This window comes from Streptomyces sp. NPDC043952, from assembly GCF_056435325.1.
Window position 1 is genome coordinate 1 of the sequence record NZ_JBWKES010000039.1, and the last position, 57671, is coordinate 57671.

General features: G+C 70.7%; 45 protein-coding genes and 4 pseudogenes (1 of these 49 running past the window's edge). 31 read left to right on the forward strand and 18 right to left on the reverse strand.

Annotated features, from left to right (window positions below):
* Positions 1 to 94 precede the first annotated feature (94 nt).
* A complete protein-coding gene (locus AC069R_RS29270; protein ID WP_478769780.1) occupies positions 95 to 3115 on the reverse strand; it encodes a LamG-like jellyroll fold domain-containing protein in 3021 nt (1006 codons plus the stop codon).
* 56 nt (positions 3116 to 3171) lie between these two features.
* Here AC069R_RS29270 and AC069R_RS29275 point away from each other — a divergent pair, with 56 nt between their 5' ends.
* On the forward strand, positions 3172 to 3384 hold the full coding sequence (locus AC069R_RS29275; RefSeq protein ID WP_478769781.1) for an HNH endonuclease: 213 nt from the start codon (positions 3172 to 3174) through the stop codon (positions 3382 to 3384).
* A gap of 157 nt (positions 3385 to 3541) precedes the next feature.
* The gene (locus AC069R_RS29280) at positions 3542 to 4024 is read left to right on the forward strand and encodes a DUF4265 domain-containing protein (RefSeq protein WP_478769782.1); all 483 of its coding nucleotides are present in this window, start codon (positions 3542 to 3544) and stop codon (positions 4022 to 4024) included.
* Here the strand turns inward: AC069R_RS29280 and AC069R_RS29285 are convergent.
* A pseudogene (locus AC069R_RS29285) lies at positions 3939 to 5306 on the reverse strand (tyrosine-type recombinase/integrase). The gene AC069R_RS29280 and the pseudogene AC069R_RS29285 overlap by 86 nt on opposite strands.
* Positions 5306 to 5497: pseudogene (locus AC069R_RS29290) on the reverse strand (helix-turn-helix domain-containing protein). Before AC069R_RS29290 ends, AC069R_RS29285 begins: the two co-directional pseudogenes overlap by 1 nt.
* Positions 5498 to 5851: 354 nt before the next feature.
* On the opposite strand from AC069R_RS29290, the gene AC069R_RS29295 reads away from it, so the two are divergent.
* Together AC069R_RS29295 and AC069R_RS29300 are read left to right on the forward strand one after the other, a co-directional pair.
* Entirely contained in the window at positions 5852 to 6217 is a 366-nt protein-coding gene (locus AC069R_RS29295) for an HNH endonuclease (protein WP_478769783.1), read from the forward strand.
* Positions 6218 to 6228: 11 nt separating this feature from the next.
* Complete coding sequence (locus tag AC069R_RS29300) at positions 6229 to 6744, forward strand: DUF4265 domain-containing protein (RefSeq protein ID WP_478769784.1); 516 nt, start codon at positions 6229 to 6231, stop codon at positions 6742 to 6744.
* Positions 6745 to 6900: 156 nt separating this feature from the next.
* Here the strand turns inward: AC069R_RS29300 and AC069R_RS29305 are convergent.
* A pseudogene (locus AC069R_RS29305) lies at positions 6901 to 7492 on the reverse strand (site-specific integrase); the annotation flags it as partial.
* Between the two features lie 279 nt (positions 7493 to 7771).
* Positions 7772 to 7987, reverse strand: a pseudogene (locus AC069R_RS29310) (UTRA domain-containing protein); the annotation flags it as partial.
* A 244-nt stretch (positions 7988 to 8231) separates the two neighbouring features.
* Here AC069R_RS29310 and AC069R_RS29315 point away from each other — a divergent pair.
* From AC069R_RS29315 to AC069R_RS29330, 4 genes are all read left to right on the forward strand, one after another.
* A complete protein-coding gene (locus tag AC069R_RS29315; RefSeq protein ID WP_478769785.1) occupies positions 8232 to 9080 on the forward strand; it encodes a GNAT family N-acetyltransferase in 849 nt (282 codons plus the stop codon).
* A 19-nt stretch (positions 9081 to 9099) separates the two neighbouring features.
* The gene (locus AC069R_RS29320) at positions 9100 to 9630 is read left to right on the forward strand and encodes a GNAT family N-acetyltransferase (RefSeq protein WP_397983741.1); all 531 of its coding nucleotides are present in this window, start codon (positions 9100 to 9102) and stop codon (positions 9628 to 9630) included.
* A gap of 82 nt (positions 9631 to 9712) precedes the next feature.
* On the forward strand, positions 9713 to 11416 hold the full coding sequence (locus tag AC069R_RS29325) for a proline--tRNA ligase (protein ID WP_478769786.1): 1704 nt from the start codon (positions 9713 to 9715) through the stop codon (positions 11414 to 11416).
* An 89-nt stretch (positions 11417 to 11505) separates the two neighbouring features.
* Complete coding sequence (locus AC069R_RS29330) at positions 11506 to 12246, forward strand: class I SAM-dependent methyltransferase (RefSeq protein ID WP_478769787.1); 741 nt, start codon at positions 11506 to 11508, stop codon at positions 12244 to 12246.
* A 13-nt stretch (positions 12247 to 12259) separates the two neighbouring features.
* Here the strand turns inward: AC069R_RS29330 and AC069R_RS29335 are convergent, their stop codons facing one another.
* The 3 genes from AC069R_RS29335 to AC069R_RS29345 all read right to left on the reverse strand — a co-directional run bounded on the left by AC069R_RS29335 (position 12260) and on the right by AC069R_RS29345 (position 14289).
* Positions 12260 to 13168 carry an aminoglycoside phosphotransferase family protein gene (locus AC069R_RS29335; RefSeq protein ID WP_478769788.1) on the reverse strand — a complete coding sequence of 303 codons (909 nt, stop codon included), beginning with the start codon at positions 13166 to 13168 and terminating at the stop codon, positions 12260 to 12262.
* Between the two features lie 84 nt (positions 13169 to 13252).
* Positions 13253 to 13774: a ferritin-like domain-containing protein gene (locus AC069R_RS29340; protein ID WP_478769789.1), complete on the reverse strand. Its 522-nt coding sequence runs from the start codon at positions 13772 to 13774 to the stop codon at positions 13253 to 13255.
* Positions 13771 to 14289 (reverse strand): hypothetical protein, encoded by a 519-nt coding sequence (locus AC069R_RS29345; protein ID WP_478769790.1) that lies wholly within the window; start codon positions 14287 to 14289, stop codon positions 13771 to 13773. The genes AC069R_RS29340 and AC069R_RS29345 overlap by 4 nt, the downstream gene beginning before the upstream one ends.
* Before the next feature lie 226 nt (positions 14290 to 14515).
* Between AC069R_RS29345 and rimP the strand changes: the two genes are divergently transcribed.
* From rimP to AC069R_RS29390, 9 genes are all read left to right on the forward strand, one after another.
* Entirely contained in the window at positions 14516 to 15022 is a 507-nt protein-coding gene (rimP, locus tag AC069R_RS29350; RefSeq protein ID WP_478769791.1) for a ribosome maturation factor RimP, read from the forward strand.
* 2 nt (positions 15023 to 15024) lie between these two features.
* The gene (gene nusA / locus AC069R_RS29355; RefSeq protein WP_397983734.1) at positions 15025 to 16011 is read left to right on the forward strand and encodes a transcription termination factor NusA; all 987 of its coding nucleotides are present in this window, start codon (positions 15025 to 15027) and stop codon (positions 16009 to 16011) included.
* 111 nt (positions 16012 to 16122) lie between these two features.
* On the forward strand, positions 16123 to 16419 hold the full coding sequence (locus AC069R_RS29360) for a YlxR family protein (protein ID WP_397983733.1): 297 nt from the start codon (positions 16123 to 16125) through the stop codon (positions 16417 to 16419).
* A 144-nt stretch (positions 16420 to 16563) separates the two neighbouring features.
* Positions 16564 to 19602: a translation initiation factor IF-2 gene (infB, locus tag AC069R_RS29365; RefSeq protein ID WP_478769792.1), complete on the forward strand. Its 3039-nt coding sequence runs from the start codon at positions 16564 to 16566 to the stop codon at positions 19600 to 19602.
* 870 nt (positions 19603 to 20472) lie between these two features.
* The gene (locus AC069R_RS29370) at positions 20473 to 20766 is read left to right on the forward strand and encodes a DUF503 domain-containing protein (protein WP_355152423.1); all 294 of its coding nucleotides are present in this window, start codon (positions 20473 to 20475) and stop codon (positions 20764 to 20766) included.
* Between the two features lie 66 nt (positions 20767 to 20832).
* Complete coding sequence (gene rbfA / locus AC069R_RS29375) at positions 20833 to 21285, forward strand: 30S ribosome-binding factor RbfA (protein ID WP_478769793.1); 453 nt, start codon at positions 20833 to 20835, stop codon at positions 21283 to 21285.
* Positions 21282 to 22187 carry a tRNA pseudouridine(55) synthase TruB gene (gene truB, locus AC069R_RS29380; RefSeq protein ID WP_471067213.1) on the forward strand — a complete coding sequence of 302 codons (906 nt, stop codon included), beginning with the start codon at positions 21282 to 21284 and terminating at the stop codon, positions 22185 to 22187. The genes rbfA and truB overlap by 4 nt, the downstream gene beginning before the upstream one ends.
* A 365-nt stretch (positions 22188 to 22552) precedes the next feature.
* Positions 22553 to 26416, forward strand: a complete 3864-nt coding sequence (locus AC069R_RS29385; RefSeq protein ID WP_478769794.1) for a trypsin-like peptidase domain-containing protein — start codon at positions 22553 to 22555, stop codon at positions 26414 to 26416.
* Positions 26417 to 26556: 140 nt separating this feature from the next.
* On the forward strand, positions 26557 to 27504 hold the full coding sequence (locus AC069R_RS29390; RefSeq protein WP_478769795.1) for a bifunctional riboflavin kinase/FAD synthetase: 948 nt from the start codon (positions 26557 to 26559) through the stop codon (positions 27502 to 27504).
* A gap of 86 nt (positions 27505 to 27590) precedes the next feature.
* Here AC069R_RS29390 and AC069R_RS29395 read toward each other — a convergent pair whose 3' ends face one another.
* The 3 genes from AC069R_RS29395 to eccE all read right to left on the reverse strand — a co-directional run bounded on the left by AC069R_RS29395 (position 27591) and on the right by eccE (position 32913).
* Positions 27591 to 30656 (reverse strand): SCO5717 family growth-regulating ATPase, encoded by a 3066-nt coding sequence (locus AC069R_RS29395; RefSeq protein WP_478769796.1) that lies wholly within the window; start codon positions 30654 to 30656, stop codon positions 27591 to 27593.
* Positions 30657 to 30967: 311 nt separating this feature from the next.
* Positions 30968 to 31735: a hypothetical protein gene (locus AC069R_RS29400; RefSeq protein WP_397987157.1), complete on the reverse strand. Its 768-nt coding sequence runs from the start codon at positions 31733 to 31735 to the stop codon at positions 30968 to 30970.
* Positions 31736 to 31740: 5 nt separating this feature from the next.
* Positions 31741 to 32913 carry a type VII secretion protein EccE gene (eccE, locus tag AC069R_RS29405; protein ID WP_478769797.1) on the reverse strand — a complete coding sequence of 391 codons (1173 nt, stop codon included), beginning with the start codon at positions 32911 to 32913 and terminating at the stop codon, positions 31741 to 31743.
* Between the two features lie 363 nt (positions 32914 to 33276).
* On the opposite strand from eccE, the gene eccB reads away from it, so the two are divergent.
* From eccB to AC069R_RS29440, 7 genes are all read left to right on the forward strand, one after another.
* Complete coding sequence (gene eccB, locus AC069R_RS29410) at positions 33277 to 34806, forward strand: type VII secretion protein EccB (protein ID WP_478769798.1); 1530 nt, start codon at positions 33277 to 33279, stop codon at positions 34804 to 34806.
* A 10-nt stretch (positions 34807 to 34816) separates the two neighbouring features.
* Positions 34817 to 36064, forward strand: coding sequence for a type VII secretion-associated serine protease mycosin (mycP, locus tag AC069R_RS29415; protein WP_478769799.1), 1248 nt, complete (start codon positions 34817 to 34819; stop codon positions 36062 to 36064).
* Positions 36065 to 36217: 153 nt separating this feature from the next.
* Complete coding sequence (locus AC069R_RS29420) at positions 36218 to 36640, forward strand: hypothetical protein (RefSeq protein ID WP_478769800.1); 423 nt, start codon at positions 36218 to 36220, stop codon at positions 36638 to 36640.
* Positions 36640 to 38316, forward strand: coding sequence for a WXG100 family type VII secretion target (locus AC069R_RS29425; protein ID WP_478769801.1), 1677 nt, complete (start codon positions 36640 to 36642; stop codon positions 38314 to 38316). Before AC069R_RS29420 ends, AC069R_RS29425 begins: the two co-directional genes overlap by 1 nt.
* 52 nt (positions 38317 to 38368) lie before the next feature.
* Positions 38369 to 39571, forward strand: a complete 1203-nt coding sequence (locus AC069R_RS29430; RefSeq protein ID WP_478769817.1) for a S8 family serine peptidase — start codon at positions 38369 to 38371, stop codon at positions 39569 to 39571.
* An 81-nt stretch (positions 39572 to 39652) separates the two neighbouring features.
* Positions 39653 to 39991, forward strand: a complete 339-nt coding sequence (locus AC069R_RS29435) for a WXG100 family type VII secretion target (protein ID WP_478769802.1) — start codon at positions 39653 to 39655, stop codon at positions 39989 to 39991.
* A gap of 31 nt (positions 39992 to 40022) precedes the next feature.
* Positions 40023 to 40325, forward strand: coding sequence for a WXG100 family type VII secretion target (locus AC069R_RS29440; RefSeq protein WP_397983719.1), 303 nt, complete (start codon positions 40023 to 40025; stop codon positions 40323 to 40325).
* A 124-nt stretch (positions 40326 to 40449) separates the two neighbouring features.
* Here the strand turns inward: AC069R_RS29440 and AC069R_RS29445 are convergent, their stop codons facing one another.
* From AC069R_RS29445 to eccCa, 5 genes are all read right to left on the reverse strand, one after another.
* On the reverse strand, positions 40450 to 41109 hold the full coding sequence (locus AC069R_RS29445; protein WP_478769803.1) for a hypothetical protein: 660 nt from the start codon (positions 41107 to 41109) through the stop codon (positions 40450 to 40452).
* On the reverse strand, positions 41102 to 41911 hold the full coding sequence (locus AC069R_RS29450) for a hypothetical protein (RefSeq protein WP_478769804.1): 810 nt from the start codon (positions 41909 to 41911) through the stop codon (positions 41102 to 41104). The genes AC069R_RS29445 and AC069R_RS29450 overlap by 8 nt, the downstream gene beginning before the upstream one ends.
* The gene (locus tag AC069R_RS29455; RefSeq protein ID WP_478769805.1) at positions 41862 to 43280 is read right to left on the reverse strand and encodes a hypothetical protein; all 1419 of its coding nucleotides are present in this window, start codon (positions 43278 to 43280) and stop codon (positions 41862 to 41864) included. Before AC069R_RS29455 ends, AC069R_RS29450 begins: the two co-directional genes overlap by 50 nt.
* A 5-nt stretch (positions 43281 to 43285) precedes the next feature.
* On the reverse strand, positions 43286 to 43744 hold the full coding sequence (locus AC069R_RS29460; protein WP_478769806.1) for a hypothetical protein: 459 nt from the start codon (positions 43742 to 43744) through the stop codon (positions 43286 to 43288).
* A gap of 132 nt (positions 43745 to 43876) precedes the next feature.
* Positions 43877 to 47842 (reverse strand): type VII secretion protein EccCa, encoded by a 3966-nt coding sequence (gene eccCa / locus AC069R_RS29465; RefSeq protein WP_478769807.1) that lies wholly within the window; start codon positions 47840 to 47842, stop codon positions 43877 to 43879.
* 306 nt (positions 47843 to 48148) lie between these two features.
* On the opposite strand from eccCa, the gene eccD reads away from it, so the two are divergent.
* Entirely contained in the window at positions 48149 to 49642 is a 1494-nt protein-coding gene (eccD, locus tag AC069R_RS29470) for a type VII secretion integral membrane protein EccD (RefSeq protein ID WP_478769808.1), read from the forward strand.
* A 64-nt stretch (positions 49643 to 49706) separates the two neighbouring features.
* A complete protein-coding gene (locus AC069R_RS29475) occupies positions 49707 to 51197 on the forward strand; it encodes an outer membrane protein assembly factor BamB family protein (protein ID WP_478769809.1) in 1491 nt (496 codons plus the stop codon).
* An 84-nt stretch (positions 51198 to 51281) separates the two neighbouring features.
* Here AC069R_RS29475 and AC069R_RS29480 read toward each other — a convergent pair whose 3' ends face one another.
* Positions 51282 to 51575 carry a DUF397 domain-containing protein gene (locus tag AC069R_RS29480; protein WP_397983715.1) on the reverse strand — a complete coding sequence of 98 codons (294 nt, stop codon included), beginning with the start codon at positions 51573 to 51575 and terminating at the stop codon, positions 51282 to 51284.
* A 282-nt stretch (positions 51576 to 51857) separates the two neighbouring features.
* Between AC069R_RS29480 and rpsO the strand changes: the two genes are divergently transcribed.
* The 5 genes from rpsO to AC069R_RS29505 all read left to right on the forward strand — a co-directional run bounded on the left by rpsO (position 51858) and on the right by AC069R_RS29505 (position 57363).
* The gene (rpsO, locus tag AC069R_RS29485; RefSeq protein WP_030177470.1) at positions 51858 to 52145 is read left to right on the forward strand and encodes a 30S ribosomal protein S15; all 288 of its coding nucleotides are present in this window, start codon (positions 51858 to 51860) and stop codon (positions 52143 to 52145) included.
* 351 nt (positions 52146 to 52496) lie between these two features.
* Positions 52497 to 54713: a polyribonucleotide nucleotidyltransferase gene (locus AC069R_RS29490; RefSeq protein WP_478769810.1), complete on the forward strand. Its 2217-nt coding sequence runs from the start codon at positions 52497 to 52499 to the stop codon at positions 54711 to 54713.
* Positions 54710 to 56089, forward strand: coding sequence for a M16 family metallopeptidase (locus AC069R_RS29495; RefSeq protein WP_478769811.1), 1380 nt, complete (start codon positions 54710 to 54712; stop codon positions 56087 to 56089). Before AC069R_RS29490 ends, AC069R_RS29495 begins: the two co-directional genes overlap by 4 nt.
* Before the next feature lie 51 nt (positions 56090 to 56140).
* Positions 56141 to 56893 carry a 4-hydroxy-tetrahydrodipicolinate reductase gene (dapB, locus tag AC069R_RS29500; RefSeq protein ID WP_471067241.1) on the forward strand — a complete coding sequence of 251 codons (753 nt, stop codon included), beginning with the start codon at positions 56141 to 56143 and terminating at the stop codon, positions 56891 to 56893.
* Between the two features lie 14 nt (positions 56894 to 56907).
* Entirely contained in the window at positions 56908 to 57363 is a 456-nt protein-coding gene (locus AC069R_RS29505; protein ID WP_478769812.1) for a hypothetical protein, read from the forward strand.
* Between the two features lie 250 nt (positions 57364 to 57613).
* Here the strand turns inward: AC069R_RS29505 and AC069R_RS29510 are convergent, their stop codons facing one another.
* A protein-coding gene (locus tag AC069R_RS29510; protein WP_478769813.1) for a hypothetical protein crosses the window boundary here: on the reverse strand, positions 57614 to 57671 show its final stretch. Its footprint extends 494 nt past the window's final position; 58 of the gene's 552 nt are visible here — the last part of the coding sequence; the start codon falls outside the window, past its right edge — the gene reads right to left on this strand; its stop codon occupies positions 57614 to 57616.

Sequence of the window (57671 nt, forward strand, 5' to 3'; positions counted from 1 at the left end):
ACCTCTTCCCCCCCCTCTCCCCCCTCCCCCCCCCCCCCGCCCCCCCCCCCCCCCCCCCCCCCCCCCCCCCCCCCCCCCCCCCCCCCCCCGCCGGTCACGAGGGGATCTGGTCGTAGAGCGCCGTCACCTGGTCGGAGTCGAGCGCGTAGTTCCAGGCTTGGACGTCGCTGAGGCTGCCGGGGAAGTAGTCGGAGGTGGCATCGCCGTTGTACTTGGCGCTGCCGAGGGTGAAGGGCCCGGTCGAGGCCCATGGCGTGACGCCCGTGACGGTCGCGGCGAGGGTGCCGTTGACGTAGAGGCGGCCCGTGCCGGTGGTGGCGTCGAAGACGCCCACCAGGTGGGTCCAGGTGCCCGCGGTGGCTCCGGGGGCGTAGGCGATCTTGTTGGTCGGGTCGGCGGTGTCGGTCTGGGCGAAGTGCAGGGACCAGCCGGGTGTGCCCGTGTGGACGGTGTCGTACTTGAGGTAGAAGGGGCTGTTCTGGTCGCCCGGCTGGGAGGCGACGGTCGCGTTGTGGGTGGGCAGCGAGGAGAGGTCCACCCAGGCGGAGACGGAATAGCTGCCGGTGGTGTCGAGGACCTGGCCCGGTGCGGTGGCGTTGCCGGTGCTGCCGTCGAGAGTGAGGGCCTCACCTCGGGTGGGGTCGTCGGTCCAGGTGGTGGTTCCGTTGAGGGCGAGGGGGCTGCTGCCCGCGCTGTAGTCGTTGACGGTGGACGGGGTGTCGGTGCGGGCGGTGTCGGCGGCCTGGACGGAGTCGGGGCCGTCGTCGAGGGCCCAGGTGTCGTGCGGCGAGAGGATCGAGTCCACCTCGGCCGCGTACCCGGCACTGGTCAGGTTGACGTGGTCCCCGGTGTCGGCCTTCGCGCTGAGCTTCTCTTCGCCCGTGGTCGCGTCGGTGACCGCTACGGCGCCGTCGAAGTCGGCGTAGTAGACGATGGGAAGGCCGGGGTCCCAGGGGTTGTACTGGCTGTCGAGCCAGGCGTTGACGTTCTGGCGGCCGGCGTCGATGTCGGCCGTGCAGGGGTCGCTGGGGGTGGCGCCGTCTCCGGCGTAGCCCTCACACGGAGTGAGGGACGCGAGGGTGGAGGTGACGCCCCAGCCCTGGAGCTGCTGGACGAGGGCCGTGTATCCGTTGGCTTCCAGGTCGTCGCCGCTGGTGCCCGCGAGGAGGTCTTCGAGGCCCTCGGTGACGATGACGTTGTCGACGCCGGGCTGGTCGAGGATGTCGCGGTCGATGCGGGAGAGGACCGACGGGCCGCCGATGGCCTTGCCCTGGTAGGTCTGGGGGTTGTCGGTCATGAGGCTGTTGGACTCGATGCCTTCGGCGATGGTGCCGTAGGGGCTCGGGGTGGTGGGCTCGGCGGCGGCCAGGGCGTCGGAGACGCGGCTCCCGTTGGTGACGGGATGGGTGTTGGGCTGGAACGCGTCGACGAGACCGTCACCGAGCACGGCCCGGGTGGGGGTACCGGAAGAGGTGATGTCGAGGTTGGTGACCAGGTCCGTGTACCAGCCCTGCCATTGCTGCGCGAAGGGGGTGCCGGTGGTGTCGGTGGTCTTGTCCCCGGCCCCGGTGGCCGTCAGGTACTCGTAGGCGTTGTTGGCGAAGGAGTGCTGGACGAGGTAGGGGACGTCGTTGCTGAGCTGGTAGGAGACCAGCAGGTACTGGCCTGCGGTGACGGGAAAGGTGAGGGGGTCGCTGTAGACGGAGCCGCCCGCGGGGATGGTCACGCTCTGGCCGCCGCCGAATTTCAGCGTGGTGGGGGTGCCGGTGGGCAGCGGGGAAGGCGTGCCCGACCCGGAGTCGGTGGCGACGGTGGCGTGGCCGATGGAGAGTTTGCTGGTGCCGAGCGCGTTGTCCAGCTTGACCCGCAGGGTGCTGCCGGACAGCGAGGGCTTCAGGGCGATGCGGAAGGTCTGGTTGGAGAAGTCGCCGCCCTGGAAGTTGTACTGGCCCTCGGTGGGGCTGGCCCAGGCGCCGGTCCAGGACTGGCCGGAGGGGGCGGCGGCGGTTCCGTTGGCCTCCGGGGTGGTGTGTGCGGTGTCGCGGGTGGCCATGGAGAAGATGTGCAGGGTCGGGATGTGGTTGCCGGCCTGCTCGCTCACGTCCGGCAGGGTCACCGAGGCCACGGTCTTCGACGGGTCGAGGGGGACCGAGAAGGCGTAGAGGTTTCGGGCGCCGGTCTTGGTGGTGGTGGCGGTGTTCACATGGGGCAGGGTGACCGCGGCGATGCTGGTGTCGGCATTGGTCCAGTCGGGCACGGCCAGGTAGTACGCCTTGGTGGAGCCGTCGGTGTACGTGATGGTGCCCTGGGCCGGGCAGGGGCCTTGCGGGTCGGTGCCGTCGAAGCAGTAGGTGCCGCTGACCCGCATGCCCGCGGGCGTGTAGGGCGCGGTCTGGTCGCCGTTGATGGCACCGGGGGTGGCGATGCTGGTATAGCCGGAGGTGGCCAGGAACTCCAAGGCGTTGCCGGAGGCGGTGAAGGGGATGGTCTGGTTCGCGGCGAGGATGTTGTCGGGCTTGCCGGTACCGTAGGCGGGCAGCTGGAAGGTGGCGCCGTCGACGGTGACCTTGCCGCCGCTGGTCCAGCCGGTGTTGGTCAGGTCGGTGGCCGAGAAGCTGTTGCCGTCGCCGTCGAGATTGCCCTGCGCGGGGGCGGAGTCGGAGCTGATGCCGACATTGTCGTAGCAGTCGGCCAGGCTGGTGCAGTCGGCGTGCGGGTAGTCGCCCTCGTCGCCGGTGGCCAGGAACGAGTAGCCCGTCGTGCCGGAGTCGTCGCCGGCGGCATCGGCCGCGTAGACCCACAGGGTATGGGGGCCGGGGGAGGGGGGAGTGGCCGTCACCGTGGCGGAGGTGCCGGAGGTGATCTTCTTGACCTCGGCGGCCGGGGGGTTGCTGGTGGCCGGCGGCACGTCGAGTGAATAGACGAATTCGGTGGGGGTGCTGCCCCCGCTGGCCGTCAGGGTGAAGTTGCCCGCTGTTCCCGCGGCGGATACGGCGGTGCCGCCGTTGTCCGTGTCCGGGTACTTGCCGTCCGCGGAGGCCACGGTCGGGGCGTCCGGCGACGCGACCACCCCGGCGCTGTGGGGGCGCTGATGCCGGGAAAAGAATTCCGGCAAGCCTCCTCAAGGATTACGATGTTGGGAAGAATGCGGCTCCTGGGACGACCGCCCCGTTGTGCTCGTATTGCCGGACGAATCCAGCCACGGCGATTGACCACGTCGAGCCCAGGATCGGTGGCGGTGACCTCACCGATGCGAATACCACGCCGGCTTGCACATTCTGCAATAGCTCGAAGAGGGATCGATTGGCTCCATTGAACTCCCCACCCAATTACACTGGTTCCTGGCCGCCGCCGTGGTGGCCTTCGAGAATGACACCGCCCTAGGAACGTGTAGGTGGGAGATGACCTACGACGACTGGGACGAAGATCAGCCGTCGCGGGCCATCTCGCTGGGCGGGGAGAGCCGTGGCCGCTTCGCCCGACCGCCTAGACTGCGTGGGACTGCGGTCACCCTCCATCCGGCTTTGACCTGGAGCCTCACATGAAGTTCATTGTCCACGAGAGCCCAGTTCGCCGTGGCGACAGCAACTACATCGCACGGGCTGATCTCACGCCGTTCGGCTTGGAGGGGGAGGTGGAACAGCTTTGGCTCAAGAGGCTTGAAGATGGTTCGCTTGAGCTATGCTGCATCCCTTTTCGGGTTTACGGTATTTCTCTCGGCGATATTGTCACTCTTTCCCCGGACGGCACCACAGTCGCCCGACTGGTCCGTAAGTCAGGGCGGAGAGCCTTGCGGGTTTTCCTGTTGGAAACGCCGGGCGCTTCAAGCGTGGCGAGGGGGGTTGATGTTGAGATTTCGCGGCTAGGCCTGTTGAGTGAGTGGAGTGGTGATAGGCATGCTGCAATCGACGTTCCAATTGGCGTTGATGTCGCTAGTCTTATCGACCTCCTCGAACGAGAGGCTGCATCTCGGGCTTTTTGGGAATGGGCTGACAGTGTTTCGTTCTCGTCAGGTGAGGCGTAGATTTATATTTGCATGCGAAACTATTTCTGCCCCACTGAATGTTTCCGGTGGGGCCGTAGTGGTGTCTGACGGCAGTAGTTGACGGCAACGTCAGCGGACGGGGGTTGAGCAGAGGGGTGGTTCGTCGCCGTCGTCGGGCGTGCCCCAGCAGCTCCTTGATCACGACGAGTTCCACTCCTTGTTCGAGGAGGAGGGCCGTGGTCGAGTGGCGGAGGTCGTGGAACCGGATGCGGCGGAGCCTGGCCCGGCGGAGCAGGGTGTTGAAGTGCCGGGTGAGGGTGGATCCTTCGATCGGGGCGCCGTCGGGACGGGTGAAACGTAGCCGCTGTCCTTCCAGCCCGTACCCGCCGCCTCGCGTTCCTGGAGTTGCCGGTTGCGGTGCTGTTCGAGGGAGCGCAGGCATGGCGTAGGCAGGGCGATGCGCCGTTCGGAGCTCTCGGTCTTGGTCGGGAGGGCGGTCAGGCCGCTGGAGCTGGTGCGTTGGAGGGTGCGGCGGATGCTGGCGGTTCGCCGGCGAGGTCGAGGTCTTCCCAGCGCAGCCCGAGGAGTTCGCCCTTGCGGAGCCCGGTGTACAGGGCGAGTTCGAACAGCGTCTGCAACCGGTGACCGCTGGTGGCGGTCGGGAAGTTGCGCGCTTCGTCGGCGCTGAGGGGTTCGAAGCGGCGGGGCCGGGGTGTGACGGTGCGGACATTGGGGGCGACGTTGCGCGGGATCTCCTCCTCGCGCACGGCGTGCTCCAGGGCGGACTTGAGGACGGAGTGAACGTAAGCCAGGGTCAGGGGCGAGAGCCGCTTGGAGCAGCACTTTCCGGCGGTGCAACAGAGGGGTCGGTCACGGGCGGCGTCGAGGCCGCGGGCGCAGCACTGGCAGGTGGTGCGGAGCTGGTTGAGCCAGGTGCGGACGTCCTGGCGGTGAGCTTGGCGAGCTTCTTCCGTCCGAGGCCGGGGATCAGGTAGAGCCGGGCGACGGCGGTGTAGCGGGTGTGGGTGTTCTCGCGGGGCTGGTGGACGGCGACAGCGTCGAGCCAGTACGTCAGGTACGCGGCCACGCTGCCCTGCGCGGACGGAATGGGGACTCCGCGATTGCTGTTGGCGATCTTCTCGGTGAGCTTGGCCAGGGCCTCCTTGCGGGTGCTGCCGTAGACGCGGACGCGGCGATGGGTGTTGCCGGGGGCGAGGACGTAGCCGGCGGTCTCCCAGCGGCCGTCCTTGCTCTGGTAGACGGTTCCGTCGCCGTTGGGCCGGGTGCGGCGGGAGGTGGGGGTGTCGCGGGACGTGGTCATCAGGCGGCGGCTTCCTGGTCGAGTCGGGTGCGGATGAAATCGGCCAGCGCGTGGGCGGGAATGCGGCGGGCGCGGCCGAGGGTGATCGAGGCGAGTTGGCCGGTGCGGAGCAGGTCGTAGACGGCAGAGCGGCCGAGCTAGAGGCGGTTCATGACCTGGGGCACCGTCAGTAGTTCCTGCGCCGGGCTCATCGCCGGGTGTGGGGCGGAGGGCGTCGTGGTCATCAGCAGCCGCCTTCGGCCGTGAACTGGCGTTGGACGAGCTGACCCGCTGGATAGCCGGACACTGCGCCGTCACCGGTCACGAGCTGTACGAGCAGACCACCCGCACCCTCCTCCGCGCCGAGCCCGGCGCATGGCAGTAAAGTCCCCTGCGCCAGCACCACTTCAGGGACGGCGCCACCGCGCGGCCCGCACCGCCTGACGGCAGTAGCGACGGCAACACCCACGGATTCCCCCGCATAACCACGGACACCAGCGGAGCCCGAAACCGCAGCTGATCTGCGAATACGCAGATAGAGAGGGGCCGCGTAGCACACGTACTACGTGCTGGCGGGGCAGACTCCGGTCCTCGTTCACAACTGTGGGGGATTCCCGGATGACCGCGCTGGACTTGATTTCACAGATCGAGGGCGGCAGGAAGTATATGACGAAAACCTGGCGAGGAATGGTGGCATCCTCAAGTGTGACTACTGCGGTAGAAACGTGGAACGTCGAGCTTCGCGAGGGCCCGACGGTAAAGCGATCAAGGGGCAACCGGATGACGCCCAGATTGATCACGAGATCCCTAAGGCGCAGGGTGGCTGTGGAGCCGGTCAGAATGGCTGTGTTGCATGTAGAGCCTGCAATAGGGATAAGTCAGCCAAGACTGTTGAAGAGTGGGATGACGAACTTCGGGATTACCTGGAATAGGGGTGGGTTGCGTGACTCAGCCTAGCGGCCGCCCCATCTCATCGAATGGCGCCAAGATGTTCAAGGTTGCTTTCGATCTTGACTCGGAGCGTGCCGACTGGCCTCCGGTCTCGGTAGAGCGCCTCTGGGGCGAGAAGACGAAGGTCAAGTACGAGATTCGTGTCGTCAATACGCCGCTCTTCGCTCGGGGTATCGCTTTTGGTGACCTGATTAGGGTTCGTCCAGATCATGAGCGCCGAGAGCTTGTGTTCGAGAGTTTCACCTCCGAGTCTGGGCATTCGACCATCAGAGTCATTTTCCTGGAGAAGGATGAGAGGGAGTCGATAGAGGAGAAATTTCGAGCGTCTGGGTGCAACTTGTCATCGTCGCACGGCTTTGCAAGTCTGATCGCGGTCGATATTCCTCCTTCGGTGAACTATGAAGAGTTGCGGCAGTGGCTCCTTCGGAAAGTTGAATCCGAAGTGATAGAACTCCAGGAGAGCGCAATTTCAGCGATCCATCGACGGCAACTGCCAAACTTTCCGTAGTCTGCATGTTCGCTGGCTCGGAATGCCCCGCCTCTCGCGGTGATCGCTTTATGGGCACGCGAAGTGAGATGTCAGCCTGAAACAGTTGAAGCGCCCTCCGTATTCCAGTTACAGAGGGGGCTTCTGCGGTGCTTGACGGCAACGCTTACGGCAACGTCAGTGGACGACGGCTGCAGTGGGTGGGTCGTCGGGGGCATCGTCGCCCTGGCCAAGGGCGTTGCCGAGGAGTTCCTTGATGACGACGAGTTCGACGCCCTGTTCCAGAGGAGGGGCGCGGTGGAGTGGCGGAGGTCGTGGAATCGGATCGGCCGTAGGCGGGCGTCGCGAGCAGGGCGTTGAAATGGCGGGTGAGAGTGGCGGGTTCGATCGGGTGACCGTCGGGCCGGGTGAAGACGTGGCTGCTGCCCTGCCAGACCGAGCCCGCCGCCTCCTTCTCCTCTGCCTGATGCTCGCGGTGCGCACGAAGCGAGGTGACGCAGGAGACCGGCGGACCAAGACCATCAGCTCCGAACGGCGCATCGCACCCAGTGCAGGCCGAGGAGTTCGCCCTTGCGCAGGCGGGTGTGCAGGGCGAGTTCGAACAGGGCGGCGTGACGGCGTTCCGGGGGATCTCCTCCTCTCACACGGCGTGCTCCAAGGCGGACTTGAGCACGGAGTGGACGTAGGCGAGCGTTACCGGGGAGAGTTGTTTGCGTCAGCACCGGCCGATCGCGCAGCATTGGCAGACGGTCCGCAGTTCGTTGAGCCAGTCCTCGTCCTGGAGGGCCGGGTCAAGAGGGTCCACCAGACGAACGGGGCGCAGTCGGCGGACGAGGCGGCTGAGACGTGAGCCGTCCCGGCCCAGGGAGTTCCCGCCGTCGGCCGGGGTGGCAGATCTGGCCTGCAAGCTGGAACGAGCCTTGGAGCGGATCGGGGAACTCGAAGAACGCGTTGAACGCCTCGAAGGCCGCGAAGCCGACTTATCGGGCCCGCGAACAACGGCGTCCGGCGAAGGCCGCCGGCGTTCAGGATGCTTCCCGTTGATCGGTCAGGGCTGGTACTCGTAGCCGATGGCGAACCGAGGTGGCAGACACCACTCTCCGTACTCGATGATCCCTTCCGCGTCCGACCAGCACTGAACGCCGGCCAGGATCGGGGAGCCGACCGGCAGGTCGAGGGCGCTGGCCTCGCGGGCGTCTGCGGGGCGGGCGTGCATGTCGTCGCGGGTGTGGGTGATCGTGCGTCCGGTGCTATGTGCGGCCCGCTATGGCTCCCTGCCCTAGGAGGGGGGAGGGCCGCCCCCGATGGGGTCGGCGGGTCGGCGAGACATGGTCGATTGCTGTCCAATCCTGTACTCGGGTCCGCGAAACCTGGTGACACCTTTGAAACCGTGTCGATGTCCGCCGCCGATCCCCGGTCCCCTCGATCCCAGACTGTTCGAGGCGTCGGTGGGAACGCGCGGCTATAGTGCCAAGACCAGCGCAAACACCAGGGTGAGGCCCCCGCACTTGTTGACCCAGACCAGCTCACGGGTGCTCGAACCGAGCGACCTCGATGCCGCGCTCGCGGTCCTGGACCGCGAGCCGGTCGCGAATGCCTTCGTGACCGCGCGCGTCCGGATCGCCGGGCTCGACCCCTGGCGGCTCGGCGGCGAGATGTGGGGCTGGTACGAGGACGGCACGCTCACGTCCCTGTGCTACGCGGGCGCCAACCTGGTCCCGATCTGCGCCACCCCCCGCGCCGTACGCGGCTTCGCCGACCGTGCCCGGCGGGCCGGGCGGCGCTGCTCCTCCATCGTCGGCCCCGCCGAGGCCACCTCCGCGCTGTGGCGGCTCCTGGAACCCCACTGGGGCCCGGCCCGCGACGTGCGGCCCCACCAGCCGCTGATGGTCACCGACCGCATGCCCGACGACATCGCCCCGGACCCCTACGTCCGCCGCGTCCGCAAGGACGAGATGGAGACGATCATGCCGGCGTGCGTGGCCATGTTCACCGAGGAGGTCGGCGTCTCCCCGCTGGCGGGCGACGGCGGGCTGCTCTACCAGGCTCGGGTCGCCGAACTCGTCGGCGCCGGGCGGGCCTTCGCCCGGCTCGACCAGGACGGCAAGGTCGTCTTCAAGGCCGAGATCGGCGCGGCCACCTCCCAGGCATGCCAGATCCAGGGCGTCTGGGTGGCCCCCGAGCACCGGGGCAAGGGCATCGCCGCCCCGGCCATGGCGGCGGTCCTGCGCTACGCCCTCGCGGACGTCGCCCCCGTGGTCAGCCTGTACGTCAACGACTTCAACACCGCCGCGCGCCGCACCTACCGCCGGGTGGGCTTCCAGGAGATCGGCGCCTTCATGAGTGTGCTGTTCTGAACCCGGATACGCTCCCGGCATGGATCTAGCGATCGGCCCCCTGGACCTGGCGGCCCGCGTGGACGAGGCCCTGGCGGTCCAAGCGCTGGCGTTCGGCCTCGGCCCGGACGAAGTCGCCGTACGACGCCAGATCGTCCAGCGGCACATGCAGTTCCCGGGCGCGCGGGCCCTCGGCGCGAGCGTCGGCGGACTCCTCGTCGGCTTCGTCTACGGCATGCCGAACTCCCGCACCCACTGGTGGTCCACGGTCGTCGAGCCGTACCTGCGCGCGGCGGGCAACGACTCCTGGCTGGACGACTCCTTCGTGATCACCGAGCTGCACGTCCACCCGGACCACCAGAACCGGGGCATCGGCCGCCGCCTGATCACCCGGATCACCGACTCGGCCGCCGAACCCCGCTCGATCCTCTCCGCGATCGACACCGACAGCCCCGCCCGCGGCCTCTACCACTCCCTGGGCTACGTCGACCTCGCCCGCCGCGTCCACTTCCCGAGCGCCCCGCGCCCGTACGCCGTCATGGGGGCCCCGCTGCCGCTGCGCAGGCGATAGGGCGTTAACCGATTTCCGCCCGCCCGGCAAGCCCGGCTAACCTCCTATGCCATCACCGGTTATCTGTAGGAGTACGAGAACCATGGCCAACGCACAGGTCCAGCGCATGTCCCAGTTGATGGCGAAGACGCTGCGCGACGACCCGGCGGACGCCGAGGTCCTCAGCCACAAGCTCCTCGTCCGCGCCGGGTACGTCCGCCGCACCGCCGCCGGCATCTGGTCCTGGCTGCCCCTGGGCAAGAAGGTCCTCGCCAATGTGGAGCGCGTCGTACGCGAGGAGATGGACGCCATCGGCGCCCAGGAAGTGCTGCTGCCCGCGCTGCTGCCCCGCGAGCCCTACGACGCCACCGGCCGCTGGGACGAGTACGGCCAGGAGCTGTTCCGGCTCAAGGACCGCAAGGGCGGCGACTACCTCCTCGGCCCCACCCACGAGGAGATCTTCACCCTGCTGGTCAAGGACCAGTGCACGTCCTACAAGGACCTGCCGGTGATCCTCTACCAGATCCAGTCCAAGTTCCGCGACGAAGCCCGCCCCCGCGCCGGCATCCTGCGCGGCCGCGAGTTCCTGATGAAGGACTCGTACTCCTTCGACACCGCGGACGAGGGCCTCGCCGAGGCGTACGCCCTGCACCGCGAGGCCTACCAGCGGATCTTCGCGCGCCTCGGCCTGGACTACCGCATCGTCGCGGCCACCGCCGGTGCGATGGGCGGCTCCAAGTCGGAGGAGTTCCTGGCCCCCGCCGGGGCCGGCGAGGACACCTTCGCGGACTGCCCGAACTGCGACTTCGCCGCGAACACCGAGGCGGTCCACTACGCGCTCCAGCCCGTCGACGGCTCCGCCGTGCCCGCGCTGGAGGAGATCCCCACGCCCGGCACCCCGACCATCGAGACGCTGGCCGCCTCGCTCGGCGTGCGGGCATCCGACACGCTGAAGAACCTGCTGGTCAAGGTGGACGGCGAGATCGTCGCGGTGGGCGTGCCCGGCGACCGCGAGGTGGACATGGGCAAGGTGGAGGAGCACTTCGCGCCCGCCGCCGTCGAGATGGTCACCGAGGCGGACTTCGCGGACCGCCCCGACCTGGTGCGCGGCTACGTCGGTCCGCAGGGCCTGGGCGAGAAGGTCAAGTACATCGCCGACCCGCGCGTGGCCCCCGGCACCGCCTGGATCACCGGCGCGAACAAGGCGGACACCCACGCGAAGAACGTCGTCGCCGGGCGCGACTTCGAGGTCGACGAGTACGTGGACGTCGTGGTGGTCCAGGAGGGCGACCCCTGCCCCGCGTGCGGCACCGGCCTGAAGCTGGACCGCGCGATCGAGATCGGCCACATCTTCCAGCTGGGCCGCAAGTACGCCGACGCCCTCAAGCTCGACGTCCTCGGCCAGAACGGCAAGCCCGTCCGGGTCACCATGGGCTCCTACGGCATCGGCGTCTCCCGCGCCGTCGCCGCGCTCGCCGAGCAGACCGCGGACGAGCAGGGCCTGTGCTGGCCCAAGGAGATCGCCCCGGCCGACGTGCACGTGGTCGCCGCCGGCAAGGCCCTCCAGACCGAGCTGGCCCTCGACGTCGCCGGCAAGCTGGCCGCCGCGGGCGTCCGCGTCCTGGTCGACGACCGCGCGGGCGTCTCTCCGGGCGTCAAGTTCACCGACGCCGAACTGATCGGCGTCCCCCAGATCCTCGTCGCCGGCCGCCGCGCGGCCGAGGGCGTCCTGGAACTGAAGGACCGCAAGACGGGCGAGCGCGAGGAAGTCTCGGTCGAGGACGCGATCGCGCGTCTGACCGCGTAATCCCGGCTCAGTGCCCCCGCGCCCGAAGGGGCGCGGGGGCACTGTTAATTGTGTTGACCGTACCCGGCGGGCGGTGCTGGAGTCGGCGCGTGGACAGCATCCCCGCCAACCGGCGGTTCTGGAATCGGTTCAGCAGCGCCTACCAGCGGGCGCACGACCCGCAGATCGGCGCCGCCCCCCGGCTGTGGGGCACGTACGCCATCCCCGACGCGCACCTGGGCGCCCTGGGCGACGTCACCGGCAAGCGCGTCCTCGAACTCGGCTGCGGCGCCGGCCAGTGGTCCAGGGCGCTCGCCGCCGAGGGGGCCCGCGTGGTCGGGCTCGACCTGTCCGAGGCCCAGCTCGCCGCGGCGGCCCGCGCGAGGGGAGCGGCACGCTACCCGCTGGTGCAAGGCGCCGCCGAACACCTCCCGTTCGCCGCCGACACCTTCGACCTGGTGTTCTGCGACTACGGCGGGCTCAGCTGGGCACCCCCGCACCTGGCCGTCCCGCAGGCCGCACGCGTCCTGCGCCGCGGCGGCCGTCTGGTGTTCAACGTCGCCAGCCCCTGGCTCGAAGCCTGCTACGAGGAAGCCGCCGACCGCGTGACCACGACGCTGCACCAGGACTACTTCGGGCTGGACACCATCGCCGAAGCCGACGGCGCGACCAGCTACCAGCTCACCTACGGCGACTGGATCAGGGTCCTGCGCGGCGCCGGCCTCGTCATCGACGACCTCATCGAACCGCGGCCCGAACCCGCCACGCCCAACGGCTACTACGAGACCGACCCGCCCGACTGGGGACACCGCTGGCCGGCGGAAATGATCTGGGTGACCCACAAACCGTGAACACCGCCGCCGCCTAAAGCCACCCGGCGAACTCCAGCAGCAACTCCCCGTCCCGCGGTCTGCCGACCCGCACCGCACGCACCCCGGATTCCACCGCCCGGAACAGCGTCCACCCCCGCAGCCGCTCCTGGTCCACCTCCAGGGACTCCGCGAGGCGCTTGATCCGGCGCCGGGTGATGGACGCGCCGGCGGGCGAGGCGATCAGGTCCTCCACCCGGTCCCGGACCAGCCGCGCCAGGTCGAACGCGTGCTCCCCGACCACCGGGTCCGGGCCCACCGCCAGCCACGGCAGCCGATCCCCGGCGAGCACCTTGCTCTGCCGGAACGTTCCGTGCAGCAGCCGCTGCTCCGGCGGCGCCGCGAGCAACTCCTCCCGTGCCGCCAGCGCCGCCTCCACCAGCGGCGCCGCCTCCGGCTCCCGCTCCACGCCCGCCCGCATCGCCACCGCCTGCCGCCCGGTGCGCTCGGCGACGGTCTCGAACGCGTGGTCCGCCGGCGGCTCCACCCACAGCCGCCGCAGCGTGCCCGCCGCCTCCAGCAGCGCCTTCGCCTCCGGCAGCGACCGCACCGAGACATCGGGGTGCAGCCGTTCCAGCAGCAGCGCCCCCTCCGCGCTGTCCTGCGCGTCCGACCCCAGCAGCTGTACGGCACCCCGCCCGCCCCAGTGCGCCAGCGCCGCCCGCTCGCTCTCCGGCCGGGCCCTGGGCGGGGCCAGCTTCAGCACCGCCGGGCCGCCGTCCGCCCGCCGCACCAGCACCACCAGGCTGCTGCGGCCCCCCGGCACCTGCACCCGCTCGACGGTCAACTCCCGCCGCGCCACGGCTCGTTCGGCCAGCTCGGGCAGTCCGGCCAGCCAGTCGTCCCCGGCCGGGGCGCTCTCCCCGAGCGCCCGCACCAGGCGCCGCGGCGGTTCGAAAGCCATGCGCGAGCCGTTCCCTTCCTCAGTCCTGTAAGCGGCAGTCCCGTAAGCAGCGGTTCACGGTTCCCGTAAGCGGTCCCGCAGACCTCAGCTGGCCGGGGACACGGACCCCGACGGCCCCGCGCCCACGGCCCCCGTACCGGTCCCCGTGTCCGTACCGGTCCCCGTCCCCTCGCCCGCCCGCTCGGCGAGCCCAGGGAAGGCTACGCTCCGTCCGCTCCAGGCCACCGCCCGCACCGCCGCCTCCCGCAGCGCCGCCGCCGCCGAGGCGCGCCGCGCGCCGGACGCCGAGCGCACCAGGTCGGCGTAGACCCCGGCCACCCGCTCCTCGAGCCGCGCGGCGAGCCGTACCGCGTCGGCCGCGTCGCGCACCGCGAACGGCAGGGCGTAGGCCGCGCTCGCCGCCACCGGCCGGCCGCCCAGGTCCCGCACCTCGCGGGTCAGCGCGTCCCGCCGGGCCCGGTGGGCGTCGTACGCCGCCTTCGCCTCGCCCCGGCGCCCGTCGTCCACCCGGCCGCCGACGACGCCGTACCCGTACACCGCCGCGTGCTCCGCCGCCAACGCGGCCTGGAGGGCGGTCAGTTCGGCCTTCTCGCCGTCGTCGCTCACTTCGCCGCCCCCGTCGTCAGCAGGTACGCGTGCGCGGCACCGGCCGCCGCCGTCGAGGCCAGCAGCCGGGCCGGCTCGCCCGGCACGTCCAGCAGCGCCCTGGTCCGCCGGTCGGCGAGCGCCCGCTCGGCGGCGGCCAGCGAGGCGAGGGCGTCCTTCCCGGTCGCCGGCACGGGGGCGGGCGAGGGGGTGGGGGAGGCGGAGCCCGAGGGGGTCGCCGTGGGGGTCGTACCCTCCGTGAACGCGGCGACATGGGCCGCGACCTCCGCGCGCAGCGGGCGCAACCGCCCCGCGAGGTCCGGGAACGCGGTGAGCACGGCGTCGTAGCGGGCCAGCAGCGCGGTGCTGTCCGCGGCGGCCACCGCACGGGCCCGCGCGGTGGCCGAGGCGTCGTCGCCGGAATCCGCGCCGGACGTGCAGCCCGCCAGGAGGGCGGTACCGGCGGCCGAGGCCAGCAGGGTTCTTCTGCGGACGCGCGGCCCCGAGGGGAAACGCGGTGGCGAGGGGTACGGCACGGCAGACGTCCTCGGGGAACTCGTACGACAAGAAGTGCGGCGAGCGAGCGCGCGTGATCACCGTACCCGCGCACCTGTCCGATACCAGTCACCGGCACCGCCCGGCCTCACCCGTCCCGCGCGGGGTTGTCCACAGGTGGACGGCAACACTCCCCGCGACCGGATACCCTTTGACCAGACACGCGACCCATCCCACAACAGCACACGCGGCCGAGGAGTCACCCGGATGAGCACCACCCAGAGCGAGAGGCTGCGAGAGCTGCTCGAACCGCTCGTCACCTCCCAGGGGCTGGATCTCGAAGAGATCGCGATCGACTCCGTCGGACGCAAGCGGGTGCTGCGCGTGGTCGTCGACTCGGACTCCGGGGCGGACCTGGACGCGATCGCCGATGTGAGCCGTGCGCTCTCGGCGAAGCTGGACGAGACCGACGCGATGGGTGACACCGCGTACGACCTGGAGGTCGGCACCCCCGGCGCGGAGCGCTCCCTCACCGAACACCGGCACTTCGTGCGCGCCGTCGACCGGCTCGTGAAGTTCCAGCTGACCGAGGGCGGCGAGGTGGTCGCGCGCATCCTGGCCGTGGACGAGGAGGGCCTCGACGTCGAGGTCCCCGGCGTCAAGGGCCGCAAGGCCACCACCCGCCGGATCGCCTTCCCGGAGATCGCCAAGGCGCGCGTGCAGGTCGAGTTCAACCGCAAGGACAAGAAGGACAAGGAAGAGGAGGAGGCGTAGCCGTGGACATCGACATGAGCGCCCTGCGGGGCTTGGTCAGGGAGAAGGAGATCTCCTTCGACCTGCTGGTCGAAGCGATCGAGTCGGCCCTCCTCATCGCCTACCACCGCACCGAGGGAAGCCGCCGACACGCGCGCGTGGAGCTCGACCGGGGGACCGGTCATGTGACCGTGTGGGCGAAGGAGGACCCCGAGGACCTGGCGGAGGGGCAGGAGCCGCGGGAGTTCGACGACACCCCCTCGGGCTTCGGCCGCATCGCTGCCACCACCGCCAAGCAGGTGATCCTCCAGCGCCTGCGCGACGCCGAGGACGACGCGACGCTCGGCGAGTACGCGGGGCGTGAGGGCGACATCGTCACCGGCGTGGTCCAGCAGGGCCGCGACCCGAAGAACGTGCTGGTGGACATCGGCAAGCTGGAGGCCATCCTGCCGGTGCAGGAGCAGGTGCCCGGCGAGACCTACCCGCACGGCCAGCGCCTGCGGTCGTACGTGGTCCGGGTCGCCAAGGGCGTGCGCGGACCCTCCGTGACGCTCTCGCGCACCCACCCGAACCTGGTGAAGAAGCTGTTCGCCCTGGAGGTGCCGGAGATCGCCGACGGTTCGGTGGAGATCGCCGCCATCGCCCGCGAGGCCGGCCACCGCACCAAGATCGCCGTCCGCTCCACCCGCTCGGGTCTGAACGCCAAGGGCGCCTGCATCGGCCCCATGGGCGGCCGGGTCCGCAATGTGATGGGCGAGCTGAACGGCGAGAAGATCGACATCGTCGACTGGTCGGACGACCCGGCGGAGATGGTGGCGAACGCCCTGTCACCCGCTCGGGTGAGCAAGGTGGAGGTCGTGGACCTCGCCTCCCGCTCCGCGCGGGTGACCGTGCCGGACTACCAGCTCTCGCTGGCGATCGGCAAGGAGGGGCAGAACGCCCGCCTCGCCGCCCGGCTCACCGGCTGGCGCATCGACATCCGGCCCGACACCGAGCAGCCCGCGGAATAGGCGCGCCGCCACCAGGGAATGATCCAGGCCGGGGATGGCTTGGAATACGACAACAGCCGTTCGATCTTTCCCCCACAGGGGTGAGGTCGGTGCGGGGAGGTAGACTGAGCCGTGTCTGGCCGGACGCATGCCGGAGCATGCCCTGAACGCACCTGTGTGGGGTGCCGGGAGCGGGCGGCCAAGAACGATCTCCTGCGGATCGTGCGGAGAGAGGGCGAATGCGTCCCCGATCCGCGCGGTACGCTGCCCGGCCGGGGTGCTTATGTGCACCCCGCCCTGGTCTGTGTCGACCAGGCGGTACGCCGCCGGGCGTTGCCGAGGGCACTGCGCGCCCCGGCCGCGCTCGACACAAAGGCGTTGCGCCGATACGTCGAGCAGGCGACAGTTGCCGAGCAGGCAACGCCGTAAGACATGCCGTACGGAACCCCGTGCGGCTTGGTACCTCGCGAGTCGAAAGCAGGTCGAGATTGCGATGAGCACTCGATGAGTACGCGATGAGTACGCCCATGAACTAGCGACGGTCCGGCTTCACCCGGACCTCAAAGGAGCGAAGTGGCTAAGGTCCGGGTCTACGAACTCGCCAAGGAGTTCGGTGTCGAGAGCAAGGTCGTCATGGCCAAGCTCCAGGAACTCGGTGAATTCGTCCGTTCGGCGTCTTCGACCATCGAAGCGCCGGTTGTACGCAAGCTGACCGACGCCTTCCAGGGTGGTGGCAGCGGCAAGTCCGCCAAGCCCGCCCCGCGCAAGGCTTCCCCCAAGCCCGCCGCGCCCTCTCCGGCGCAGGCGGCACGTCCGGCTGCCCCGAGGCCGCCGGCGCCCAAGCCCCCGACGCCCGCCGCGCAGCAGCCGGCGGCCCCGGTGGCTCCCGCGGCCTCCGCGCCGGCTCCGGGTCCGCGTCCGGTTCCGGGCCCCAAGCCCGCGCCGCGTCCGGCTCCGGCCGCCCCGGAGTTCACCGCTCCGCCGGCCGCCCCCGCCGCCCAGACCCCGCAGGCCCCGGCCGCGCAGGGTCCGCGTCCCGGCGGCGCCCGTCCCGGTGCCCCCAAGCCCGGTGGCCGTCCGGCCTCCGGCCAGGGTCAGGCCCGTCCGGGCCAGGGTGCGCCGCGTCCCGGTGGTCAGGCCCCGCGTCCGGGTGCCCGTCCCTCCGGCCCGCGTCCCGGTAACAACCCCTTCACCTCCGGCGGCTCCACCGGCATGGCGCGCCCGCAGGCGCCCCGTCCGCAGGGTGGCCCGCGTCCCGGCGGCGCCCCCGGCGCCGGTCCCCGTCCGCAGGCGCCCGGCGCCCAGGGCGGCGGTCCGCGTCCGCAGGCTCCCGGCGGTCCCCGTCCGACTCCGGGCTCGATGCCCCGTCCGCAGGGCGGCGCCCCGCGTCCGGGCGGCCCGCGTCCGAACCCCGGCATGATGCCGCAGCGTCCCGCTGCCGGCCCGCGTCCCGGCCCCGGCGGCCGCGGTCCGGCCGGTGCCGGTCGTCCCGGCGGCGGTGGCGGCGGCGGTCGTCCCGGCTTCGCGGGTCGTCCCGGCGGCGGTGGCGGCGGTGCCCGTCCGGGTGGCGGCGGCGGTTTCGCCGGTCGTCCCGGTGGCGGTGGCGGCGGCTTCGGCGGCGGTCCCGGTGGCGGCGGTCGTCCCGGCTTCGGTGGCCGTCCCGGCGGTCCCGGTGGCCGTGGTGGCACGCAGGGCGCCTTCGGCCGTCCCGGTGGTCCCGCGCGTCGTGGCCGCAAGTCGAAGCGGCAGCGTCGCCAGGAGTACGAGGCCATGCAGGCCCCGAGCGTCGGCGGCGTGATGCTGCCGCGCGGCAACGGCGAGACCATCCGTCTCTCCCGCGGCGCGTCGCTCACCGACTTCGCGGAGAAGATCAACGCCAACCCGGCGTCCCTCGTCGCGGTCATGATGAACCTCGGCGAGATGGTCACGGCCACGCAGTCCGTCTCCGACGAGACGCTGCAGCTCCTGGCCGACGAGATGAACTACAACGTCCAGATCGTCAGCCCCGAGGAGGAGGACCGCGAGCTGCTCGAGTCCTTCGACCTGGAGTTCGGCGAGGACGAGGGCACCGAGGAGGACCTGGTCGTCCGTCCGCCGGTCGTGACCGTCATGGGTCACGTCGACCACGGTAAGACCCGGCTGCTCGACGCCATCCGCAAGACGAACGTCATCGCGGGCGAGGCCGGCGGCATCACCCAGCACATCGGTGCCTACCAGGTCGCGACCCAGGTCAACGGCGAGGACCGCGCGATCACCTTCATCGACACGCCGGGTCACGAGGCGTTCACCGCCATGCGTGCCCGCGGTGCGAAGTCGACGGACATCGCGATCCTGGTCGTCGCGGCCAACGACGGCGTCATGCCGCAGACGGTCGAGGCGCTCAACCACGCCAAGGCGGCCGACGTGCCGATCGTGGTCGCGGTCAACAAGATCGACGTCGAGGGCGCGGACCCGACCAAGGTGCGCGGTCAGCTGACCGAGTACGGCCTGGTGGCCGAGGAGTACGGCGGCGACACGATGTTCGTCGACATCTCCGCCAAGCAGGGTCTGCACATCGACTCGCTGCTGGAGGCCGTGATCCTCACGGCCGACGCCTCGCTCGACCTGCGGGCCAACCCGAACCAGGACGCGCAGGGCATCTCGATCGAGTCCCGCCTGGACCGCGGCCGCGGTGCGGTCGCCACGGTCCTGGTGCAGCGAGGCACGCTGCGGGTCGGCGACACCATGGTGGTCGGCGATGCGTACGGCCGTGTCCGCGCGATGCTGGACGACAGCGGCAACAACGTGTCCGAGGCGGGCCCGTCGACGCCGGTCCAGGTCCTGGGCCTGACCAACGTTCCGGGTGCCGGCGACAACTTCATCGTGGTGGACGAGGACCGTACGGCCCGTCAGATCGCGGAGAAGCGCGCCGCCCGCGAGCGCAACGCGGCCTTCGCGAAGCGCACGCGCCGTGTCTCCCTTGAGGACCTGGACAAGGTGCTCAAGGCCGGCGAGGTCCAGCAGCTGAACCTGATCATCAAGGGTGACGCTTCCGGTTCGGTCGAGGCTCTTGAGTCCTCGCTGCTCCAGCTGGACGTCGGCGAAGAGGTCGACATCCGCGTCCTGCACCGCGGTGTCGGTGCGGTCACGGAGTCCGACATCGACCTGGCGATGGGCTCCGACGCCATCGTCATCGGCTTCAACGTCCGTGCGGCCGGCCGTGCCGCGCAGATGGCGGAGCGCGAGGGCGTCGACGTCCGGTACTACTCGGTCATCTACCAGGCGATCGAGGAGATCGAGGCGGCCCTCAAGGGCATGCTCAAGCCGGAGTACGAAGAGGTCGAGCTGGGTACGGCAGAGATCCGCGAGGTCTTCCGCTCGTCCAAGCTGGGCAACCTCGCCGGTGTGCTCGTCAGGTCCGGCGAGGTCCGCCGCAACACCAAGGCGCGCCTGCTGCGCGACGGCAAGGTGGTCGCGGAGAACCTCACCATCGAGGGCCTGCGTCGCTTCAAGGACGACGTCACCGAGATCCGCGAAGGCTTCGAGGGCGGTATCAACCTCGGGAACTTCAACGACATCAAGGTCGACGACATCATCGCGACGTACGAGATGCGGGAGAAGCCGCGGGCGTGACGGAGTGACGGTGCGCGCTGGCCGACGGGGGTTCCCGTCGGCCGGCGGTGCCGTTTCCTTCCGCCCATCCTTCGCCCACCCACCCACCCGACTCGGTCGGCTGGACAGGTGCCGGACGGCTCGGAGCGGTGCTCCGGGGTGTCCGGCTTGTGGTCTGTCGGCGGGGTGAGGCGGTACGGCGGCGCGAGGCGGTTCGGAGGGTCTCCGGCCGCCCTCGACCAACCCCGGCAGGGGCAGGTCGTGAGCCATCCCGGCAGGACTCGACCCGCCGGCCGTTCAACGGGCCTTCGGCCGTCGGCCGGCGCCGGGGCTTCCGGCCGTTGGTCGGGTGGCGGGGCCGGGACTGCGGTCCGGGGTTGGGCGACACGGCTCGGGCCGCCGGCCGATCCGCGGGCCTTCGGTTCTGGGTCGGCGCCGCGGGTCTTTGACCTTCGGCTGCTGGCGGGACTGTAGTCCGCGGCCGGCCGAGCGGTCTTCGGGCACGGGCCGGCGGCTCGGGGCGGTTGCCCTGGGTGGCTGGGCCGGGCTGGGAGCCTCAGATTTCGAGTGGGTCCGTGTGGCACGGTCGGGCAGCGGTTTCGGTTCCCTGGTTCAGTCGTCCGCAGCCGGTCCGGCGGGTTTGCATCCGCTGGGTCGGCCGATGGCCCTGTCGATCGGAACGGCGCGGGCTGTGGGGCTTCATGCTCGGCCTTCGCTTCACTGCTGGCCTGCGGCCATCCGCTCGTTTCCCGGCCTCGCAGCCGACCGAGTCGGGTGGGCGGCGGAAACCCTGTCGAGGCACCGGCCCGCACGCGGTACCGTTTCTTGATGTCCCCCGGCCACCCGGCAGGGGCCATCGATCCCGTACCGGCGGGTGAACCGGCAATATACATGTACGTGGGGACCCTGTCCTTCGACCTCCTCCTCGGCGACGTCCACTCGCTGAAGGAGAAGCGTTCCGTCGTCCGCCCGATCGTCGCCGAACTCCAGCGGAAGTACGCCGTGAGCGCGGCCGAGGTGGACCACATGGACCTCCACCGACGGGCGATCATCGGCCTCGCCGTGGTCTCCGGAGACGCGGCGCACCTCACGGACGTACTGGACCGGTGCGAGCGGCTGGTCGCCGCCCGCCCCGAGGTGGAGCTGCTGTCCGTACGCCGCCGCTTCCACGGCGACGACGACTGACGCGGACCGCGGACGAAGACCACGGATCAAAGACCAAGGAATCAGGAAAGAACGGGAGCTGGACCAGTGGCCGACAACGCGCGGGCGAAAAGGCTGGCGGACCTCATCCGAGAGGTGGTTGCCCAGAAGCTGCAGCGCGGGATCAAGGACCCGCGGCTCGGCTCGCACGTCACCATCACGGACACCCGCGTGACGGGTGACCTGCGGGAGGCGACCGTCTTCTACACGGTGTACGGGGACGAAGAGGAGCGGCAGGCCGCCGCCGCGGGCCTGGAGAGCGCCAAGGGCATCCTGCGCTCCGAGGTCGGCCGCGCGGCCGGGGTGAAGTTCACCCCGACCCTCACCTTCGTCGCGGACGCCCTGCCGGACACCGCCCGGACCATCGAGGACCTCCTCGACAAGGCCCGGCAGTCCGACGCCAAGGTGCGGGAGACCTCCGCGGGCGCCACCTACGCCGGCGGCGCGGACCCCTACCGCAAGCCCGCCGACGACGAGACGGACGGCGACGCCGCGGAATGACGCAGAAGCACACCACGCCCGACGGCCTTGTCATCGTCGACAAGCCGTCGGGCTTCACTTCGCACGACGTGGTCGCCAAGATGCGCGGGATCGCCCGGACCCGCCGCGTCGGCCACGCCGGCACCCTCGACCCGATGGCCACCGGCGTGCTGGTCCTCGGCGTCGAGCGCGCCACCAAGCTCCTCGGCCACCTCGCGCTGACCGAGAAGGAGTACCTGGGCACCGTACGGCTCGGCCAGGACACCCTCACCGACGACGCGGAGGGCGAGATCATCTCGTCCACCGACGCCTCCAAGGTGACCCGCGAGGCCATCGACGCCGGCATCGCCAAGCTGTCCGGCGACATCATGCAGGTGCCGTCCAAGGTCAGCGCCATCAAGATCGACGGCGTACGGTCGTACAAGCGGGCCCGCGAGGGCGAGGACTTCGAGATCCCGGCCCGTCCGGTGACCGTTTCGTCCTTCACGGTGTACGACGTCAGGGACGCCGTCGCCGAGGACGGCACCCCCGTCCTCGACCTGGTCGTCTCCGTCGTCTGCTCCTCCGGCACCTACATCCGCGCGCTCGCCCGCGACCTGGGCGCCGACCTGGGTGTCGGCGGACACCTCACCGCGCTGCGCCGCACGCGCGTCGGGCCGTACAAGCTCGACTCGGCGAGGACGCTGGACCAGCTCCAGCAGGAGCTGACCGTGATGCCGATCGCCGAGGCCGCCGGGGCCGCCTTCCCGCGCTGGGAGGTGGACGCCAGGCGCGCCAAACTGCTGCTGAACGGGGTCCGCCTGGAGATGCCCGACGAGTACGCGGACGCCGGTCCCGTCGCCGTGTTCGGCCCCGAGGGCCGCTTCCTGGCACTCGTCGAACTGCACAAGGGCAAGGCCAAGAGCCTGGCCGTCTTCGCCTGAGCGCTGGCTTTCGCCTGAGCGAGGGCCTTCGCCTGAGCGGTGGTCTTCGTCTGCGCGAGGGCCTTTGCCGTGGGGGGGGGGGGGGGAGGGGGGGGGGGCCCCCCCCCCCCCCCCCCCCCCCCGGTCCCCCACTTCCCCCACCCCTAGGGTTATCCAGCCGCACCCGCCGATTCACCCGTCCGGGCAGGCGCTCGGAGTGAATCGGGGGAGCGGAAGGGGGCGCGTTCCCCGAGCGGGCCGCCCCGCCGATCTTCACCCGCCTACCGTCGCCACAGGCACGGGCAAGGCGGGAAGGCAGGACGATGACGGCAGGAGACCCGCGAACCGGCAGCGCCCGCGGGGCCACGGCGCACGGCACGGGTGACATGACGGACGCGACGGGACCGTTCGCCGCCCACACGGAGGCCGTCCACACGGAGGCCGTCCACGTGGAGACCGGCCACGTGGAGACCGTCCGCACCGAGGCCGCTCGCGCGGACAGCGCCGGCTCGGGCGGGGCGCGCGGCGCGCGGGTGATCAGCACGTCCCACCCGCACCCGGCAGGCGCCCTGGTGGGCATCCGCCGTACGGACCCCGCGCCCTTCGCGGACGCCCGCACCGCCGACCCGCTGGTCCACATCCAGGACCCCGCCGGCCGCACCCGCGGCACCGGCTTCCTCGCCGACCACCACGGCACCCTCCTCACCAGCCACGAAGCCGTCGACGGCCTCGACCGGCTGGTACTGCGCGCCGGGGACCGCACCCGCGTGGTCGGCGCCGAGGACGTGACCGGGCTGCCCGCCCGGAACCTGGCCCTGGTGCGCACCGAGGGCCTGGACGTGCCGCCGCTGCCGCTGAGCGGCCGGGCGAGCGTCGCGGCCGGCACCTACGTGCGGCTCGCCGCCGGGATCTGGCGCGAGGCGCGGGTGCTGGCCGCCGCCGAGGTGTCGTACGGCCGTCATCTGATCGGCGACGCGCTGGAGCTGGCCATCGGGACGGCGGGCCGGGACGCGCTGCGCCCCGGCGGCGGGGCGGCCGGCGGCCCTGTGGTGGACGCGCGTACGGGCGCGGTCCTCGGCGTCCTCGGCACCGTCCTGCACGCCCCCCACCGCGACGCCGGCTTCGCGGTGCCGCCGCGCGCCGCCGACGGCCCCCTCGCCGAGCTGCTCGCACGTAACGCGGCCACCGTGCCCGCGTACGGCGCCGACCTCAACCTCGCCGGCGTCCTGGAGCTGACCGCCACCTCGGTGGGCCAGGACGGACCGCCCAGGGCCCTGGTGCAGCCGGTCGAACGCGCGTCGGTGGCAGAGGAGTTGGCCGCCTTCGCGGACGAGGGCGACCGGTGCGTGCTCGGTCTGGTCGGCGCACCGGGCAGCGGTCGTACGACGGAACTCGCGGCGCTGGCCGCCCGCCGCGCCCGCGCCGCCGCGCCGACGCTGTGGCTGCGCGGCGCCGATCTGGAGGAGCGCGACGGCTCGCTGGCCGACGCCGCCCACCGCGCCCTGCGCCGGGCCGCCCGCATCATCGCCGCCGCCCGCCACCTCGACCCCGACCTCGGCGACCTCACCCCCGAACACCTCGCCGCCCGCGCCGGCCGGCCCCTCCTGCTCCTCCTCGACGGCCCCGAGGAGATGCCCCCGGCCCTGGCCCGGCGCCTTTCCGAATGGACCGAGGGCACCCTCGGCTGGCTACGGCGGACCGGCGCCCGTCTGGTGGTGGCCTGCCGGGAGGAGTACTGGGAGCAGGCCGGGTTCGCCTCAACTCCCGCACGGGCGGTCGTACTTGGCGACCTGGACGCGCGGGAGGCCGAGCAGGCGCGGGTGCGGTACGGGCTTCCCGAGGGCCTGCTCGCCGCGCGGGACGCCCGGCATCCGCTCACCCTGCGGCTGCTGTCGGAGGTGTGGGCCGTACTGCGGACGGCGCCGTTCGCCGGTCCCGTCGACCGGCACGAGGTGTTCGCGGCCCACCTCGACCTGGTGTGCCTGCGCATCGCGGTGCGGCTCGCCGCCGAGCGGGGGCTGCGCGGCACGGCCGTACGACGGCTCGCCGCGCGGGTCGCCGGGCAGGTGCACGAGGCTGCCCGGCTCAGCCTCGGGGCGGCGCAGGGGGAACTGGACCGGGCGTCCTTCGAGGCGGTGTTCCCGTGGGGGCAGGCCCCCGAGCGGCTCGGCGGCGGCACCGGCTGGGCCTCGGCCGTGCTCGCCGAGGGCCTGCTCGTGCCGGCCGGGCGGGGCTACCGCTTCGCCCACGAGGAACTGGCCGACTGGCTCCAGGGCCTGCACCTCGACCTGGACGAGGCCGTGCAGACCCTGGTGCACCGCGCCCGTGACTCCGGAGCGGAGCTGGTGGATGCGGATGCGGACGCGGCGCCGGTGGCGCGCCATCGTGCCGGGCCCGTCGTCCAGGCCCTGCTGCACCTCGGCCGCCGCCACGGCTCCCGCCAACTCGCCTTTCAGCTGCGAGAGTTGGTGGATGCGCTGGATCTGGACACCGAGTCCTGGTGGGCCGCCCGGCTGCTCGCCGGGACCCTGGGGCAGGCGCCGGACGCGACGCCGTACACCGAGGTGCTGCGGCTGCTCGCCGAGCGCGTGGTGGCCTGGCGGCGCGAACTGCGGCCGGTGCCGGTGGAGTTCGGGCCCGCCTTCTGGACCGGGCTGCCGCTGCCGATGGCCGGGCGCCTGGACCTGCTGCGCCGGCTCGTCCTCGCCGACCCGGCGGCGGGCGCGTCGAGGGCGCGTGCGCGGCCGTCCGGTGGGGGCGCGTCGGCGTCGGGCGCGGGCGCGTCGGGTGCGGGTGGGGATGCGTCGGGTGCGGGTGCGTCGGGTGCGAGTGCTCTGCCTGCGGGTGCGGAGGCGCTGACTGCAGGTGCGGCGCGTGCGGGCGGTGGGCCGGTCGCGGGGGTGCCGGGGGAGCGGTACCTCGACGCCGTCGCCCGGTTGCTGGCGGCCGCGCCCGATGCCGTACAGCCGTGTCTGACACGGTGGTTCGAGGACGAGCGGCCGTTGCCCGCCGCCCCGCACGCCACCGTGGCGACCGCCGCGCAGGCCCTGCTGCACACCCATCGGCACGGTGCGCTGGACTCTCTTACGGAGGCGCTGGCCGAGAGTGGCCACCGGCACGCGGAGGAACTGCTCCTCGTGCTCGCCGAGGAGGAGCCGTCGGCGCTGTGCCGGGCCGTGCACCGCTGGGCGCGGGACGAGCGGTCCGCCCGGCATCCGGCCGCCGTGACGCTCGCGCTGCGCGCCGCCCCGTATGTGCGCGGGGCCGGGGACCGCGAGCTGCTGTGCCGTGCCGCGCGCGCCGTGCTCGACCGCCCCGCCGACCACGCCCTGCACGGCGGCGCCCACGCCCTCCTGGCCGGCGACCCCCGGTTCCGCGACCGGCATCTGGCCGACGCGCTGCGCCACTTCGCGGACGGCGACCCGCTCGTCCCCGCGACCGCCCTGCTCCCGGCCCTCCCCACCCACCCGGAACCCGTCCTGGACGCCTTCCGTACCCGGCTGCGCGGCCCGCACCGGGAGGCGGCCGACTGCCTGCGCCGCCTCCTCGCCGATGTCACCACCCCAGCCCTCGCCCGCGCCGCCGCGAGCCTGCTGCGGGAGGCGGCGCGCCCGCACCCGGAGACCGCCGGCCGGATCGCCACCGCCGTCGAGCACCGGCTGGAACCCGGCCCCGGCGCCCGCCCTGTGCTGTTCCCGCTGGTCACCGGCCTGCTCAGGGACGGCCCCGAACCGCTGCGGGCCGCCCTCGCCACCGTCCTCGCCGCCCCCGGCACCCGCGTCCCCGGCTCGCCGCGCGCCGAACTCCTGGACTTCCTGCTCGCCCGCGAGGAGGAGCCGTCGGTGCTGGTCGCCGTGGTGCACGCGGCGGTCGCGGAAACCGGCCCGGCGGTCGCGGAAACCGGTCCGGCGGTCGCGGAAACCGGGTCGGCCGTCCCGGAATCCGGTCCGGCGGCCTCCGGAGCCGGTCAGGGGGTCGTGGAAGCCGGTCGGGGAGCGGTGGAATCGGGATCCCGTTCCGTAAACGAGGTCCGCGCCCTCGTCCACCGCACCGGGCTGCTCCTGGGCCGCACCCCCGAGGGCGCCACCCGTTTCGACCGCGCCCTGGCCGACCTCGGCCGGCACGTCCCCGGCTTCGCCGCCCGGATGACCCGCTGGCTCGCCGAGGCCCCGGACGAGTGGGCGGCCGTGGTGGGCCCCAGCACCCGCCGCACCCTGGAAATCCTCGGGGGCGCGCGGGTACCGGCCTGACACCGCCCCCGAGCTGCCCCGGCGACGTGCGCCGGGTCACAGCGCCCCCACCGATGCGGGCCCCGGCCACCCGGCATGGCACCCTTAGACCTGCACAATCGTCAAGGTAGACACGGACACGGGTTCGAGGAGCGGTCACAGTGCAGCGCTGGCGTGGCTTGGAGGACATCCCCGAGGACTGGGGGCGCAGCGTCGTCACCATCGGTTCCTACGACGGTGTCCACCGCGGCCACCAGCTGATCATCAAGCACGCCGTCGACCGCGCCCGTGAGCTGGGCGTCCCGGCCGTCGTCGTCACCTTCGACCCGCACCCCAGCGAGGTCGTGCGCCCCGGCAGCCACCCGCCGCTGCTCGCCCCGCACCACCGCCGCTGCGAGCTGATGGCCGAACTGGGCGTCGACGCGGTGCTGATCCTCCCCTTCACCAGCGAGTTCTCCAAGCTGTCGCCCGCCGACTTCGTGGTGAAGGTCCTGGTGGACAAGCTGCACGCCAAGGCGGTCGTGGAGGGCCCGAACTTCCGCTTCGGCCACAAGGCGGCCGGCAACGTCGAGTTCCTCGCCGAACAGGGCAAGGTCTACGACTTCGAGGTCGAGGTCATCGACCTGTACGTGTCCGGCGCGGCGGGCGGCGGCCGGCCGTTCTCCTCGACCCTGACCCGGCGGCTGGTCGCCGAGGGCGATGTCGAGGGCGCCCGCGAGATCCTGGGCCGCCCGCACCGGGTGGAGGGTGTCGTGGTGCGCGGTGCCCAGCGCGGCCGTGAGCTGGGCTTCCCCACGGCCAACGTCGAGACCCTGCCGCACACCGCGATCCCCGCCGACGGCGTGTACGCCGGTTATCTGCACGCGCAGGGCGAGATCATGCCGGCCGCCATCTCGGTGGGCACGAACCCGCAGTTCGACGGCACCGAGCGCACGGTGGAGGCGTACGCCATCGACCGCGTCGGCCTCGACCTGTACGGCCTGCACGTCGCCGTCGACTTCCTCGCCTACGTCCGCGGCCAGGCGAAGTTCGACTCGCTGGAGGCGCTGCTCGAACAGATGGCGGCCGATGTGAAGCGGTGCCGGGAGATCGTGGCGGCGGAGGGCTAGCGGCGGCGGACTCTGCTACGACGACGGAGGGCGGCCGGTGCGTGGAGCACCGGCCGCCCTTTCGTCATGCCGCTACGGCCGCCGGGTTACGGCTGCTGCGGGGGCTGCGGGGGCTGCCCCTGGGGGTAGGGCTGGCCAGGGTACGGCTGGCCCGGCTGCGGGGGGTAGGGCCCTGGGACGGGTTGCCCCGGCTGGCCCGGCTGCGGCTGCCCCGGTTGCTGTTGCTGCTGGGGCGGGTAGGGCTGCTGGGGCTGCGGGGCCTGGGGCGGGTAGGGCTGGCCGGGCTGGCCGGGGTACTGCTGTCCCGGTCCCTGCGGATAGGGCTGGGGGTAGGGCTGGCCCTGGGGCGGCGTCTGCTGCTGGCCCGGCATCGGCGGGGCGGCCATCGGCGGCGGGTTGCCGTCGCTGGTCCACAGCCCGTGCGCCTGCTGGTGCCGCACGAAGTCCTCGGCGATCATCGCGGCGAGGTTGAAGTACGCCTCGCGGGTGCGCGGCCGCATCATGTCGAGGTCCACCTCGGCACCGGCGGCCAGGTGCTCGTCGAAGGGCACGACCACCACCCCGCGGGTGCGGGTCTCGAAGTGCGACACGATGTCCTCGACCTTGATCATCTTGCCGGTCTCGCGGACCCCGGAGATCACGGTCAGCGAGCGGGACACCAGGTCGGAGTACCCGTGCGCGGCCAGCCAGTCCAGCGTCGTACTGGCGCTGGACGCACCGTCCACGGACGGCGTGGAGATGATGATCAGCTGGTCGGCGAGGTCGAGCACCCCGCGCATGGCGCTGTACAGCAGACCGGTGCCGGAGTCGGTGAGGATGATCGGGTACTGGCGGCCGAGCACGTCGATCGCGCGCCGGTAGTCCTCGTCGTTGAACGTGGTCGAGACGGCCGGGTCCACGTCGTTGGCGATGATCTCCAGACCGGAGGGCGCCTGCGAGGTGAACCGGCGGATGTCCATGTACGAGTTCAGGTACGGGATCGCCTGAACCAGGTCGCGGATGGTGGCCCCGGTCTCCCGGCGCACCCGCCGGCCGAGCGTGCCGGCGTCCGGGTTGGCGTCGATGGCGAGGATCTTGTCCTGCCGCTCGGTGGCGAGGGTGGAGCCCAGCGCGGTGGTCGTGGTGGTCTTGCCCACGCCGCCCTTGAGGCTGATGACCGCGATCCGGTAGCAGGACAGCACCGGCGTACGGATCAGCTCCAACTTGCGCTGCCGCTCGGCCTCCTCCTTCTTGCCGCCCAGCTTGAACCGGGACCCGCCCGCCGCGGGCCGCCCGCTGCGCGCCTTCTGCCGGCGGTTGTTGAGCAGCCGGTCCGCGGACAGCTCCACGGCCGCGGTGTAACCCAGCGGAGCGGCACCGGGGTTGGTGGGCTGCCGCTGGTCGTGCTGGACCGCCTGCGGCCAGGCGGCCCCGGCGCGCGGGTCGACGGGGGGCTGCGGGGCCTCGGACTGGGGCTGCGGCGGGAAGCCGTAACCGCCTTGCTGGGCGGGGGCGTTGGGCGCGTTGGGCGCAGGGGGCTGGGGCGCCGGGACCGGCGGGAAGGCGTAGCCGCCGGCCTGGTTCGGCTGCGGCATCCCCTGGAGGCTCGGCTGGGCGGGCGGCATGGGCATGCCGGGGTGGTTCGGCTGCGGGGGCTGCGGGGGCTGCCCTTGCTGGTTGGGCTGCGGAGGCTGAGGGCGCTGCCCGTGCTGGTTCGGCTGCTCCCAGACCGCGGGCGCGGGCTGCGGCGCCTGCGGCTGGAACGGCGGCTGCGGCCCCTGCGCCGGACCGGGCTGCTGGGGCGCGGGCGGCTGCGGTCCCGCCTGCGGCGGCAGGGGCTGCTGCGCGGGCCACTGGTTCGCCGGGGCCGGGGCGGCGGGCTGGTACGAGGGCGGCAGCGGGGGCACACCGTTCTGCGGCGCGGGCGGCGGCGTCCAGGCGGCCGGGAAGTCCTGCGGCACCGGGGGAGCGGGCTGTCCGACGGCGTCCTGCGGGGCCGCGTCCTGGGGGGCGGCGTTCTGGGGTACGGGGTTCTGCGGGGCGGCGTCCTGCGGTGCCGCGTCCTGGGGCGCGGGGTTCTGCGGGGCCGCGTCCCGGACGCCCTCGGCGGCGCCCTCCCGCGCGGACCCTTCCCGGCCGGAGTCATCCGGTACGGGGCCGGAGTCCGCCGGCGCGGAGTCCGCGTCCACGGCGTTCGCCGCGCCACCGCCCGTCACCGCGTCGTCGCCCGGCACCGCGCCGTCGACGGCCGTGCCCCCGTCCCCGCCCGTGTTCTCTGGGTTCTCCGGCGAGGCACCGCCCTCACCCTGCCCCGCGGCCTCACCGCTCCCCGCGTCCAACTCGCCACCGGCACCGGACGCGACGCCGGAAGCGCCGTCCCCGGCACTGGTGGCCTCCGCCTCGGCCTCCACCTTGGGCTCGGACTCGGGCTCGGGCTCGCTCCGGTCCGCCGTCCCGGACTCGGCGGCAGCCTTCTGGAGCGCGGCGGCGCGCTCGGCGATCTCGGCCATCTCACGCTTCAGGGCGACGGCGGAGAACCGCATGGTCGCCCCGCTCTCCAGATCCCCGTTGCCCGTCTCGGGTTCGACGGGCGAGCCCTCGGGCTGGGCAGGCCGGCCCTGCGGCTGCTGGAGCTCGAACCCGTCGGGCAGGCCGGGCACCGGAACGGAATCGCCGAACGACCGCGCGGGCCCCACCGGAGCTTGCGGCGGCACGGGCGGCGGCATCGGCGGAGCGAACGGCGTCCCCTGCGCCGCCGTACCGACGGACGGCGCACCGACCGGCGGGGCGCCAACGGGCGGGGCGCCAACGGGCGGCGTACCGACCGGCGGTGGCACCACCCCGGCGTCCGCGCCCCCCGTGCCCCCCGCACCTCCCGACGAGGAAAACGACGGAAACCCGGACGCACCCGAGGAACCGGAGGCAGCCGCAGACCCCGAGGCCCCCGCCCCGTCGGTCCCGCCCTGCTCGGCGTATCCGCCCGCGCCGTTCACGCCTCCCGCACCCCCGATGGAACTGCCGGAGCCGGCCGTGCCGGACGCGTTCTGCGTGTACCAGGCCGGGGGAGCGTAGTCGATGGTGAACTCGCCGGTGGTCTCGACGGCCTCCGCGTCGGGCTGGTCATCGCCGGGTGTGGCCCAGCCCCCGCGCGTCCCGTCCCGATCGCTGCTCACAGTTCCTCCTGGTGTGGTCGAGCACCCTCATGCCGTGGCGGGGCGACCATGTCGTGTCGTTCGAGTCGTCCGTAGTCGTCAGGGGCAGCCCGGTCCACGGGTCCTGCCGTCACGCCTGCTCCCAGCCTAATCACCACGAGCCGCCCCCCGGCAGGCCCGCCTGCTTCTCGGCTCGCGCACACGAGGCCGGAAGGCAGGGCGAAGCCCCCGGCCCGCTCCCCGAGTTGTGGCACGAAACCGGGAGCAACCGGAAGAGAACCGGCGAACGGGAAGGGCAGGGAAAACGAACAAAACCAACAGGCAAGGGCAATTCAGTCCATGCGTCGCGGTGTGCCCAGCAACCCGGTCTCGGCGTCGGTCGGTTGGGTCAGCACATATTGCCGGTCCCGGTCGGTACACCACAGGGTGACACCGTCCGGCAGCGCGGGCAGCGACTCCACCTCGGTGCGCGTCAGCCCCATGGTGCGGCCGAGTTCGGCGGCCTCGTCCGGCGAGACCCGCTGGATACCGGCGAGCCGGGCCTGGCGCAGCAGCCGGGGCGCGACCGGGCTGAGATACGGCAGCAGGGTCAGCACCGACTGCCAGGGCCCGGACGCCACCCGGCCGCGCGGGGGCCGCATGCCGCAGTCCCGCACCACCACGACCGGCGTACCGGCCGAGGCGCCCTGCGGGGGGACGCGCCCGACGTCGTACACCGACAGTCCGTTCTGCCCGCCGCCCATGGCGTGCACCATCTGCATCCAGGCCTGCGGCCGGCCGGTCTCCACGGCCACCCGCGCCCCGGTGGCCGCCGCGCGCAGCGCCAGCACCTGCGCCGTCCACAGGCCGCCGATCAGCACCACGTCGTACGGCGTGGGCCGGTTGATGCCCAGCACGGCGGGCTGGCCCTCGGCGTCCACACCGGCCACCACACCGTCGTCGCCGATGGGCAGCGCGAGCGCGTCCAGCAGCTGGGCGGACAGCGCGTGCCGGCCGTGCCGGGGGCCGAGCAGCCCGAGTCCGTGCCGCAGCCGTTCGCCGAGGCCGCGCGGTCCGGTGCCGTCCGCCGCCTGAAGCGGGCCGGGGGAAGCCGTGGGAATCGTCGTCACCGCGCACCTCCGAGGGGCAAAGTGGCCAGCATGCCGGGCAGTTGCTCGCGGTCGAGGCGGGCCAGACCGGCACCGGCCTCGCGGGCCGCCGCCTCCAACGCCCGCCGGGCCGCGACGAGTTCGTCATCACTGCGGCCGGTCACCCGCAGGTGCCCGCACAGCGACACCTCCTGCCGGTCGCCGGGTGCGAGGGTGAGGCTGAAGGTGGTGGCCAGCGCCGGCACCGCCGTGACCTTCGCGATCAGCTGCGGCAGGGACTCGCCGCGCCCGCCGCCCAGCGGGGGCCAGCGCCGCACCCAGTAGGTGGTGTGCCGCCGGTTGTCGCAGCGCCAGCTGCGCGCGGACTCCTCCGTGCGCCGCTCCCGCGTCTCGCCGCGCCCCGCCTCCGCGGTGACCAGCGGATTGGCGCAGGCCGAGGTGGCGAGCGCGGCGATCAGCTCCTCCTCGTCGAGCACGCGGGCCCTGAAGCCCGCCCCGGTCAGCCGGCTCGCCAGATGGTCCGCGGCGCGCACGACGCACTTCTGCGCCCCGAGCAGTCCGCCCCCGCGCGCGGCCACCGCCTCCGCGCACGCCTCCGGGTCCAGCTTCAGCGCGATCCAGGTGATCCGCACGGCCGGGGCGCCGGTCTGCTCCTGCAACGGCAGGTAGTTGGCGACGGCCACCGACTGCTGCGGCAGGTGCAGCGCGGGCGCGGGCTGCGTGTGCAGCACGACCTGCGCCGACTCCAGCCGTATCCCGTCCACCTCCAACGCGTCCCGCACCAGCCCCAACGGCAACGGCTGCCGGCTCCGCTCCGCCCGCAACGCGGTCGCGTCGGCCTCCACCTGGAGCACCGCGGTGACGAAGGTGCCATCACCGACGATGCCGACGGGGCGGCGGTCGCGCCCGCCGTACGCGTACGTGCGCAGGCTCGGCTCGCATTCGAGCGCGGGCACCAGCGATGGTTCGGTGCCCGGCGGTATCGGGGTGCTCGCGGCCCGGCGCTTGCGGGCCTTCAACTCCCGCGCGGTGATCAGCCATTCGGGCAGCGACCGGCCGCGCCGCCGGACGAACGCGAGGGCTATCAGCAGTACGGCGACGATCGCGGCGGGCACCAGGGCGAACGGGCCGATGACCCACCCGACGACAAGCAGGGCCAACGCGAGTTCCGGCAGGACGAGCCGTTGCATGCGGAACGAACCGGACAGCGTCGGACAGGCACCCGGACCCGCCGGATCCGGGAGTCGCCGTTCACCGGGCGGCACCTGCCGAGCTGCCGCCGGCTGCTCACCGGCCGTCGAGGGGCCGGTTCCCCGTCCTTGCCGGCGCGTACGAGACCGCGTCCCGGAAGCCCTCAACTCATCCCCCCATTTTCCTTACAACTCCCTGCCGTGCGGCCCCTGAGCAGTGCCCTCGAGGGCCCCGGTACCCTACCCGCTCCACGGAACCGTCCAGCCACCAGGCATAGTAGGGGCTCGGTCCGACAACGGCGTGCCGGAGACGGTGGTCTTCGACCGGTATCCGCACGGCCACACGGGGAGAAGCAGGGGCAGATGGCATCTCGGCGGGATCAACTCAACGCCTACACCTTTGCGAAGCAGCGCATGCTCGCGGCGTTCGTCCAGCCCTCCTCCGACGGCTCGGAGGAAGCGGCCCCCAAGCCGCTGCGGGCGATCCTGCCCGGCACCATCGTCGGAGTGGTCGTCATGGCCGTGTTCGGCGCCTGGGGGATGTTCCGCCCGACCGCACCGCAGGGCTGGGACACTCCGGGCGAAAAGGTGATCATCGCCAGCAAGTCGACCACCCGGTACGTCGTCCTCAAGACCGACGGCAAGACCCAGCTGCACCCCGTGCTCAACATGGCGTCGGCGAAGCTTCTCCTCGCCGACGGCAAGGGCGACGTGGTCACCGTCGACGAGTCGATCCTCGACAACGGCAAGATCCCGCACGGCGTGACCATCGGCATCCCGTACGCCCCCGACCGCCTGCCCTCCAGCCAGGAGGCCGGCGCGCCCAAGCGCTGGGCCGTCTGCGAGCGTCCGAGCGCGGGCGGCAGGGCCATCCAGAAGGCGGCGTTCGTGCTCGCCGCCCGCGACAGGAAGAAGACCGAGGGCGCCCGCGAGAAACTCGCCGGCGGCGACATCATGTACGTCGCCGCCCCGGACGGGCAGCGCTACATCGTGGACGCCCACGGCACGGCGTACGCGGTCGACAAGGACGACGAGCTGCTGCTGCGCACCCTCGTCGGCGCCGGCCGGCAGCCCGAACGCGTCTCGCGGGACTGGCTCGACACCCTGCACCCCGGCGACCCGATCACCTTTCCCCGGATCGAGGGAACCGCGGGCGCGCCCGCCGGTGTCCAGGGCAGCCTGCCGGACGCCGCGAACAAGGTCGGCATGGTGCTGCGCGCTCCCAACGGCGACCGCCAGCAGTTCTACGTCGTCGAACAGGGCAAGGTCCTGCCCGTCTCCGACTTCACCGCCAGGCTGCTCCTCAACAGCAAGGCTCTCGTCGGTCTCGGTCAGGCGAGCAAGGCGCTCGACGTCAGCGCGGGCGCCTTCGTACCGGGTTCGACCGCGTTCGCGGCCGACCGCAAGTGGCCGAGCCTGGCCCCGAAGGTCGTCAACGACGCGGGCACCGCGAGCGGCAGCCGCGACACCGTCTGCAACGTCCTCGACCACGTCGCCCCCGGCAACGGCGACACGACCCTCAGCACCTGGGCCGGCAGCGACTTCCCCGCCGAACTGCCCACCGGTTCGTCGAGCGCCTACGTGACCCCCGGCTCCGGGCAGCTCTACCGCCAGTTCCAGGGCACGGACACCAAGGTCGGCGGTGTCTTCCTCGTCACCGACACGGGCCTGCGCTACGCCATGCAGTCGAACGCCGACACCGACTCCAAGGGCATCGAGTACGGCATGACGGACAAGCAGCGCAAGGAACTCCAGCAGGAGGCCCAACTGGCCCAGACCCGGCTCGGGTACGCCGGTCTCGAACCCGCCCCGATCCCGGCCCCCTGGTCGGTGTTCCTGCCCACCGGTCCGCGCCTGTCGACCACCGCGGCGAGCCAGCCGCAGGGCTCGTAGGAGGAGCCACGTGTCGTACCCGCGTCTGCTCCGTACCGCGGTGATCGCGGCCGCCACACTGTGCACCGCCGCTGTCGCTCCGGCCCCGCCGGCCGCCGCCGACTCCTTCGCCGACCAGTGCAACTTCCCGAACAAGGTGTACTCCGGGCGCCCCTGGGCCCTCCAGCGCGTGCTGCTGGACGAGCTGTGGAGCCAGTCCAAGGGCAAGGACGTGCGCGTCGCGGTCATCGACACCGGCGTGGACACCCAGAACCCTCAACTCGCCCACGCGGTGGACGCGTCGAGCGGCGCCAACTTCCTGCCGGCGAAGAACACCAAGGGCCAGAAGATCGACCGCGGCAAGGCGGACGGCACGACGGACACCGTCGGACACGGCACCCGCGTCGCGGGCATCATCGCCGCCCGGCCCATGCAGGGAACGGGATTCGTCGGTCTCGCACCCGAGGCGACCATCATTCCCATCAAGCAGAACGACGCGGAAGGTGACGGCACCGCGGCCACCCTCGCCCAGGCGATCGAGTACGCGATCAAGGTGAAGGCCCAGGTCATCAACATCTCCCAGGACACCGCGAACGCCATACAGCCGGCCGACGGCCTGCGCCGCGCGATCGACGACGCCCTGGCGCACCAGATCGTGGTGGTGGCCTCCGCGGGCAACGACGGCCTCGACGGCAACGTCAAGCTGACGTACCCGGCGTCCTATCCGGGTGTCCTGGCGGTCGCCGCCTCGGACCGCAACAACGAGCGCGCGTCCTTCTCCCAGTCCGGCGACTTCGTGGGCGTCGCCGCACCCGGCGTCGACATGATCTCCACCGTGCCCAAGGGCGGCCACTGTTCGGACAACGGCACGAGTTTCTCGGCCCCGTACGTGGCCGGTGTCGCCGCGCTCATCAAGGCGAAGCACCCCGGCTGGACGGCGCGCGAGATCGTCGCCCAGATCGAGCAGACCGCGGAGCGCTCGGTCGCCGGGCACGACATGCTGGTCGGCTGGGGCGTCGTCGACCCGGTCCGCGCCCTGACGGACGACGAGCACCCCATCGAGAAGCCAGACCCGCACGAGGGCCTCAGCCACGCCCAGGCGCCGACCCCGGCCCGGCTGGTGCTCGGCGAGACGGCCGACGAACGCAACGCCCGGCTGGCGACGTACGTGGCCGTCGGGGCGGCCGTGCTGGTGGCGGCCCTGGCGGGGGTGGCGGTGGCGATCCGTGACGCCCGCAGAAGGACGGCGGACGGCGGTCCGGGGCGGCCGGCGGCGTGAAAGATGCGTGAAGGCCGCCGGGCCGCAGCAGACTTGTCACACAAGTCAGTTGGGGGGTGTCAGTCACGTTGACTACAGTGACTGCGTTGCGAAGACGAACGCTTGGGGACCGCTGCCGCCCCGAGCAGGGGACGGAAACGGGGGTGGCGCGACGTGCGGCCTGACGACGGCACGGGCGGACTGAAGGTCGGTCTTGAGGCACTGAAGACCTTTAAGACACGTGTGGACGGGGTGCTCGACACTTTCGAGCGTTCGCCCGGCTCGGCGAAAAAAGTGGCGATGCACACGCTCGCCGCCGATTCGTTCTGCGGCCACGGCGGCTTCCCCGAGGCCACCGGTCTGCACAGCCAGTACACGCGGGTCCACGACCGCCTCGTGACACTCTCCAAGTCGCTGACGCTGCAGGTCGAGGCGATGCAGATCGCCGTGCACGGCGCGGACATCGGTTTCGCGAATCTGGACGACGACGAGCGGCGGCGGTTCCACGAGATCCGCATGGAGATCAACGAGAAGTACGGCGATGTGCGCAAGGACCAGAAGCGCGGCGGCACCGAGCAGGGCGGCGGGAACATCTGATGGGTGACCACGGCAAGAAGCCGGATCTGCATCAATTGGACCGCGCGCTGGCCGCCGACCAGTTCAAGGACGAGAAGTCGGCCCTGGACAAGCATCAGTGCGCCACGCCGAGCCTCAAGGCGCCGGGCGGCGGCTGCACGGTCAGCGACTTCGAGAACCACCAGCTGAACGACATGATCGATATGGTGCATGCCGCGAAGCCGGAGGATCTGGAGAACGCCGCCAACGGCTTCTGGGACGCACGGGACGCCATCTGGAACGCCGCCGGTGAGCTCCTGCAGAACATCGGCCGGGTCGACTGGCATGGCGAGGCGGCCAACGCGTTCCACGGCTGGGCCGGTGACCTCGTCAACAATGCTTACGACCTCGCCGAATTCGCGGATAACGTGGCCACCCAGGTGTCCGCGGCCAGCATGGGACTCGCCTCCGTACGCAGCTCCATGCCGCCCCGTGACAACCGGCCCAAGGGCATCCTGCCGGGCGAGCAGGCCAAGTTGGATCCGGGTGGCGTACAGGCCCAGATGGTCGAGAACCACCGCCAAGAGGCGATCAACCAGATGAGCCGTCTGGCGTCGTACTACGCGGTCTCGGAGGGGAACCTGCGGGGGCTGAGCGAGCCCAAGTTCGGGAAGATGCCGGACATGGGGGTGCCGATGGCCAGCGGCAAAACCCGTCACAATTCGCAGAGCGGAGGTCAGACAACTCCCGCATACCTGCCCGCAGGCGGGACGGCGCGTCAGCACTCTGTCGCATCTCCGGACGGACCGGATGGGAAGGGGGCTGACCTCGGGCCGAAGCTGCACCACGTGGTCTTGCCACCGGACCAGCATGTCCACGTGGACCCGACCCAGCACGTCGGCACCAACATCGACAGCGTCAACACCCTGCCTCCGGACACCGTGAAGCCGACGGTGCCGGTCGCGCCGCCGACCGCACCCGGTCCTGGTGGCGGTGGTGGGGGACCGATCGCCCCCTTCCCCACCGGCCCCATGGTCCCGCCCGTGGGCATGCCCGTGCCACGCGGTGGAGCGGGTGGCGTCCGGGGCCCGGTCGGGCCGTCGCGGACGGCCGTACCCGCTGTCGAGGAACCGGAGGCCGGAACCGGTGCAGGGCGCGGCCCCATCAGTGGGGTGCGGCAGTCCGTCGTTCCTGGTCAGGTGGGCGCGCGCGGTCCGGTGTCGTCAATGGGCAGGACCCCCATAGGGCAGTCCCCCATGGGCAAGGCTCCGGTGGGCCGGGGTCCGGTCGGCCGCGGCATCGTCGGCGGCACGCCCCGGACCGTGGGCGTGCCCGGCGAGCGCATCGGTGAGCCGGGCCCGACCGGGGCGGCACGCACCGGCGGTGTCATCGGTGGCCGGCCGACCACGCCCTCCGCGAAGGGCGTCAACGGCTCGCGGGTGCCGCGCGGCAAGGTCATCGGTGGCGAGCCCGCCGCGCGTGACGCCCGTGCCGTCGAGCGACCCGGCCAGCGCGGGGTGATCCGGGCGGCCGAGCCGGAGGGCGCTGAGACACAGGCCGCGGGTAGGCCCGTCGCGCCCAACGACAAGGCACCGACGGCCAGGAACGGCGCTCGTGTCTCCGACGAGCACGTGCCGGGCCGCCCAGCGGCCCGACGCTCCACACGGGACCGCGACGACAAGAAGTCGCGCCGGCGGCAGGCGCCGGAGACCGAGTAACGAGATGAAGCGAGGACGTACGAGAGGCATGTTGTCAGCGAGCACGAGACGACTGACCGCCGCGTGTGCAGCGCTCGGCGCACTGATGGCTCTGCCGGTGGGCCTGGCCCCCAGCGCGGCTGCCGCCGACGTCCAGTCGCAGCAGTGGTACCTGTCGGCGATGAAGGCCGACGAGATGTGGAAGACGAGCACGGGCAAGGGGGTCAAGGTCGCGGTCGTCGACACGGGCGTCAACCCTTCGACCCCCTCCCTTCAGGGGCAGGTGCTGGTTGATCAAGTACCGAAGTCCCTTGCATACGGGGCTACTGAGGACATCAACGGTCACGGGACGACGATGGCGGAGGAAATCGCCGGTACTGGTCGCGGTGGAGGCCTGAAAGGCCTGGCGCCGGGGGCCAAGATCGTGCCGTACCGCGTTGCGCTCGATGGGATGAGCCTTGCGCAGGAGAACAAGGCACCCGACGTGGGCAAGGTGATCAGGGCCATCGCCGACAGCGACGTCAAGATCATCAATATGTCCTTCGGTGACGACATCTCCTATGACGACGAGGAGGCAGCGATCAAATACGCCGCCTCAAAGGGCAAGTTGATGTTCGCCGCCGTCGGGAACAATGCTCAGACGTCGAACAACGCCGGATACCCGGTTTCTTATCCCTACGTCGTCGGCGTCTCTGCCATTGACAAGACCACAAGGGTCGGGAAGTTCTCGGACCACGGCTCCTCCGTCGATCTGGCGGCTCCCGGCGTGGACTTGCCCGGATGGTGTAACGCAAAGTTCCAGTCGTACTGCTCTCACATGAACGGCACCAGTGACGCCACCGCCATCGCCTCTGCCTCCGCGGCCCTCATCTGGTCCGTCCACCCCGATTGGACCGCCAATCAGGTCCTCCGCTCGCTGATCGACACCGCCGGCCGGACGTGGCCCAAGGACACCCCCAGCAACTACCTCGGCTACGGCATCGTCCGCCCCCGCAAGGTGCTGGAGAACCCGCACTACAATCCGGGCTCCGCGACGGCCGATCCGCTGGCCACGGAGAACTGGCGCGGCAAGCCGGGCACCTCGCCCTCCACGCCCGCATCCAGCTCCACCCCCCCGGCCTCCGCCAAGCCCGCCCCCGGCCGCGCGACCTCCGCGGCCGACACCAGCTCGAAGTCGTCCGGCAACACACTGACGTGGGTCGTCGGAGCCGCCGCCGCACTCGTGGTGATCGTTAGCGCGGCCTTCGCCGTGATCCGGTCGCGACGACGTGCCTGACGGTTCACAGGAAAGGCGTCACCACCCGGTGATGCGCAGTCAAGAAGAGCACAGCTCGCTCTCACGAAGGGGAGTGCCGCAATGGCCGACGGCCGTAAGTTTGTAGATGCGCACGCGCAAAGGCTTGAGCAGAACGTCATCGACCGCTACGACTCCGTCACCAAGTGCCTCGGTCGGCTCCAGGGCACAATCGACATGATCGAGACCCACTGGACGGGTCAGGGCTCCAACGCGTTCAAGACCAAGCAGCACGAGATCAACGAGCACATGGCCGCCATCGGCCGCATGCTCGAGGACTTCCTCCAGGGGATCAACCTCAACCAGAAGGAAAAGACCAAGCTCGAGGACGAGCTCCACTCGACGATCAACAAGATCGAGGTCGACGCCGGCGCGAGCACCTCCGCGCTGAACCTGTACTGACCACGATCGATCACCCGAGAAAGAGGAAGACATGACCACTCCGCACTATCAGGACCTGGCCGTCAAGTACGGTGCGTTGGACGCGCTCACCACCGAGCTGGGCAACGTGGCCAAGCAGCTCGAGGACGACCTCGGCGCGCTGAAGAAGGCAGTTCACGACGCGGCCGAGGGCTGGGGCGGCGAGGCGTACGACGCGTTCCAGCGCAAGTCCGTGAAGTGGGACCAGCACGCCAGCGGCATCCACCAGGCGCTGATGTCCATCACCCAGCGCGTGCACGCGGCCGGCGGTGACTACCGCGGCGGCGACCTCAAGGGCGCCAGCTACTTCGAGTAAGCCGAACGCCACGAGAACGGCGAGGGGTGGGCACGCGCGGGAGGTGCCCACCCCTCGTGCGTCACTCCACCCTGATCCGCCTCATGGGGTCAGTCGTTGCAAGCGACCCTGATCTCCACATGTGTCATGAGCCGTCCTCATAGCGGGGCAGCTCCTCAGGAAAGTTGCGAAACTCCTTGCAGCCAGCCAGTTTATAGGCGTGCTCAGTGAGTTGATAGGCGAAGTCGGTCAATGCTTGGCGTCGCTCCGCACCAATGGCTCTGCTCTTTCCGCTCACACTGACATCCGCTACCAAGGCGTAGGTGTGTGGTGCGCCGTTTTCCTTCACACTTGCCGGTATGCAAGGGACATAGACGGAAGCAGAGCCGCTGCTGTCGCCATCTATCTGCGCCAGCGCTTCGAGTTCACCCTTCGAGGCCCTGACGATGCGCTTGCCTGCAAGGCGCCCGTAGGAATCTACCCATGCGGCTTCGGAGGCACCCCGAAGATCCACCTCCCCTGACAGGGTCGAGTCACTGCTGGTGGAAATGCGGCAAGCAAATGAAAATTTGCCTCCTGTATCCCCTTGATCTGTCCATTGATCTGCCGAGCGCGCGTGCGGCAGAGTCCGGATCGCAATGTCCCGCCGCGCGGCGCCGTCGCACACCTTGTCCGGGAGTAAATACAGGCCTTTTATGAAATACAGGAAGGTGCAGCCACCTATGATTGCCATAGTGATCAGGGCGAGGAAAAGTGCCTTCGCAGTGTATTGCGGCGCACCACTTCTTGAGGCCTCTTTACTCATATTGCTCCTTGGAGCGATTCAAGTAGTAATCACTGTCTTTCCAGCCGTCGTTGACGGCCTGTCGTACGGAGTCTTTTATCCCGTCCTCCGGCAGGTCCACGTGGTGCCGGGCCAGGGCGTCGTCTACCGACCACTGCGTTTGTTGGCTGACCGAATCCCGCATCTTGAACAGGTCCTGGCTTGAGTGGTACAACGCCGCGTCCTTGGCTCCCTCAAGTTGCTGGCCCTCGATCAGTCGGTCGACACCGGCTCCGGCGACGGCTCCGATCCCTCCTCCGACCAGCCCTCCCACCGTTGCTCCACCGAGGTGTTCGGGGACCTTGATAAAGGTCAAGCCGACATTGACCCAGGATTTAGCGAAGTCACCTTTCGCTTTCAAGGCGTCGTTGTATTCGTTTTCGCTACCGATGGCGCCATTGACCTCTGCGTTTGCGGTAGAATGACCGACGATCCCCTCGATGATTCCTGCATTTCTACCGATATCGCTGAGGACTTGTGCTTGGCTCCCATGGAACAAGGAGGGATCCGAGAGGTGCGTCTCAAGGAGATTGCCTGTGTAGATGCTTTCTCCGAAGATGATCCCGGCCCTGCCTGAAGGATCTGCGGACGTCGCCGAAAGAAATCGGGTTACATCCGGAAGAGTAAGCCCCTTAGGGGTTTCGCTGTGGGTAATAAAAACGGCACCGGAATCAGGGCCTGCGAAGGCCTGGCTGATCTCCGGCATATAAGCAGCCGCCATATCTCCGAAGCTGCTACCCAGCCCCTGGGTTGCTAGGTCTGCGCCTCCGTCGGGCTTGGCCACAGCATGCATGATGTTGGCCATGATCTTGACCTGGGTCGCGCTGTGTGACGGGGCCATGGAGGTGGTGTCGCCGGCGGCGATTCCAGTGACGGCACTCTTCAAGGCACCCCCAAGGGATTCCCCCCCGATCGGTGTACCTGGCAGTGCTCAGCATGTGGTCCAGATCCGACTTGGACTCAAAGGCATGCGTCGCGGCCTCGGGATTGTGAGAGAGGGCGTCGAAGAGACCCTCCAGCGGGTCACGGCCGTTGCCGTTGCCGAAGACCATGTCGACACTGTCGTAGCCCTTCACCCACAGCGCGTTGGTGTTGGAGTCGCCCGCTCCAACGTCCTGTTGGAACAGCTTGGTTCGGTAGTCGTCCAGGAACTCGCTGTCGAACTTGCCCTGATGCATGAGACTGCTGAGAACCTGGGAGCCGAGTGCCCCCACGGGACTGAAGTACTGGGGCCCGGAACGGGAATGGAAGCTCGTATTCGTTTCCTTTAGAATATTTTTCTTCCATGCCTGCATTCCGTCCGAATCGGAGAAAGATGCGGTGGCCAGGGTCATGCCCAGATTCCTCTGCAACGTCTCCATCTGCTTGAGTTCCGAACCTCTCGCACCGGCATGGGCGTTCACCATGTCCGTCCAGAACTGGAGCGTCCCCTTGCCGCCGATCCCTTCGGCGAGCCGCTCCGAGAACAGAGAGTCGTCGTGGTACTTCTCCAGATAACGGTTGAACTCCGCGATGTCGGCGAGGGACATCTTGTCCGGATGCTTGGCCATCTTCGCCAGCTTGTCGGCCGCCTCGACCGCGTCGGCCGCAGTGTCGCGGTCTTCGTAGCGGACGTCTGAGAAACCGTACTTGGCCTGGTCGACGAGGAGCCTGAGGACCTTGGCAGCGCTGTTGTCGCTTTCGGTCGCCTTGCGAAGGATTCGCTGGACCTCATCCCGCAGGTCGTCCACGTCCTTCTGGCTGTGCTCGGGTACGTCGACGCCTTTCGCAGCGCGATCGGGGTGGACGTTCATGGTGACGGTGAATGTGCCGCCACCCGTGTCCATCACGGTGAGGTTCTTCTTGCGGCCATGCTCGATTGCCTCGTTGAGCTGCGTGCGATAGTCGATCAGCTCACTCCGGGTATCGGAAAGGATCTTGGTGATCGAGTCGGCCTGGGTATGCGCGTCAGCGAACTCGTCGGCTGTCTTGTCCACGAACTCGCGAGTGACCGTGGCGTTGACACCAGCCCAGTCTGCCGCATCCGCCTTGGCCTTGAGGTTGTTCTCAGCATCGTTCTTGAGTTCTGCGAGCTTCTTTGTCATCCACTCCCAGTCGGTGATTGCATCACCGAGCTTCGAGAGGTTGCCGAAGCGGAGCGCGTCGAGATCCACCGCTGTCAGTCGTCCTTCCGGTGGTCGAAGCCCTCGTCCAGGGCGGAGATGCTGCTGAGAGTGCCGGCGATATACGTGTCGTCGGCGGCGTGCTGGTTCTTGGTGAAACGCAGGTGGTTGGAGATGTGCGCGCAGGCATCCAGGAGGGTTTGCACCTGCTCCACCCAATGTTCAGCGACATGATCGAGTGCCGCGCCGAGTGCGAAGCCCTCACTCTCGAGCCCGCCTGCGGCTTTCATGGAAGAAATACGCGCATGATCGCTGTACAGTCCGAAATTCTCGAACAGTTCGTGTGCTGCTTTACCCACCGCGGCGAGATCCGTCTGGCTGACCTTGAGATCTCCCCAGGCGCTCCTGCCGCCGCTCCCGCCGCCACCGTCGGGCACCACATGGTTGAGTTGCATGTGCGCCGACTGCTTCGTCAGGGCGCCGGCCTTCAGCTGTTCCCACTCATCCCACGCCATGCGTGGCCCCCTCCCCCTTTGGCCCTTACCCTGCGTACACGTTCTGCCGAGCCCGGCCGGAACCCTCTCGGGCCCCGGCCGGACGGGTCAACCTGGTAGCAGACGAATCGGCCATGTTCATCGACTCGCGCTTTAAAAGCGTTCCTCCACCAACCCCGTCTGCACCAGCATCTTCCCCCGCCTGCGCGACACGAAGACGCCCCGGCCCGCCGGCATCGGCCGTGGCCGCACCCCGCCGAGGATGTCGCCCTCGCTCGGGTCGCCGGCCAGTACCACGCCCTGCGCGCCCAGCTCCATCATCCGCTGCATGAACGCCTCGAACGAGGCCCGGCCCGCGCCCGCGGTCGACCGCGCGATGATGAACCGCACGCCGACGTCACGGGCGAACGGCAGCAGATCGGTGAGGCCGCTCAGCGGGTTTCCGCTGGACGTCGACACCAGGTCGTAGTCGTCCACCACCACGTACACCGTCGGACCGCGCCACCAACTGCGCTCCCGCAGCTGCTGGGCCGTCACATCGGCCGTGGGCGTACGCCGTTTCATCAGGTCGGCGAGGGCCACCATGTGGTGGTCCATGGCGTTGGACATCGGGATGTACTCGGCCAGATGCGAGGCCGGGGTGACATCCAGCAGCGATCGCCGGTTGTCGACCACGAAGAACTTCGCCTCGTCGCCCGAGTAGCGCTGCGTCAGCTGCCCGATGAGGAGCCGCAGCAGGTTCGACTTACCCGACTCGCTCTCGCCGAAGACCATGAAGAACGGGTCCGTCTCGAAGTCGACGAACACCGGTTCCAGGTCGTTCTCGTCGATACCGAAGGCGACCCCCTGCCGGGGGAACCGGTCCCCCGCGGGCAGTTGCGCCACGGGGAGTTCGCGCGGCAGCATCCGCACCTGCGGCGCCCCCGGCGCCTGCCAGTGCCGGGAGACCTCGGCGGCCAGCGCGGCCGTCGCAGCCGCCAGGTCCGTGTCGGACGTCAGGCCGTCGATCCGCGGCACCGCCGCCATGAAGTGCAGCTTCTGCGGCGACACACCGCGACCGGGCACCCCCGCGGGCACGTTCGCCGCCACCTTGCGGTCGATCTCGGAGTCCATGGTGTCACCGAGCCGCAGCTCCAGGCGGTTCATCAGATGGTCCTTGAGGTTGGCGCGGACCTCCATCGAGCGCGATGCCGTCAGGACCAGGTGGATGCCGTAACCGAGGCCGCGCGCGGCGATGTCCAGGACGGCCGGCTCCAGACTGTCGTAGTCGGTGCGGAAGTTGCCCCAGCCGTCGATGACCAGGAAGACGTCGCCCCACGGCTGGTCCGTGACGGAGATCTCGCCGCGGGCGCGCCGGGTGCGGAAGTCCTGGATCGAGGCGATGCCCGACGTCCGGAAGTACTCCTCGCGGCGCCGCAGCACGCCGTAGACCTCGGCCACCGTACGGCGCACCCGCTCAGGGTCCAGCCGGGAGGCGATCCCGCCCACGTGCGGCAGACCGGATACCGCCGCCATGCCACCGCCACCGAAGTCGAGACCGTAGATCTGCACCTCGTGCGGCGTGTGCGTCAGCGCGAAGGAGCAGATCAGCGACCGCAGCAGGGTGGACTTGCCGGACTGCGGGCCGCCCAGGAGCTGCAAATGGCCCGCGGCACCGGAGAAGTCGAGCCACAGCGGCTCACGGCGCTGCTCGTACGGCTTGTCGACGAGGCCCACCGGTACGACAAGGCGTCCCGCACCCTCGTAATCCGGCTGGGTGAGCCCGCGCCCCTGGACGGCCGTGAGCTTGGGCAGCAGCCCGTCCAGCGAGGGCGGGCTGTCCAGCGGCGGCAGCCACACCCGGTGCGCCGCGGGCCCCTGCGCCTCCAGCCGGCGCACGATCACATCGAGCACCGTGTCCGCGAGCGCGTCGTCGACCTGCGCCGCCGACTCCGTGCGCTGCTTCGGCACCGGCGCGTAGTGCACGGGCACCTCCGCGGCCGTGAACAGCACCGGGCGCCGTTCGACGGGCAGCGGCCCCCCGGCCGTAGCGCCCTGCCTGCCCCCGGAGCGGTACACCCCGGAGACGTACGCCGCCTTGAACCGCACCATTTCGTCGGTGCCGAACTTCAGGAAACCGGAACCGGGCACGTTCGGCAGCTCGTAGGCGTCCGGGACGCCGAGCGCCGCGCGGGACTCGGCCGCGGAGAAGGTCCGCAGACCGATCCGGTACGACAGATACGTCTCCAGGCCGCGCAGCCGGCCCTCCTCCAGGCGCTGCGAGGCCAGCAGCAGATGCACGCCCAGCGAACGGCCGATGCGGCCGATCTGCACGAACATCTCGATGAAGTCCGGCTTCGCGGTCAGCAGTTCGCTGAACTCGTCGATCACCAGCACGAGCGAGGGGATCGGCTGGAGCGGGGCGCCGGCCGCGCGCGCCTTCTCGTAATCGTGGATGTTGGCGTAGTTGCCCGCGTCGCGCAGCATCTCCTGGCGGCGGTTCAGCTCGCCGCGGATCGAGTCGCCCATGCGGTCGACCAGCGTGAGGTCGTCGGCCAGGTTGGTGATGACCGCCGCCACGTGCGGCATCTGCGCCATGCCGGCGAAGGTGGCGCCGCCCTTGAAGTCGGCCAGGACGAAGTTCAGGGTCTCCGAGGAGTGGGTGACCGCGAGGCCCAGCACCAGGGTGCGCAGCAGCTCCGACTTGCCGGAACCGGTCGCGCCCACGCACAGGCCGTGCGGGCCCATGCCCTCCTGGGCGGCCTCCTTGAGGTCCAGCATCACGGGCCGGCCGTCGGGACCGACACCGATCGGCACCCGCAGGCGCTCGGCCAGCCCCCGCGGCCGCCAGGTGCGCTGCGGATCGACGGACGCCGCGTCACCGAGGTTCAGCAGCTCGGTGAACTCCAGGTTCGCCAGCAGCGGTTCGTCGTCGTCACCGCCGGAGGCCAGCCGCAACGGGGCCAGTTGCCGGGCAAGGGCCTCGGCGGACTCGTACGACAGGGCGTCCGGCGTGCCCTCGTAGACCTCCCCGTCCGCCGACTCCAGCCGCAGGAGGCCGCTCTGGGCGACGACCGCGAGGTCGCCGCGGGCACCCGTGGGTTCTCCGGGCACGACCTCGATCACCGTGACGCCTTGCAGCCCCTCCACGTTGGACAGGACGGAGTCCGGCGGCAGGGACACCCCGTCGAGTACGACGACGATATGGGGCTCCTCCAGGAGCGGTGCGCCGCTCGGGTGGAACCGGGGGCGGCCGGCCAGACGGTCGGCGAGCAGCGTTTCGAGCTCGTGAGCGTCGGGACCGATCAGCCGCCGGGTGCCCGCCCCGTCCACCGCGTCCGGCGCCTGGGCGTGCGGCAGCCACTTGACCCACTCCCAGCGCGGCAGCGCCTCACGGCCGGCCAGCACCGCGACGATCAGGTCCTCGGGGGAGTGCAGCGCGGCCAGCGAGCCGGTGAGGGCACGCACGGTCGAGCGCGCGCACTCCGCGTCGCCGCTGACGGTGACGTGGTGGAAGGCGCGCAGCGATACGGCCATCGGCAGATCTTTCAGGGTGCTGTGGACGTCGAGGAATCGCTCCATGGCCCCGGCCGTGAGCGGTTCCAGCCGGCCGGGCGGGCCGGTCTCGGGTGCGATGAGGGGGGTGGCCAGCTCCTGGGAGCCCAGTCCGATGCGCACCTGGGCGAAGTCCTCGTCGCCCGGCCTGCGTTCCCAGACCCGGCTGCCCTCGGCGACCAGCGCCCACAACTGTTCGGGCGAGGGATGCAGGTAGTACTGCGCGTCGCGCTGCGCCTTCGCGGTGTCCACGGCCGCGCCGCGGGTCCCCGACAGATACCGCATGTAGTCGCGCCGCACATCGGCGAGTTGACCCTGCGAACCGCGCCGGAAGCGGATGATCATCGCGATGGACATGCCGACCGTCGACGCGATCATCACCATGCCCATGATCTTCATGAACGGCTGCCCGTTCGTGAAGAAGAAGACCACGGAGCCGCCCATACCGAGCGTCGGCAGCAATTGCATGAGGACGCTTTCCTGCGGCCCCCGCGACAATTCCGGAGGAGGCTGGAGAACGACCTCCCCTGTGGGCACTTCGGACGGCAGCGCCCGCGGCGGGCGCTTCACGACGATGTGGCTCACTGCTCCCCAATTCCTTTGCCAGGCCCCCGAGAAAGAGGTCCGTCCCCCGTTGACGGACGGACGCAGGCCGCCGCGTGATCCTACTGACTCCATGAGTCAGCGGTGCGGGGTAGGGTGCCGGGTGTTCGCTTGAGCACACGCGAACAAACCCCGTGAACCGGGGTATTCCGTGCGAGGCGTCATCGCGTGCCACCCCTGGCGGAGCCGGTCGGCGCCCGCTGCGTCGATTCCCGGGAATTCCAGCCGGGGAGGGGCGCGGGATTTTCACAACACGGACGCAGGATCATCACTGAGGGGGAGTACGAGGTGAGCACGACGACCACGGGAACAGCGCTGCCCGGCACCGGAACGGGGTCGGGGCTCGGTTTCTGCCGGGTCACGATCGTCGCGCCCGACAGCCGGATCGACGTGGCGCTGCCCGACGACATCCCGGTCGCCGACATCTACCCGGAGATCCTCCGGCTCTCCCGGCAGGACCCCGCCGAGGGCGCCCCGGTCGGCTACCACCTGGTGCGCCGGGACGGCACCGTCCTCGACAGCGCGCGCTCCTTCGCCGCACAGCGGATCCTCGACGGCGAACTGCTCACCCTGCGGCCCTTCTCCGAGTCGCTGCCGCCGGCCGTCTTCGACGACGTCTCCGAGGCCGTCGCCTCCTCGGTGACCCGGCATCGCACCCTGTGGAGCGACGACCTCACCCGCGTCGCGGGCCTCGTCGGCGCGGGCGTCCTGTCCGCCCTGCTCGCCTTCGTCACCTGGCAGGCCGACCCCCGGCACGACATGCACAGCCTGCCCGGCGTCCTCGCGGGCGTCGCCGGAGTGCTCCTCGTCGTCTTCGCCGCCGTCCGCGGCCGGGTCTACGACGACCGGGGCTCCGCGATCGCCCTGGGCCTCGGTGCCCTGCCCAACGCCGGTGTGGCCGGCTCCGGCCTCCTCACCCTGGCCCACGGCCAGGGCGTCGGCAAACTCCAGTTCCTGCTCGCGTGCGCGGCCGTCCTGCTCGCCTCGGTCGTCCTGACCCTGTGCACACCCGGCGGGGACGCCCCGTTCGTCGCTTTCGTCCTCGCGTCCGCGCTCGGCCTGGTCACGGTGTTCACGGCCGTCCTCGTGCACTGGACACCCAAGGACATCGCCGCCCTGTGTGCGCCCCTCGCGGTCGGCGGCCTGGCCTTCCTGCCGGGGATGTCCATGCGTTTCGCCCGGCTGCCCATCGGCTTCGAGCCGCCGAACTCCGCCCAGAGCAGCGCCTACGGCACGGAGACCGTCGTACAGGAGCCGGTCGACCTGAAGCGGATCGAGGCACAGGCCCGCCGCGGCCACGAGATCCTCGTCGGGCTCGTCGGCGGCTGCGCGCTGACCGCCCTCGCCTCCTGCGCGGTACTCGGCTTCTCCGACGACATCTGGGCCCAGCTGCTCGCCCTCGCCACGGCCGTGGCCCTGCTGATGCGCGCCCAGCTGTTCCGCTACACCGGACAGGTCGCCCCGCTCCTGGCGGCCGGGCTCGGCTCGCTCGTGCTGCTCGGCCTCGGACTGGCGCTCAACCCGCCGCAGTCCATCCTGCGTGACGCGCTCACCGGCGACCGCTCCGGCCTCGACATCCGCGCCATCTGGCTCGCCGCGGCGATCGCGGGCGGTGCGGCCCTCGTGGCGGCCGTCGGGCTCATCGTCCCGCGCCGGGGCCTGAGCCCCTTCTGGGGACGGTTCCTGGAGATCGTCGAGGGCTTCGTCCTCCTCACGCTGGTCCCCCTCGCGCTCGCCGTGTTCGACGTGTACTCGGCCGCCCGCGCGATGACCAGCAAGTGACCCGGACCCCGTACCGCCGGACCGCCTGCCCCCGGCGAGGCGGCGAAGAGAAGGATCCCGCAGCGTGAGCTTCGGCCCGCCCCCGTCCGCATACACACAGTCCGCGCTGGCGGCCGACCAGTCGCGCAGCCGACGACGCCGACGCCTCCTGGGGGCGATCGCCGCGGCCGTGGCGATCGTGCTGTGCGTCGGCGCCGGCCTGCTCTGGTACCACTCGTCCGGCGACCGGAAGGGCCCGGCCGACGCCAAGCCGGCCCGGCAGTCCCCGGACGACGTGCGCGACAACCGCCTGAGCACGGAGAAGCCGCCCGTCTCCCCGGAGGGCCAGACCGTCGTCAAGCACGAGGAGAAGGTCCCCAAGGGCCGTTTCCGGTACTCGCCCGGTCTCTGGGCCACGGGCAAGATCGTCGCGCGGGGCGTCTCCAACCGGATCACCGGCTACAAGATCGGCTATTCGCTGGACCCCGACAACACGGCCTGGACCCTGCACCTCGACGGCCCCATCTGCGCCGTCAGCCATGACGTCACCGTCGACGACCGGACCGCGGTCGTCGTCCAGTCGGCGAAGGACAGCTGCAACCAAGTGCTCGTGTTCGATCTCGGCACCGGAAAGCAGTTGTGGAAGCAGAAGATGCCGTCCGCCGACTTCGCCGACTTCTCCGTCATGAACATCGCCCTGACCCGCGGTGTCGTGGCCCTCGCCTGGGGAGAGGGCTCGGTCGCGTACGACGTGGACAGCGGCAGGCGGCTGTGGAACACCACCCTCGCCACCTCCCAGTGCCACGACACGGGCTACGCCGGGGGCCCCGCCCTGCTGGCCCTGGTCACCTGCAAGCAGGCCGACGAGAAGACCTACCGGGTGGAGAAGCTCGAACCGCGCAGCGGCAAGGTCGTCTGGCGGTATCCGGTCAGCAAAGGCGTCCAAAGGGTGTACCTGCCGTCCTCCGACCCGCCCGTGATCGCCGTCGCGGCCGGGGACATCATGGTCACGGACCTGATCACCCTGAACCCCGGCACGGGCGAGCTCCAGGCCACCATCTCGCTGAAGAAGTACGAGCCCGAGTGCGGCCCCGCGGACGGCTTCGGAGTCGTCGACAAGTGCACGGGCATCGCGGTGGGCCGCGACCGGGTCTTCGTCATGAGCAAGGACTCGGTCGGCATCTTCAAGCCCGCCAACCACATCACGGCATTCGACGTCCGGAAGGGCACGGCCGTCGCCACTTTCCAGGGCCGGCCATTCCAGAAGGTCCTCCCCGTCCGCATGAACGGCGACGACCTGATCCTCTACCGCAGCAGCCTGGACGACGTGCAGCCCGCGGCCATCGTCGACTGGAACCCCCGCACCGGCAAGGAGACCCCGTATCTCCTGTTCCACGTGCCTCAGGGAGACATCAAGTACGGGGGGAAAGTGGAGGACAACCCCGAGTTCTCGTTCATCCTGTACCAGCAAGGTCATGCGTTCTTCGCCCCTTACCAGTTGGAGTTCGACGACTGGCGCAAGGCAGGCTCGGTCGTCTCGGTGTTCGGCGTCGGCACCGCCGGCCTCAAGCACTGACCCCGTACAGCTGCACCGACCCCGCGCAGACGAAAGGGGCGGCACCCCCAGGGTGTGCCGCCCCTTCCGTCGCTCCCGGCGCCCCTACTGGACGTCCAGCCCCCCGTTGTGCGCCATCGGCTTCAGGTCGAACTCGCCGTCCCGCGCCCCCAGCACGAACGCTCGCCACTCCGCCTCGGTGTAGCGCAGCACCGTGTCCGGGTCGAGGGAGGACCGCATGGCTACGGCCCCCTCGGGGAGGTACGCGATCTCGACGCGCTCCTCGTGCTCCTCGGTGCCCGGAGCGCAGTGCCACTCGACGTCCGAGATGTCCAGCGCGTACAGCTCGTCGCGCTCGCGCTCCTTGCGTGCCTTGATCTCGGCTTCCGTTTCCGCCATCTCGCGGCGACCCCTTCCCGGCATAACGTACGGTCCCGGTGACGTACAGTCCTGGTGCTCACCCTAGTGGCCGCACGCCACTCCCCGGAGGGGTTCGCCGACCGGGGGAAACGGGTCCGCCGCTGCCTGGTACCCTGAGTGACGGCCGTTCGTGTACGCACCCCCGGAGCCCTGTGCCCTGGATGCCGCGCGCAGCGGATCCCCGCCTTCCGAGTCACGGAAGCTCCCCCGAGACGCAGACCGGGGGCACTCGGTGGCCTCAACAGACTATGAGGAGTACGCGTGTCGCTCGACGCCGCTACGAAGAAGCAGATCATCGGCGAGTTCGGTACCAAGGAGGGTGACACCGGCTCCCCCGAGGTCCAGGTCGCTCTGCTGTCCCGTCGGATCTCCGACCTGACCGAGCACCTCAAGACCCACAAGCACGACCACCACAGCCGTCGTGGCCTGCTGATCCTGGTCGGTCAGCGCCGTCGCCTGCTGCAGTACCTGGCGAAGAAGGACATCCAGCGCTTCCGTGCGCTGGTCGACCGCCTCGGCATCCGCCGCGGTGCGGCCGGCGCCAAGTAAGGACGCCGTGAGGGGAGCGGTTCCCGACAGGACTCGGGGGCCGCTCCCTTTGCTGTACGTGCGGAAACGTGCGCGGTGTCACTCACGCTTTGTAGTGTGGTAGCACAACGCAAGAACGCACCAGGCAAGACGCAGTACGCAAGCAAGAACGCAGTACGCAAGAACGCACGACACAAGACGAGGAGAAGCGCACCACGCCGCCGCCGGTCCTCGGTAGTGGCCCCCGGGGGAAGCGAACCCCGGGTGCTTCGATCGAAGACCGGCCCGCACCAGGCGCGCTTCTCCACCACCGTCCCCCTGCCACACGGGCAGGCCAGGGACAAAAGACGATAAGCAACGGAGAAAACGCTAGTGGAGAACGAGACCCACTACGCCGAGGCCGTCATCGACAACGGCGCCTTCGGTACCCGCACCATCCGCTTCGAGACGGGCCGCCTGGCCAAGCAGGCCGCCGGCTCCGCCGTGGCCTACCTGGACGACGACACCATGGTGCTGTCGGCCACCACCGCCTCCAAGAACCCCAAGGACCAGCTCGACTTCTTCCCCCTCACGGTGGACGTCGAGGAGCGGATGTACGCCGCCGGCAAGATCCCCGGCAGCTTCTTCCGCCGCGAGGGCCGCCCCTCCGAGGACGCGATCCTCACCTGCCGCCTGATCGACCGCCCGCTGCGCCCGTCCTTCAAGAAGGGCCTGCGCAACGAGATCCAGGTCGTCTGTACGGTCATGGCGCTCAACCCCGACCACCTGTACGACGTCGTCGCGATCAACGCCGCGTCCGCGTCCACCCAGCTGGCCGGTCTGCCCTTCTCCGGCCCGATCGGCGGCGTACGCGTCGCGCTGATCCGCGGCCAGTGGGTCGCCTTCCCGACGCACACCGAGCTCGAGGACGCCGTCTTCGACATGGTCGTCGCGGGCCGCGTCCTGGAGGACGGCGACGTCGCGATCATGATGGTCGAGGCCGAGGCCACCGAGAAGACCATCAAGCTGGTCGAGGGCGGTGTCGAGGCGCCGACCGAGGAGGTCGTCGCCGCCGGCCTGGAGGCCGCGAAGCCGTTCATCAAGGTCCTCTGCCGCGCCCAGGCCGACCTCGCCGCCAAGGCCGCCAAGCCGACCGGCGAGTTCCCGATCTTCCTGGATTACCAGGACGACGTGCTGGAGGCCCTGACCGCCGCAGTCAAGCCCGAGCTCGCCCAGGCGCTCACCATCGCCGGCAAGCAGGAGCGCGAGGCCGAGCTGGACCGCGTCAAGGCGCTTGCCGCCGAGAAGCTCCTCCCGGAGTTCGAGGGCCGCGAGAAGGAGATCTCCGCCGCGTACCGCTCGCTGACCAAGACCCTGGTCCGTGAGCGCGTCATCAAGGAGAAGAAGCGCATCGACGGCCGCGGCGTCACGGACATCCGTACGCTCGCCGCCGAGGTCGAGGCCATCCCGCGGGTGCACGGCTCCGCGCTGTTCGAGCGTGGCGAGACCCAGATCCTGGGCGTCACCACCCTCAACATGCTCCGCATGGAGCAGCAGCTGGACACCCTCTCCCCGGTGACCCGCAAGCGCTACATGCACAACTACAACTTCCCGCCGTACTCCACCGGCGAGACCGGCCGCGTCGGCTCCCCGAAGCGCCGCGAGATCGGCCACGGCGCCCTCGCCGAGCGCGCCCTCGTGCCGGTGCTGCCGACCCGCGAGGAGTTCCCCTACGCGATCCGCCAGGTGTCCGAGGCCCTCGGCTCCAACGGTTCGACGTCCATGGGCTCGGTCTGCGCCTCCACCATGTCGCTGCTGAACGCCGGTGTGCCGCTGAAGGCCCCCGTCGCCGGCATCGCCATGGGTCTGATCTCCCAGGAGATCGACGGCGAGACGCACTACGTCACCCTCACCGACATCCTCGGTGCGGAGGACGCCTTCGGCGACATGGACTTCAAGGTCGCCGGCACCAAGGACTTCGTGACCGCCCTCCAGCTCGACACCAAGCTGGACGGCATCCCGGCCTCCGTCCTCGCCGCGGCCCTCAAGCAGGCCCGCGACGCCCGCCTGCACATCCTCGACGTGATGATGGAGGCCATCGACCGGCCCGACGAGATGAGCCCGCACGCCCCGCGGATCATCACCGTCAAGATCCCGGTCGACAAGATCGGTGAGGTCATCGGCCCCAAGGGCAAGATGATCAACCAGATCCAGGAGGACACGGGCGCCGAGATCACCATCGAGGACGACGGCACCATCTACATCGGTGCCGCCGACGGTCCCTCGGCCGAGGCCGCCCGCGCCACGATCAACGGCATCGCCAACCCGACGATGCCCGAGGTCGGCGAGCGCTACCTGGGTACGGTCGTCAAGACCACCACCTTCGGCGCGTTCGTCTCCCTGCTGCCCGGCAAGGACGGTCTGCTGCACATCTCGCAGATCCGCAAGCTCGCCGGCGGCAAGCGCGTGGAGAACGTCGAGGACGTCCTCGGCGTGGGCCAGAAGGTCCAGGTCGAGATCGCCGAGATCGACTCGCGCGGCAAGCTCTCCCTCGTCCCGGTGATCGAGGGCGAGGACGGCGACGAGGCGAAGGACGACGCCGAGCAGTGACGTCCCGTAGCTCACAGGTGACGGCCCGCCCCTCTTCGGAGGCGCGGGCCGTCGCCCGTACCCAAACCCTCATCAAGGGCACCGGCGGCATCGGCACCGTCCGCAAGACCACCCTCCCCGGTGGCCTGCGCGTCGTCACCGAGACCCTGCCCTCCGTCCGCTCCGCGACCTTCGGCATCTGGGCGCACGTCGGCTCCCGCGACGAGACCCCGTCCCTGAACGGCGCCACGCACTACCTGGAGCACCTGCTCTTCAAGGGCACCGAGCGCCGCTCCGCGCTGGACATCTCCGCCGCCATCGACGCCGTCGGCGGCGAGATGAACGCGTTCACGGCCAAGGAGTACACGTGCTACTACGCACGCGTGCTCGACACCGACCTGCCGCTGGCCATCGACGTCGTCTGCGACATGCTGACCGGCTCGCTCATCGTCGAGGAGGACGTCGACGTCGAACGCGGCGCGATCCTCGAAGAGATCGCGATGACCGAGGACGACCCCGGCGACTGCGTGCACGACCTGTTCGCGCACACCATGTTCGGCGACAACGCCCTCGGCCGGCCCGTCCTCGGCACCGTCGACACCGTCAACGCCCTGACCGCCGACCGCATCCGCCGCTTCTACAAGAAGCACTACGACCCGACCCACCTCGTGGTCGCCTGCGCCGGCAACATCGACCACAACAAGGTCGTACGACAGGTCCGCGCGGCCTTCGAGAAGGCGGGCGCGCTGAAGAACCCGGACGCACAGCCCATCGGCCCGCGCGACGGCAGCCGTACGATCCGCACCTTCGGCAAGGTCGAACTGCTCGGCCGCAAGACCGAACAGGCCCATGTCGTCCTCGGCATGCCGGGTCTCGCCCGCACCGACGACCGGCGCTGGGCCATGGGCGTCCTCAACACCGCCCTCGGCGGCGGCATGTCCTCGCGCCTCTTCCAGGAGGTCCGGGAGAAGCGCGGCCTGGCCTACAGCGTGTACTCGTACACCTCCGGCTTCGCCGACTGCGGTCTGTTCGGCGTCTACGCCGGCTGCCGTCCCAGCCAGGTGCACGACGTGCTGCGGATCTGCCGCGACGAACTCGACCAGGTCGCCGCCAACGGGCTGACCGACGACGAGATCGCCCGCGCCATCGGCCAGTTGCGCGGCTCCACGGTCCTCGGTCTGGAGGACACCGGCGCGCTGATGAACCGCATCGGCAAGAGCGAGCTGTGCTGGGGCGAGCAGATGTCGGTGGACGACATGCTGGCGAAGATAGCCGCGGTCACTCCGGACGAGGTCCGCGCGGTCGCCCGCGACATCCTGGGCAGGCGCCCGTCGCTGTCCGTCATCGGCCCGCTCAAGGACAAACAGGCCGCGCGACTGCACGACGCCGTCGCCTGACCTTCGGAATCGACAAGTCGGCAAGTCAGCAAGGATCGTGAGGAAGCAAGGATGAGCAAGCTGCGCGTGGCGGTCCTCGGGGCCAGGGGCCGGATCGGGTCCGAGGCGGTCAAGGCGGTCGAGGCCGCCGAGGACATGGAGCTGGTGGCCGCCCTCGGCCGCGGCGACAAGCTGGAGACGCTGGCGGAGACCGGCGCCCAGGTCGCCGTCGAACTGACCACTCCCGCCTCGGTCATGGGCAACCTCGACTTCTGCGTGCGCCACGGCATCCACGCGGTCGTCGGCACGACCGGCTGGACCGAGGACCGCCTCGCGCAGCTGACGGGCTGGCTCGGCCAGTCCCCGGAAACCGGCGTGCTCATCGCCCCGAACTTCTCCATCGGGGCCGTGCTGACCATGAAGTTCGCGCAGCTCGCGGCGCCCTACTTCGAGTCGGTCGAGGTGGTCGAGCTGCACCACCCCAACAAGGTCGACGCGCCGTCCGGCACGGCCACGCGCACGGCGCAGCTCATCGCCGAGGCCCGCCGCGCCGCCGGCACCGCGCCGGCCCCGGACGCCACGGTCACCGCGCTCGACGGTGCCCGCGGCGCCGACGTGGACGGCGTCCCCGTGCACGCCGTACGGCTGCGCGGCCTCCTGGCCCACCAGGAGGTGCTGCTCGGCGCCGAGGGCGAGACCCTCACCATCCGGCACGACTCCCTGCACCACAGCAGCTTCATGCCGGGCATCCTGCTCGGCGCGCGCCGCGTGGTCACCACTCCGGGCCTGACCTTCGGCCTGGAGCACTTCCTCGACCTGAGCTGAGAACACTCCCTGCCATGCGCGCGAAGATCAACTACCTTGTCACGGCCGCCGTCCTGGTCTTCTACTTCGTCCTGGTCGGCAGCCGCGGCGTGCTGCTCATAGAGACCGGTACGGCTCTCACCGTGACCTTCGGGATCGCGGTGCTGATCCTGCCGGTCATCGGCCTGTGGTTCCTGTGGAAGAACACCCAGTTCGTCCGCCGGGCCAACCAGCTCGCCGCCGAACTCGACGCGGAGGGGGGCCTGCCGGTGGACGAGCTCAAGCGCACGGCGGGCGGCCGTATCGACCGCGACTCGGCCGACGAGGTCTTCGCCCGCCGCAAGGCCGAGACGGAGGCGTCCCCGGACGACTGGCGCTGCTGGTTCCGCCTGGCGGTCGCCTACCACGACGCCCGCGACACGCCTCGCGCCCGCAAGGCCATGCAACGAGCCATCGCCCTGCACGCGGGCCGCGTCCCGACGGACGTCTGACCTCGCGGGACACCGGCCGACTCCACATCTGCGGGTGCGCGGTGGCCGATCGCGCAGTTCCCCGCGCCCCTTACGGGGCACGGTCGCTTTAGCTGCGGGCAGTCGTGCCGCTTGGGGCGATGGGGGTCTCCCCGCGCGAGCGAAGCCGAGCGTGGGGGAGGGTGGGCGCTGGGGGTACCCCCTCTGGGGGAGGCACCCGGCCAGCGCCGGCAAGCGACCCAACCCCCGCCCAGCCGCAGCACAGGGCACCTCAATGGCAGCGTTCCGCCGCCCACGCCTCCACCGCATCCGCCGCCCGGTCAAACCCC

Excerpts from the sequence above, each read along its gene's own strand:
- AC069R_RS29505 (WP_478769812.1), top strand. The coding sequence starts at position 56,908 with ATGCGCGCGAAGATCAACTACCTTGTCACGGCCGCCGTCCTGGTCTTC.
- truB (WP_471067213.1), top strand. The coding sequence starts at position 21,282 with ATGACGCAGAAGCACACCACGCCCGACGGCCTTGTCATCGTCGACAAG.
- AC069R_RS29460 (WP_478769806.1), bottom strand. The coding sequence starts at position 43,744 with ATGGCGTGGGATGAGTGGGAACAGCTGAAGGCCGGCGCCCTGACGAAG.
- AC069R_RS29325 (WP_478769786.1), top strand. The coding sequence starts at position 9,713 with ATGGCCAACGCACAGGTCCAGCGCATGTCCCAGTTGATGGCGAAGACG.
- AC069R_RS29425 (WP_478769801.1), top strand. The coding sequence starts at position 36,640 with ATGGGTGACCACGGCAAGAAGCCGGATCTGCATCAATTGGACCGCGCG.
- AC069R_RS29445 (WP_478769803.1), bottom strand. The coding sequence starts at position 41,109 with ATGAGTAAAGAGGCCTCAAGAAGTGGTGCGCCGCAATACACTGCGAAG.
- AC069R_RS29370 (WP_355152423.1), top strand. The coding sequence starts at position 20,473 with ATGTACGTGGGGACCCTGTCCTTCGACCTCCTCCTCGGCGACGTCCAC.
- AC069R_RS29335 (WP_478769788.1), bottom strand. The coding sequence starts at position 13,168 with ATGGCTTTCGAACCGCCGCGGCGCCTGGTGCGGGCGCTCGGGGAGAGC.
- AC069R_RS29440 (WP_397983719.1), top strand. The coding sequence starts at position 40,023 with ATGACCACTCCGCACTATCAGGACCTGGCCGTCAAGTACGGTGCGTTG.
- AC069R_RS29435 (WP_478769802.1), top strand. The coding sequence starts at position 39,653 with ATGGCCGACGGCCGTAAGTTTGTAGATGCGCACGCGCAAAGGCTTGAG.
- AC069R_RS29280 (WP_478769782.1), top strand. The coding sequence starts at position 3,542 with ATGAAGTTCATTGTCCACGAGAGCCCAGTTCGCCGTGGCGACAGCAAC.
- AC069R_RS29385 (WP_478769794.1), top strand. The coding sequence starts at position 22,553 with ATGACGGACGCGACGGGACCGTTCGCCGCCCACACGGAGGCCGTCCAC.
- AC069R_RS29320 (WP_397983741.1), top strand. The coding sequence starts at position 9,100 with ATGGATCTAGCGATCGGCCCCCTGGACCTGGCGGCCCGCGTGGACGAG.
- AC069R_RS29480 (WP_397983715.1), bottom strand. The coding sequence starts at position 51,575 with ATGGCGGAAACGGAAGCCGAGATCAAGGCACGCAAGGAGCGCGAGCGC.
- rimP (WP_478769791.1), top strand. The coding sequence starts at position 14,516 with ATGAGCACCACCCAGAGCGAGAGGCTGCGAGAGCTGCTCGAACCGCTC.
- eccE (WP_478769797.1), bottom strand. The coding sequence starts at position 32,913 with ATGCAACGGCTCGTCCTGCCGGAACTCGCGTTGGCCCTGCTTGTCGTC.
- dapB (WP_471067241.1), top strand. The coding sequence starts at position 56,141 with ATGAGCAAGCTGCGCGTGGCGGTCCTCGGGGCCAGGGGCCGGATCGGG.
- eccB (WP_478769798.1), top strand. The coding sequence starts at position 33,277 with ATGGCATCTCGGCGGGATCAACTCAACGCCTACACCTTTGCGAAGCAG.